The sequence below is a fragment of the Corynebacterium macclintockiae genome, from assembly GCF_027570165.1.
In the GTDB taxonomy this organism is placed as follows: Bacteria; Actinomycetota; Actinomycetes; order Mycobacteriales; family Mycobacteriaceae; genus Corynebacterium; species Corynebacterium macclintockiae.
In genome coordinates, this window is sequence record NZ_JAKMUV010000002.1 from 229687 (window position 1) to 287357 (window position 57671).

Annotated in this window: 52 protein-coding genes (1 of these 52 running past the window's edge); 34 read left to right on the forward strand and 18 right to left on the reverse strand. The window is 63.8% G+C overall.

All coding sequences use genetic code 11. The features are described 5' to 3' along the window. Window positions 1–11: 11 nt before the first annotated feature. The 24 genes from mihF to secG all read left to right on the forward strand — a co-directional run bounded on the left by mihF (window position 12) and on the right by secG (window position 25414). Window positions 12–332, forward strand: coding sequence for an integration host factor, actinobacterial type (gene mihF / locus L8U58_RS02740; RefSeq protein WP_034968069.1), 321 nt, complete (start codon window positions 12–14; stop codon window positions 330–332). Window positions 333–334: 2 nt separating this feature from the next. Beyond that, window positions 335–910, forward strand: a complete 576-nt coding sequence (gene gmk / locus L8U58_RS02745) for a guanylate kinase (RefSeq protein ID WP_034968065.1) — start codon at window positions 335–337, stop codon at window positions 908–910. Window positions 911–949: 39 nt separating this feature from the next. Further along, window positions 950–1231 carry a DNA-directed RNA polymerase subunit omega gene (gene rpoZ, locus L8U58_RS02750; protein WP_034968060.1) on the forward strand — a complete coding sequence of 94 codons (282 nt, stop codon included), beginning with the start codon at window positions 950–952 and terminating at the stop codon, window positions 1229–1231. Window positions 1232–1251: 20 nt separating this feature from the next. Continuing rightward, window positions 1252–2508: a bifunctional phosphopantothenoylcysteine decarboxylase/phosphopantothenate--cysteine ligase CoaBC gene (gene coaBC, locus L8U58_RS02755; RefSeq protein ID WP_043012128.1), complete on the forward strand. Its 1257-nt coding sequence runs from the start codon at window positions 1252–1254 to the stop codon at window positions 2506–2508. 97 nt (window positions 2509–2605) lie between these two features. Continuing rightward, on the forward strand, window positions 2606–3829 hold the full coding sequence (metK, locus tag L8U58_RS02760; RefSeq protein WP_035008198.1) for a methionine adenosyltransferase: 1224 nt from the start codon (window positions 2606–2608) through the stop codon (window positions 3827–3829). Window positions 3830–3859: 30 nt separating this feature from the next. Beyond that, on the forward strand, window positions 3860–5923 hold the full coding sequence (locus L8U58_RS02765) for a primosomal protein N' (RefSeq protein WP_269954639.1): 2064 nt from the start codon (window positions 3860–3862) through the stop codon (window positions 5921–5923). 11 nt (window positions 5924–5934) lie between these two features. After that, window positions 5935–6441, forward strand: a complete 507-nt coding sequence (gene def / locus L8U58_RS02770; protein ID WP_034981977.1) for a peptide deformylase — start codon at window positions 5935–5937, stop codon at window positions 6439–6441. Next, window positions 6438–7433, forward strand: a complete 996-nt coding sequence (gene fmt / locus L8U58_RS02775; protein WP_269954640.1) for a methionyl-tRNA formyltransferase — start codon at window positions 6438–6440, stop codon at window positions 7431–7433. The genes def and fmt overlap by 4 nt, the downstream gene beginning before the upstream one ends. 18 nt (window positions 7434–7451) lie before the next feature. Beyond that, entirely contained in the window at window positions 7452–8963 is a 1512-nt protein-coding gene (locus L8U58_RS02780; RefSeq protein WP_269954641.1) for an RsmB/NOP family class I SAM-dependent RNA methyltransferase, read from the forward strand. Window positions 8964–9000: 37 nt separating this feature from the next. Continuing rightward, window positions 9001–9669 (forward strand): ribulose-phosphate 3-epimerase, encoded by a 669-nt coding sequence (rpe, locus tag L8U58_RS02785; RefSeq protein ID WP_034974433.1) that lies wholly within the window; start codon window positions 9001–9003, stop codon window positions 9667–9669. 4 nt (window positions 9670–9673) lie between these two features. Next, window positions 9674–10735 (forward strand): bifunctional diaminohydroxyphosphoribosylaminopyrimidine deaminase/5-amino-6-(5-phosphoribosylamino)uracil reductase RibD, encoded by a 1062-nt coding sequence (gene ribD / locus L8U58_RS02790; RefSeq protein WP_269954642.1) that lies wholly within the window; start codon window positions 9674–9676, stop codon window positions 10733–10735. A gap of 66 nt (window positions 10736–10801) precedes the next feature. Beyond that, window positions 10802–11449, forward strand: coding sequence for a riboflavin synthase (locus L8U58_RS02795; protein WP_269954643.1), 648 nt, complete (start codon window positions 10802–10804; stop codon window positions 11447–11449). A gap of 19 nt (window positions 11450–11468) precedes the next feature. After that, complete coding sequence (locus tag L8U58_RS02800) at window positions 11469–12719, forward strand: bifunctional 3,4-dihydroxy-2-butanone-4-phosphate synthase/GTP cyclohydrolase II (RefSeq protein ID WP_034976494.1); 1251 nt, start codon at window positions 11469–11471, stop codon at window positions 12717–12719. 53 nt (window positions 12720–12772) lie between these two features. Then, entirely contained in the window at window positions 12773–13255 is a 483-nt protein-coding gene (ribH, locus tag L8U58_RS02805; RefSeq protein ID WP_269954644.1) for a 6,7-dimethyl-8-ribityllumazine synthase, read from the forward strand. 35 nt (window positions 13256–13290) lie between these two features. Further along, window positions 13291–13746 (forward strand): PH domain-containing protein, encoded by a 456-nt coding sequence (locus L8U58_RS02810; protein WP_034981967.1) that lies wholly within the window; start codon window positions 13291–13293, stop codon window positions 13744–13746. Then, the gene (gene uvrC / locus L8U58_RS02815) at window positions 13739–15832 is read left to right on the forward strand and encodes an excinuclease ABC subunit UvrC (protein WP_034976498.1); all 2094 of its coding nucleotides are present in this window, start codon (window positions 13739–13741) and stop codon (window positions 15830–15832) included. Before L8U58_RS02810 ends, uvrC begins: the two co-directional genes overlap by 8 nt. Window positions 15833–15843: 11 nt before the next feature. Then, window positions 15844–16719: an RNase adapter RapZ gene (gene rapZ / locus L8U58_RS02820; protein WP_034974422.1), complete on the forward strand. Its 876-nt coding sequence runs from the start codon at window positions 15844–15846 to the stop codon at window positions 16717–16719. A gap of 17 nt (window positions 16720–16736) precedes the next feature. Beyond that, entirely contained in the window at window positions 16737–17771 is a 1035-nt protein-coding gene (locus L8U58_RS02825) for a gluconeogenesis factor YvcK family protein (protein ID WP_034976502.1), read from the forward strand. A gap of 60 nt (window positions 17772–17831) precedes the next feature. Beyond that, the gene (gene whiA, locus L8U58_RS02830) at window positions 17832–18818 is read left to right on the forward strand and encodes a DNA-binding protein WhiA (RefSeq protein ID WP_034974417.1); all 987 of its coding nucleotides are present in this window, start codon (window positions 17832–17834) and stop codon (window positions 18816–18818) included. A gap of 181 nt (window positions 18819–18999) precedes the next feature. Then, window positions 19000–20007 carry a type I glyceraldehyde-3-phosphate dehydrogenase gene (gap, locus tag L8U58_RS02835; protein WP_034967997.1) on the forward strand — a complete coding sequence of 336 codons (1008 nt, stop codon included), beginning with the start codon at window positions 19000–19002 and terminating at the stop codon, window positions 20005–20007. Window positions 20008–20147: 140 nt separating this feature from the next. Next, window positions 20148–21359 carry a phosphoglycerate kinase gene (locus L8U58_RS02840; RefSeq protein WP_034974416.1) on the forward strand — a complete coding sequence of 404 codons (1212 nt, stop codon included), beginning with the start codon at window positions 20148–20150 and terminating at the stop codon, window positions 21357–21359. Window positions 21360–21428: 69 nt separating this feature from the next. After that, window positions 21429–22214 carry a triose-phosphate isomerase gene (gene tpiA / locus L8U58_RS02845; RefSeq protein ID WP_034981963.1) on the forward strand — a complete coding sequence of 262 codons (786 nt, stop codon included), beginning with the start codon at window positions 21429–21431 and terminating at the stop codon, window positions 22212–22214. A gap of 76 nt (window positions 22215–22290) precedes the next feature. Then, on the forward strand, window positions 22291–25071 hold the full coding sequence (gene ppc / locus L8U58_RS02850) for a phosphoenolpyruvate carboxylase (protein ID WP_269954694.1): 2781 nt from the start codon (window positions 22291–22293) through the stop codon (window positions 25069–25071). A 103-nt stretch (window positions 25072–25174) separates the two neighbouring features. After that, entirely contained in the window at window positions 25175–25414 is a 240-nt protein-coding gene (gene secG, locus L8U58_RS02855) for a preprotein translocase subunit SecG (RefSeq protein ID WP_034967980.1), read from the forward strand. Here the strand turns inward: secG and pgl are convergent. Genes pgl through tkt form a run of 5 tightly spaced genes read right to left on the reverse strand, consistent with a single transcriptional unit; the run spans window position 25411 to window position 32208 of the window. Then, entirely contained in the window at window positions 25411–26244 is an 834-nt protein-coding gene (gene pgl / locus L8U58_RS02860; RefSeq protein ID WP_034981961.1) for a 6-phosphogluconolactonase, read from the reverse strand. The genes secG and pgl overlap by 4 nt on opposite strands. Then, a complete protein-coding gene (locus L8U58_RS02865; RefSeq protein ID WP_034981960.1) occupies window positions 26241–27317 on the reverse strand; it encodes a glucose-6-phosphate dehydrogenase assembly protein OpcA in 1077 nt (358 codons plus the stop codon). Before L8U58_RS02865 ends, pgl begins: the two co-directional genes overlap by 4 nt. 53 nt (window positions 27318–27370) lie before the next feature. Next, window positions 27371–28933: a glucose-6-phosphate dehydrogenase gene (zwf, locus tag L8U58_RS02870; RefSeq protein ID WP_269954645.1), complete on the reverse strand. Its 1563-nt coding sequence runs from the start codon at window positions 28931–28933 to the stop codon at window positions 27371–27373. 43 nt (window positions 28934–28976) lie between these two features. Next, window positions 28977–30089: a transaldolase gene (gene tal / locus L8U58_RS02875; protein WP_269954646.1), complete on the reverse strand. Its 1113-nt coding sequence runs from the start codon at window positions 30087–30089 to the stop codon at window positions 28977–28979. 28 nt (window positions 30090–30117) lie between these two features. Beyond that, entirely contained in the window at window positions 30118–32208 is a 2091-nt protein-coding gene (tkt, locus tag L8U58_RS02880) for a transketolase (RefSeq protein WP_269954695.1), read from the reverse strand. 276 nt (window positions 32209–32484) lie between these two features. On the opposite strand from tkt, the gene L8U58_RS02885 reads away from it, so the two are divergent. After that, on the forward strand, window positions 32485–33423 hold the full coding sequence (locus L8U58_RS02885; protein WP_269954696.1) for a heme o synthase: 939 nt from the start codon (window positions 32485–32487) through the stop codon (window positions 33421–33423). A gap of 40 nt (window positions 33424–33463) precedes the next feature. Here the strand turns inward: L8U58_RS02885 and L8U58_RS02890 are convergent, their stop codons facing one another. From L8U58_RS02890 to mptB, 5 genes are read right to left on the reverse strand one after another with little or no spacing between them, the layout of a single operon-like run. Beyond that, window positions 33464–34258: a hypothetical protein gene (locus L8U58_RS02890; RefSeq protein WP_269954647.1), complete on the reverse strand. Its 795-nt coding sequence runs from the start codon at window positions 34256–34258 to the stop codon at window positions 33464–33466. 51 nt (window positions 34259–34309) lie between these two features. Beyond that, complete coding sequence (locus L8U58_RS02895) at window positions 34310–35380, reverse strand: COX15/CtaA family protein (protein ID WP_269954697.1); 1071 nt, start codon at window positions 35378–35380, stop codon at window positions 34310–34312. Window positions 35381–35436: 56 nt separating this feature from the next. After that, window positions 35437–36228, reverse strand: coding sequence for an ABC transporter permease (locus L8U58_RS02900; protein ID WP_269954648.1), 792 nt, complete (start codon window positions 36226–36228; stop codon window positions 35437–35439). Beyond that, entirely contained in the window at window positions 36225–37205 is a 981-nt protein-coding gene (locus tag L8U58_RS02905) for an ABC transporter ATP-binding protein (protein ID WP_269954649.1), read from the reverse strand. Before L8U58_RS02905 ends, L8U58_RS02900 begins: the two co-directional genes overlap by 4 nt. Continuing rightward, entirely contained in the window at window positions 37189–38964 is a 1776-nt protein-coding gene (gene mptB / locus L8U58_RS02910) for a polyprenol phosphomannose-dependent alpha 1,6 mannosyltransferase MptB (protein ID WP_269954650.1), read from the reverse strand. The genes L8U58_RS02905 and mptB overlap by 17 nt, the downstream gene beginning before the upstream one ends. 200 nt (window positions 38965–39164) lie before the next feature. On the opposite strand from mptB, the gene L8U58_RS02915 reads away from it, so the two are divergent. The 7 genes from L8U58_RS02915 to L8U58_RS02945 all read left to right on the forward strand — a co-directional run bounded on the left by L8U58_RS02915 (window position 39165) and on the right by L8U58_RS02945 (window position 45596). Next, window positions 39165–39848 carry a helix-turn-helix transcriptional regulator gene (locus L8U58_RS02915; protein ID WP_269954651.1) on the forward strand — a complete coding sequence of 228 codons (684 nt, stop codon included), beginning with the start codon at window positions 39165–39167 and terminating at the stop codon, window positions 39846–39848. Between the two features lie 3 nt (window positions 39849–39851). After that, window positions 39852–41294, forward strand: coding sequence for a Fe-S cluster assembly protein SufB (gene sufB / locus L8U58_RS02920; protein ID WP_034967943.1), 1443 nt, complete (start codon window positions 39852–39854; stop codon window positions 41292–41294). A 5-nt stretch (window positions 41295–41299) separates the two neighbouring features. Further along, window positions 41300–42511 carry a Fe-S cluster assembly protein SufD gene (gene sufD / locus L8U58_RS02925; protein ID WP_034976516.1) on the forward strand — a complete coding sequence of 404 codons (1212 nt, stop codon included), beginning with the start codon at window positions 41300–41302 and terminating at the stop codon, window positions 42509–42511. A 45-nt stretch (window positions 42512–42556) separates the two neighbouring features. Next, complete coding sequence (sufC, locus tag L8U58_RS02930) at window positions 42557–43312, forward strand: Fe-S cluster assembly ATPase SufC (protein ID WP_034967936.1); 756 nt, start codon at window positions 42557–42559, stop codon at window positions 43310–43312. Window positions 43313–43395: 83 nt separating this feature from the next. Beyond that, on the forward strand, window positions 43396–44649 hold the full coding sequence (locus tag L8U58_RS02935; RefSeq protein ID WP_034967933.1) for a cysteine desulfurase: 1254 nt from the start codon (window positions 43396–43398) through the stop codon (window positions 44647–44649). Window positions 44650–44670: 21 nt separating this feature from the next. Then, entirely contained in the window at window positions 44671–45153 is a 483-nt protein-coding gene (sufU, locus tag L8U58_RS02940) for a Fe-S cluster assembly sulfur transfer protein SufU (RefSeq protein WP_034976518.1), read from the forward strand. Between the two features lie 35 nt (window positions 45154–45188). Beyond that, window positions 45189–45596 carry a metal-sulfur cluster assembly factor gene (locus L8U58_RS02945; RefSeq protein WP_034974395.1) on the forward strand — a complete coding sequence of 136 codons (408 nt, stop codon included), beginning with the start codon at window positions 45189–45191 and terminating at the stop codon, window positions 45594–45596. A gap of 17 nt (window positions 45597–45613) precedes the next feature. Here L8U58_RS02945 and L8U58_RS02950 read toward each other — a convergent pair whose 3' ends face one another. After that, complete coding sequence (locus L8U58_RS02950; RefSeq protein ID WP_269954652.1) at window positions 45614–46690, reverse strand: lycopene cyclase family protein; 1077 nt, start codon at window positions 46688–46690, stop codon at window positions 45614–45616. 430 nt (window positions 46691–47120) lie between these two features. Between L8U58_RS02950 and L8U58_RS02955 the strand changes: the two genes are divergently transcribed. Next, complete coding sequence (locus L8U58_RS02955) at window positions 47121–48752, forward strand: ABC-F family ATP-binding cassette domain-containing protein (RefSeq protein WP_269954653.1); 1632 nt, start codon at window positions 47121–47123, stop codon at window positions 48750–48752. Between the two features lie 9 nt (window positions 48753–48761). On the opposite strand, the gene L8U58_RS02960 is transcribed toward L8U58_RS02955, so the two are convergent. Further along, entirely contained in the window at window positions 48762–49505 is a 744-nt protein-coding gene (locus tag L8U58_RS02960; protein WP_269954654.1) for a glutamine amidotransferase, read from the reverse strand. Window positions 49506–49539: 34 nt separating this feature from the next. Further along, a complete protein-coding gene (locus L8U58_RS02965; RefSeq protein WP_269954655.1) occupies window positions 49540–52938 on the reverse strand; it encodes a DUF6537 domain-containing protein in 3399 nt (1132 codons plus the stop codon). Window positions 52939–53174: 236 nt separating this feature from the next. Here L8U58_RS02965 and L8U58_RS02970 point away from each other — a divergent pair, with 236 nt between their 5' ends. After that, window positions 53175–53654 carry an Lrp/AsnC family transcriptional regulator gene (locus L8U58_RS02970; protein WP_034967912.1) on the forward strand — a complete coding sequence of 160 codons (480 nt, stop codon included), beginning with the start codon at window positions 53175–53177 and terminating at the stop codon, window positions 53652–53654. Here L8U58_RS02970 and L8U58_RS02975 read toward each other — a convergent pair. The 5 genes from L8U58_RS02975 to L8U58_RS02995 form a co-directional block, all read right to left on the reverse strand. Further along, window positions 53631–54389, reverse strand: a complete 759-nt coding sequence (locus L8U58_RS02975; RefSeq protein WP_269954656.1) for a hypothetical protein — start codon at window positions 54387–54389, stop codon at window positions 53631–53633. The genes L8U58_RS02970 and L8U58_RS02975 overlap by 24 nt on opposite strands. 1 nt (window position 54390) lies before the next feature. Further along, window positions 54391–55764, reverse strand: coding sequence for a PFL family protein (locus tag L8U58_RS02980; protein ID WP_035001898.1), 1374 nt, complete (start codon window positions 55762–55764; stop codon window positions 54391–54393). Window positions 55765–55783: 19 nt separating this feature from the next. Further along, complete coding sequence (locus tag L8U58_RS02985) at window positions 55784–56053, reverse strand: ACT domain-containing protein (RefSeq protein ID WP_269954657.1); 270 nt, start codon at window positions 56051–56053, stop codon at window positions 55784–55786. Between the two features lie 31 nt (window positions 56054–56084). Next, the gene (locus tag L8U58_RS02990) at window positions 56085–56654 is read right to left on the reverse strand and encodes a TetR/AcrR family transcriptional regulator (RefSeq protein ID WP_034974378.1); all 570 of its coding nucleotides are present in this window, start codon (window positions 56652–56654) and stop codon (window positions 56085–56087) included. Between the two features lie 105 nt (window positions 56655–56759). Then, window positions 56760–57671, reverse strand: partial view of an aconitate hydratase gene (locus L8U58_RS02995; protein WP_034967892.1) — the 3' end only. It continues 1899 nt past the right edge of the window; the window shows 912 of its 2811 coding nt (coding positions 1900–2811); its start codon lies off the right edge, out of view — the gene reads right to left on this strand; its stop codon occupies window positions 56760–56762.

Here is a 57671-nt window from a genome sequence, read left to right on the forward strand (position 1 = left end):
CGGAGGAACCCGTGGCACTTCCCCAGTTGACCGATGAGCAGCGAGCAGAAGCGCTGAAGAAGGCAGCAGAGGCACGCAAGGCACGCGCAGAACTGCGCGAGAAGCTGAAGCGTGGCGGCACCGACCTGAAGCAGGTCCTGAAGGACGCTGAGACCGACGAGACCCTGGGCAAGATGAAGGTCTCTGCTCTGCTGGTTTCCCTGCCGAAGGTTGGCAAGGTTAAGGCCAAGGAGATCATGGAGCAGCTGGAGATCGCCGAGACCCGTCGTATCCGCGGCCTGGGTGACCGTCAGCGTCGCGCTCTGCTGGAGCACTTCGGCTTCGAGGCATAGCTTTGAGCCAGGACCTGAATAGCGGACGGATCGTCGTACTTGCAGGTCCGTCGGCGGTGGGGAAGTCCACCGTCGTGCGTCGGCTACGCAGTGATGTTCCCGATCTGTTCTTCAGTGTGTCTATGACGACTCGCGATCCCCGGCCAGGGGAGGTAGACGGTGAGGACTACATCTACGTCACCCGTGAGCAGTTCGAACAGAACATCGCCGCCGGCAAAATGCTGGAATGGGCGGAAATTCACGGCGGACTGCAGCTCTCTGGCACGCCCCGTCAGCCCATCGAGGACGCTCTAGCGGAATCCCGCCCCGTACTGGTCGAGGTTGACCTGGAGGGCGCCCGCAACGTTAAAAAGCTGCTGCCGGAGGTGCAGACGGTTTTCCTGGCGCCACCATCCTGGGAGGCGCTGGTGGAACGACTGACTGGCCGTGGCACGGAAACTGAGGAAGTTATCAAGCGCCGTCTGCAGACAGCAAAGGTGGAGATGGCTTCGCAGTCGGAGTTCGACCACGTGGTGGTCAACGACGACGTGAACCAGGCCGTCGCCGCCATCAGTAGCCTCCTTAAGCCAGAGAACTAACCCGCATAATCAAACAACCCACCAAAGAAGGTGCATACCGTGGAAAATCAGGACGTGAATGCGAACGAGACCGTATTCGATCCTCCTGTGGGCATCACCAATCCACCCATCGACGAGCTGCTGACGAAGGTCTCCTCTAAGTACGCCTTGGTCATCTTCGCAGCTAAGCGTGCTCGCCAGATCAACGACTACTTCCAGACTGTTGATGAGGGCGTGTTCGAGTTCGTTGGTCCCCTGGTTACTCCGGACGTTCACGAGAAGCCCCTGTCTATCGCCCTGCGCGAGATCAATCGGGATCTGTTGGAACACACCGAGGGGTAAACCAGCTAGGCTGAGTCGTTGTGAACGTTGCATCAGCTGAAGAAAGCACACAGCCGCTCCGCGTCGTTATCGGCGTAGGGGGCGGCATTGCTGCATATAAGGCCGCTCACCTGGTCCGCTACTTCACCGAGCAGGGCCACCAGGTGCGCGTTATTCCCACTCGCTCGGCGTTGAACTTCGTCGGTGCTGCGACCTTTGAGGCTCTATCGGGTCAACCTGTCGCCACCGAGGTTTTTGACGCCGTCGACGAGGTCCAGCACGTACGCCTCGGCCAAGAGGCAGACCTGATCGTCGTAGCGCCCGCCACTGCTGACCTCATGGCGCGTATCGCGCACGGGCGCGCGGATGACCTGCTTACCGCCAGCTGTCTGGTCGCCACATGTCCGGTGGTGCTCGCGCCTGCTATGCACACTGAGATGTGGGAGAATCCCGCCACCGTGGATAACGTCGCCACGCTGCGTCGGCACGGGATCACCGTCCTGGAACCCGCCCATGGCCGCCTGACCGGAACGGATAGCGGTCCAGGGAGGCTGCCAGAGCCAGAGCAGATCGGCCAGCTGGCGCTCACCGTGTTGGGAGATCGTACTGCGTTCAGCCGCGACCTGGAGGGCAAGCGGGTGGTCATCAGCGCCGGTGGCACCCACGAGCCGTTGGATCCGGTGCGTTATCTGGGCAATGCGTCCAGCGGACGCCAGGGCTACGCGCTGGCGGAGGTGGCAGCGCAGCGCGGCGCTCGCGTCACTCTTGTCGTGGGGGTGACGGAGAACCTGCCTACCCCTTGCGGGGCGGAGGTCGTGCGGGTGAAGACCGCCCGCCAGATGCAAGCCGCGGTCATGGAACACGCGCGCACTGCGGATGTAGTTGTCATGGCCGCCGCGGTGGCCGACTATCGCCCTGCAGAGGTCGCTGAGTCGAAGATGAAGAAGGGTTCGGACGCTGACCTGACGACAGTTCATCTGACGGAGAACCCAGACATCCTTGCCGGCGTGGTGGAGGCCCGTAGCCGGGGAGACGTGGCGTCCACAACGAAGATCGTGGGCTTTGCCGCGGAGACAGGCGATGCGGAGAGCACACCGCTGGATTTCGCCCGCAAGAAACTTGAGAAGAAGGGCTGTGACCTGCTCATGTGCAACGCGGTGGGCGAGGGCAAGGTATTCGGGCAACCTGATAGCGCGGGGTGGATCTTGCGCCCGGGCGGCGAGGTGATCGAGGTTCCCCAGGGGCCGAAGACGAGGGTCGCTGCAGCCATCTGGAAAGCCGTGTGCGAGACTAACTAGACCGGCTACGTGACAAATACAGACAGCTTGGTCTAGTATGTGTCCATTAACTAAAAACGGCAACTGCCGTCAAGACCACACAAAAGGAAAAATCCACGTGTCTTTGCGCCTATTTAGCAGCGAATCCGTCACCGAAGGGCACCCCGACAAGATCTGCGACGCGATCTCCGACAAGATCCTCGACGCACTTCTAGCCAAGGACCCCGAGGCGCGCGTGGCGGTAGAGACCGTCGTCACCACCGGCCTGGTGCACGTCGTCGGCGAGATCCGCACCACCACCTACGTGGAAATCCCCGCGCTGGTGCGCAAGACGCTGCTGGAGATCGGTTTCAACAGCTCCGACATGGGCTTCGACGGCTCCACCTGTGGTGTCAGCGTGGCCATCGGCGAGCAGTCGCAGGAAATCGCCCAGGGCGTGGATACCGCCCTGGAACACCGCTCCCACGATGCGGAGGGCGGCACCGAGCTGGACGAGATCGACCGCCTGGGCGCCGGCGACCAAGGCCTGATGTTCGGCTACGCAACCAACGAGACCCCGGAGTACATGCCGCTGCCCATCGCGTTGGCCCACCGCCTGTCGCGTCGCCTCACCGAGGTGCGCAAGAAGGGAATCGTTCCCCACCTGCGCCCCGATGGCAAGACCCAGGTGACCTTCGCCTATGACGCGGAAGGCACCCCGGTGCGCCTGGATACCGTCGTCGTCTCCACCCAACACGACGGCGGAATCGAGCAAGAGTGGCTGCACGAGCAGATCCGCACCCATGTTGTGCAGTACGTTCTGGACGAGGCGGGACTCAGCGGCAACCTGGCCGACACCGACTACACGCTGCTGGTCAACCCCTCCGGTTCCTTCGTGCTGGGCGGTCCGATGGGGGACGCGGGCCTGACCGGACGCAAGATCATCGTCGACACCTACGGCGGCATGGCTCGCCACGGCGGTGGTGCATTCTCCGGCAAGGACCCGAGCAAGGTCGACCGCTCCGCCGCCTACGCCATGCGCTGGGTAGCTAAGAACATCGTCGCCGCGGGCCTGGCCGACCGCGCCGAGGTGCAGGTCGCTTACGCCATCGGCCGCGCCACCCCGGTTGGCCTGTACGTCGAAACCTTCGGCACGGAAAAGGCCCCGGTGGAAGACATCCAGGCTGCCGTGCTCGAGGTGTTCGACCTACGCCCCGCCGCGATCCTGCGGGAACTCGACCTGAAGCGCCCGATCTACGCCCAGACCAGCGCTTACGGCCACTTTGGCCGTACCGACCTGGATCTGCCGTGGGAGCGCACCGATCGGGTAGAGGCACTGCAGAAGGCCATCGCAGCGAAATAACGCCCGCCGGGAAAGGGGTATAAAGGCACTGTGGAACAGCCCGTCGCTCGCGTCTTGCCGCTGCTGGGCGTGCCGCACCTCGACCGGCTCTTCGACTACGCCGTCCCCGAGGACATGGACGCCCACGCCCAGCCGGGTGTGCGTGTCCGCGTTCGTTTTTCCGGCCGACTGGTCGATGCCTTCCTCATCGAACGTCGTCGACGCAGTGACCATCCCGGTCAGCTGCGCCCGCTGGAACGCGTGATCAGCCCTATCCGCGTGCTGCCGAAACCACTGTGGGAGCTCGTCAATACCCTGGCCGATCGCTACGCCGGGGTGCGCTCCGACATTCTGCGTTCGGTTGTGCCTTCGCGCCACGCCTCGGCCGAAGCCTCCGGGCTATTCGCGGACGGTGCGGCTTGGGAGGATCTGGGTGCCAAGCTGCAGTCCGTCGAAGAGGCCGCCACGCAGTCCTACGCGGCAGCCGAGACCGCCCTTGCCCCCTATACGCACGGAACGGCGTTTCTATCCGCGCTCGTCGCGGGAAAGCCTGCTCGTTCTTGCCTGTTGACGCCCCCAGGCAGCGACATCCCCACGCTCATCGCGGCCGTGGCAGCCGCCGTGGCCTGGAATACGGACGGCAGTGTGCTGGTGGTAGCGCCCAACCAGCGCCTGGTAGATCGCCTGGTAGCAGGCCTGAAAGAGCATATGAACCCGGCACAGGTGCTGGAGATGACGGCGTCCATAGGCCCGAACGCCCGATACCGCCGCTACCTTTCGGTGCTGGCCGGGCAGGCGCGCGTGGTGGTGGGCACGCGCTCGGCGGCGCTGCTGCCAATGGTGAAACCACGGCTGATGGTGCTGGTGGGGGAGTCCGACGACAACCTGGTGGATCCGCGCGCGCCGTATATCCAGGCGCGGGAGGCCCTAGCGCTGCACGCCGAACACTCCGGTTCGGGACTGCTGATTGCCGGGGTGCATCGCTCGGCGGAGGTGCAGCAGTGGGTGGATAGGAAGCTGGTGTACCCGCTGGCGCCGCTGCCGGAGGTACTGCGGGAGGCCATGCCGTGGATCCGCGGGCTGGGGGAGACCGACGGGGCAACCGAGAGGGAGCTGCATGCCCCGGGCGCGCGGATTCCCTCCATGGCATTCGAGGCGATCCGCGAGTGCATGGAGCGCAACGTGCCCGCACTGGTGCAGGTACCCCGGCGGGGATACGCCCCGGCGTTGAGCTGTGCGAAGTGCCGTACCCCGGCGAGGTGCCGGCACTGCAACGGTCCCCTGGAGCTGCCTACAAGTGCCGAGGCCGCGCCGCCGAGGTGCCGGTGGTGTGGGCAGACCGCAGGGCTATTTACCTGCTCCAGCTGCGGTAACCATAGCGTGCGCCTGGCGGTGGTCGGCCACGACAGGACAGTGGAGGAGCTGGGGCGAGCATTCCCCGGCATCCCGATCATCGCCAGCGGCGGCAAGAACGTGGTCGATCAGGTGAGGCTGCGCAAGAGCATAGTCGTTGCCACCCCCGGCGCCGAGCCGACGGTGGACGGCGGGCTGTACGGTTCGGCGGTTCTGGTGGATCCTTGGATCCTGCTTGGAAGGCAAGATCTGCGGGCGGCGGAAACTGCGCTACGCCATTGGATGGAGGCGGCCGCGCTGGTGGCTCCGCGCACCGAAGGCGGAAAGGTCATCTTCGCCGGGGCTGCGAACCTGCCCACGGCCCAGCAGCTCATTCGGTGGGATCCGGTGGGTTCCGCCCGCGCGGAGTTGGCCCACCGCGCCGAAGCGGCCTTCCCGCCGGCCTATAGTGTGGCCGCGATCGACGGCACCGTCGCCTCCATCGAGAACCTGGAGGCCGGATGGGAGCTGCCGGAAGGCGCCGAGACTCTGGGGCCAGTGGAATTGCCCCAGGGAGTGCGGCTGCCCGCAGGCATCGATAGCCACGATCCCCAAGCCCGACAGTCCGCCCGGCGCCTGCTGGTGCGGGTACCGGCCGAGCATCAAGCAGAACTGGGGCAGGCGCTGCGCCGGGCACAGTCCGTGCGCACGATTCACCGCAGCGGTCGCGGTCCCCAGCCGGACGCGTTACGCGTTGTCATGGATCCCGTGCGTATCGGTTAGGGTGGATAACCATGACCGTGCTAAACATGCGCTACTTCGGGGATCCGGTACTTAAGACCGTTGCAGATCCTATGAAACAAGAACAGATCCAGGACGCGAGCACCCGACGGCTCGTGGAAGACATGCTGGAAACCATGGATCACTACGGCGGGGTGGGACTGGCCGCCAACCAGATTGGCATCACCCGCCGTATTTTCGTCTACGACTGTGACGGGGATCGTGGGCACATCATCAACCCCACCTGGGAGGCCGTCGGGGAGGAAACCGAAACCGGGGGCGAAGGCTGCCTTTCCATCCCGGACGTCCACGGGGATGTCACCCGCGCACTGCGCGTGCGCCTGCGCGGCACCACCGTGGATGGGGAAGAAGTCGACCGCGAGGTCACTGACCTGATGGCACGCTGCGTGCAGCACGAAACGGATCACCTGGACGGTGTGCTTTTCATTGAGCACCTGTCCACCGAACAGCGCCGAGAGGCAATGCGCCAGATCCGCGAATCGGAGTGGTTCAAGCAGTGAAAGTCGTCTTCGCCGGAACCCCGGAACCCGCTGCCGTAGCCCTCGAGCACCTCATCGCCGACGAGCGCCTCGAAGTGGTCGCGGTGATCACTCAGCCGGACGCCAAGCGTGGCCGCGGCCGCACCCTGCACCCGTCCAAGGTCGCGGAAGTCGCGGAGAAGGCCGCCATCCCGACGTACAAATGGCCCAGTCTGAAGGCCGGCACCGAGCCCGGCGATGAGACGAGGGCAGTACTGTCCGAACTGGCCGCGGACGGGGTGCGCGCCTGCGCCGTCGTCGCCTACGGCAACCTGATCCCCGCCGACATCCTGGACGTTTTTGCACACGGCTGGGTCAATCTTCACTATTCACTGCTACCCCGGTGGCGCGGTGCCGCCCCGGTACAGGCCGCCCTGGCAGCGGGTGACGAGACCACCGGCGCTTCCATCTTCCGCATCGAGCAAGGCCTGGATACGGGCCCGGTCGCCGCACAGCTCACCCAGCCCATCGCCGTGGAGGATACCGCCGACGACCTGCTGGCTAGCCTGACGTATTCCGGCCGCGAACTGCTGGCCGATACCCTCGTCGCCATGGAGGCGGGCACGGTCGAACTGACCCCGCAGGACGAGGCAGAAGCCACCCACGCGCCGAAAATCCACTCCGCCGACGCGCAGATCGATTGGTCCCAGCCCGCCGAAGTCATCCAGCGAGTTGCCCGCGCGCACACCCCAGCTCCGGGCGCGTGGACCCTCTTGGACGGCCAGCGCTTCAAGATCGGCATGCTGTTGCCAGCCGACCCGAACGAGGTCACTGGATTGGGCGCTGGGGAAATGTGGGCGTCAACAAAAAAGGTATTCGTCGGCACCGGGACCGAAGCACTAGAGATCACCCGCATCCAGCCTCCGGGCAAGAAGATGATGGAGGCCGCGGCATGGGCACGTGGCCAACAAGAGCTGCTGGCCGGGAAGCCCGTGTTTAGCGCGCGGCAAGAGACCGCACGGGAAAGCAACTAGGGAAAGTACGCAAGGATCATGGCAGGTTTTAGGTCTCGCTCCGAGTCGGCGCGCAGCGGCAACACACAGAAGGACAAGCCATCGCGCGCTACGGGCTACCAGCAACGTCGCCCCGCGCATAAGCAGCGCAAGAGCCGCTCCCAGGGATCGGGCGACAAGGTCCGGGACGTCGTCTTTGGGGTGCTGCGCGCGGTGACCGTCGACGATGCTTTCGGCAATCTTGCGCTGCCGAAGGCACTGCGGGAAGCCGGAATCAAGGGTCGTGACGCCGCATTTGCGACCGAGCTGACCTATGGCACGCTGCGGGCACGTGGGCTGCTGGACGCGATCATCGCGGACGCGGCCGGGCGCGAGGTTCAGAAGATCGACTCGGTCGCTCTGGATGCTCTGCGCCTGGGCGCCTACCAGATCCTGCGCACGCGCGTGGAGAACCACGCCGCCGTGAATACCTCGGTGGAGCTGGTGAAGGCCTTTGGCGCGGGCCAGGCCTCTGGATTTGTCAACGGCGTGCTGCGCGCGCTGACGCGCAAAAAGCCAGAGCAATGGGTCGAGCGCGTGGCTCCAGGGGATTCCCTGGGCGCGCTGGCGCTGCGCAACGCGCACCCGGAATGGATCGCGGAGGTGTTCGCGGACGCGCTGGGAGTGGACCCGACGACGGACTCCGGTCGTGCGGAGCTGGAGCGTGCCCTGGCCGCCGACGATGCGCGCCCAATCGTGCACCTGGCCGCCCGCCCAGGACAGATCAGCGGCGAAGAGCTAGCACTGATCACCGGCGGCACGGAGGGCAAGTACTCTCCCTATGCCGTCTACCTGGACGACGGAGCACCTGGGGAAATCGCCCCGGTTCGCGAAGGCATGGCCAGCGTGCAAGACGAAGGCTCCCAGCTAATCGGCCTTGCCACCACCCGCGTGCCCGTGGCCGCTGACCTGCCTGCGCGCTGGCTGGACCTATGCGCAGGCCCGGGCGGAAAGACCGCCTTTATCGCATCGGTCGCCCTGTCGGAGCAGGCTAAGGTCGACGCGATCGAGATCGCCGAGCACCGCGCCAAGCTCATCCAGCAGACCGTCCGCGACCTGCCTGTTAACGTGCACGTGGGCGATGGACGCAAGCTGGAGGCCATCCGGGACCTCGACGCCCCGGAGCAGGGCTTCGCACGCGTGCTTGTCGATGCACCATGTTCCGGTCTAGGCGCCCTCCGCCGCCGCCCCGAAGCCAGGTGGAACAAGGACCCCAAGGACATTGCCCCTCTGGTTACCCTGCAGCGCGAGCTGCTGACCTCCGCCCTGGCTGCAACCGCGCCCGGCGGCGTGGTGATCTACTCCACCTGCTCGCCACATCCGCAGGAGACCAGCGAGGTTGTCCGCTCCATCGCCGCCCGCACGGGTGCGGAGATCCTGGACGTCACCGAGTTTCTGCCCGAACTGGCCGATACCAACACCGACCGCACTGCGCCTTTCGTGCAGCTGTGGCCCCATATCCACGGCACGGACGCCATGTTCTTCGCCGCCTTGCGCCCCGCTGACAACTAACTTCACCGGTTAACACTTAGTAGAAAGGCCACTGGCTATGTCCAATCCCCGCACCGCACTGATCGCCCCGTCCATCCTCGCCGCCGACTTCGCCAACCTGGCCAGCGATGTCGCCCGCGTGCCCAACGCGGACTGGCTGCACATCGACGTGATGGACAACCACTTCGTCCCCAACCTCTCCTTCGGTCTGCCTGTGGCGAAGTCCCTGCTGCCGCACACGGATAAGCACCTGGACGTGCACCTGATGATCGAGAACCCGGAGAAGTGGGCGGAAGACTACGCTGACGATTTCCAGTCCGTGACCTTCCACCTGGAGGCAGTTGCAGATGTGGATGCGGCGATCGCGCTGGCCGATAAGCTGCGTGGCCACGGGACGATGGCAGGCATTTCTATCAAGCCCAACACCCCGGTGGAGCCGTTGCTGGATCACCTGGATAAGTTCGACCTCGTGCTGGTCATGAGTGTGGAGCCCGGGTTTGGCGGCCAGAAGTTCATGCCTGAAGTCCTGGACAAGGTCCGCGCCCTGCGCAGCCGCATCGATGCCGACGGCCTGCACACTCTCATCGAAATTGACGGCGGCATTGGGGCAGAGACCGCAGCCGAGTCCGCCGCCGCTGGCGTGGACGTGTTCGTCGCCGGTTCCAGCGTGTTCGGCAAGGACGACCCCGCCGCTGCGGTGGAGGCTATTCGCGCCAGCGCATCGTAGCCCGATGGATCTTTCGCTTTTTCATGACGCCCACCGCCTCGGCTGGCAGGCGGCCCAGCTAGCCAGCCCGAATCCGCCGGTCGGCGCCGTCATTGAGGATCCCGCCGGGGCAGTGGTAGGCCGCGGCTACACACAGCGCCCCGGCGGGGCGCACGCCGAGGTGATGGCACTGCAGCAGGCCGGGGATCGCGCACGCGGTGGGCGCGCGATCGTCACCCTGGAACCCTGCAATCACACCGGCCGCACCGGACCGTGCGCCGAAGCCCTCATCCGCGCCGGCATCCGGAGGGTGGACTTCCTCTTCGCCGACCCGAACCCCGTGGCCGAGGGCGGGGCGGCTACGCTCCGGGCGGCTGGCGTGGAGGTCATCGGCTCCTACTTACCGCACCCCACCGGCCGCAGCGTGCAGCTGCCCGCGTGGACTGAGATGTACAGCGTGGAGCCGTGGCTGATTTCCATGGCCGAGCAGCGCCCGCACGTCGCCCTAAAGATCGCCTCGACCGTCGACGGACGAGTGGCGGCGGTGGACAAGACCAGCCAGTGGATCACCGGGGAGGAAGCGCGGATTGCCGCGCACCGGGATAGGACCCGCCGCGATGCGATCCTGGTCGGCACCGGAACGATCGCCGCCGATAATCCGCGGCTCACCGCCCGCGACGGAAACGGGGAACCCTTCGCCGAGGAGCTGCAGCCCCTGCGGGTCGTCATGGGCACCAGCGAAGTCCCCGCCGATGCGCGGGTGTTCTCCGCCCCCGGCGAGGGGCTGCATCTGCAGACCCGCGATGTACACGAGGTACTGGACGAGTTGTGGAAGCGGGACGTGCGGACGCTGCTGGTCGAAGGTGGCTCCCGGGTGGCAGCGGCCTTTGTTAGCGCCGGCGTGGTGGACGAGGTGCAGTACTACGCGGCCCCTGCGGTGTTGGGAGCGGGGGTGGCGTCCATAAGAAACAGCGACGACAGCTTGGGCCAAACTATCGGCGACATCCGGCGCTTCGTACCGCGTGAGCTGGAGGTTTTCGGTTCTGATGTGCGCTGGACGATGACGGCACCGCAGCGCACCCCCTAAAGCTTGAGTTAACCCACAGTGGGCTAGTGTGTATGTAATCACATACATAAAAGCTAAGGAGCGCGCATGTTCACCGGAATCATTGAAGAGGTCGGGCGCATCGCTGCGATCGAGGTGGCAGGGGACTCGCTGCGGATGCGCTTCACAGCACCGACAGTGCTGGGGGACGCCAAGCGCGGTGATTCCATCGCCATCAACGGCGTGTGCCTCACCGTCGCGGAGCTGAGCGGGGGAGACAACCCAACGGAGTTCACCGCCGACGTTATGCAGGTGACGCTCGACTACAGCGCGCTGGGAAAGGTCCGCGCAGGCGACCGCGTGAACGTGGAACGCGCCATGGCCAGCGGTCAGCGCTTCGGCGGCCACATCGTGCAAGGACATGTCGACGGCACGGCCGAACTCATAGAACGCCGCCCCTCGGAGCACTGGGAGGTATTCCGCTTCCAGCTCAACGATCCGCAGCTTGCACGCTACGTGGCCAAGAAGGGTTCGGTGGCTATCAACGGAACGTCGCTAACGGTCGCGGAGGTCGCAGACACCACAGATTGTGCAGGTGAATCGGGTTCCGGCAACTGGTTCGAGGTATCCCTCATTCCAACGACCCTGGCCGATACTATGCTGGGCGACCTGCACCCGGGATCTCAAGTGAACGTGGAGTGCGACGTGCTGGCGAAGTACGTCGAAAGGCTCGCCCAGTTCGGCGAGCAGAATTAAAGCGAGAGGCTAAGCACCGATGAGCACAAGCGATACACACAACATCCAGCTGGACTCCGTCGAGCGCGCCATCTCCGACATCGCCGCCGGCAAGGCGGTGGTCGTGGTCGACGACGAGAACCGCGAAAACGAAGGCGACCTGATCTTTGCCGCAGAGAAGGCCACCCCGGAACTGATGGCCTTCATGGTGCGCCACAGCTCCGGTTACGTGTGCGTGGGCATGGATAGCGCCGACTGCGACCGCCTGGGGCTGCCGCCCATGGTCGCCCGCAACGAAGACGTCCGCGGTACCGCCTACACCGTTACGGTCGACGCCGCCGAGGGCGTGGATACCGGCATCAGCGCCACCGACCGCGCCCGTACGGTGCGCTTGCTGGCCGACCCTTCCTCTACCGCCGCAACCTTCAACCGCCCCGGCCACGTGGTTCCTCTGCGTGCCAAGCGCGGGGGAGTACTGGTGCGCCAAGGCCACACCGAGGCCGCCGTAGATCTAGCCCGCGCGGCCAACCTGGCGCCCGCCGGCGCGTTGTGCGAGATCGTCTCCGAGGAAGACCCGACGGCCATGGCCCGCCTGCCGGAGCTGCGCCGCTTCGCGGACAAACACGACCTGGCACTGATCAGCATCGAACAGCTGATGCATTGGCGCCGCCACCACACCCAGACCCTGGAACGCGCGGTGGAGACCCGACTGCCGACCGTCCACGGAGATTTCCGCGCGATCGGCTACGTCAACATCATCGACGGCACGGAGCACGTCGCGCTGGTCAAGGGCGATGTCTCTGTCGCTGAGGCCGGTGATACCCCGGTTCCGGTGCGCGTGCACTCGGAGTGCCTCACCGGTGACGTGTTCGGATCCCGCCGCTGTGACTGCGGCGATCAGCTGTCCGCGGCCCTGGACTACATCGAGGCCAAGGAGCGAGGCGTGCTGATCTACCTGCGAGGGCACGAGGGTCGCGGCATTGGCCTGCTGCCGAAGCTACGCGCCTATGTGCTGCAGGACGAAGGCCTGGATACGGTGGACGCCAACCTCGAACAAGGCCTGCCCGTGGACGCCCGCGAATACAGCGCCGCTGCACAGATCCTCAAGGATCTGCAGGTGAAATCCGTCGCACTGATCTCGAACAACCCGGATAAGATCCACGACCTGGCCAGCCACGGGGTGGACGTCACCAAGCGCATCCCCGTGGAGCTCAACGCCAACGAGGACAACGTGGTCTACCTGCGCACCAAGCGCGACCGGATGGGCCACCAGCTGGATTCCCTGGACTAACCCCCCACACCCCGACCGATCCCGTACCCCCTGGAAGAAGGAGCCGCACCCCCATGGCAAACACCGGAGTAGCTGATGTCGAACTCAAGGCAGGCTCGGCCGCAGGCTTGAGCGTTGCGGTGATCAGCGCAACCTGGAACGCGGACATCACCGACGCTCTGCACGCCCGCTCTATCGAGACGGCCAAGCAGGCCGGCGCCCAGGTAGCGCAGTGGCGGGTCGCCGGAGCCCTGGAGCTGCCGGTCGCTGTCGCCGCGGCATGTAAACGTTTTGACGCCGTCGTGGCGAACGGCTGTGTGATTCAGGGCGAAACCGAGCATTTCCGCGTGGTCTGCGATGCCGTGACCTACGGGCTGACACGCGCGGGAATGGATTCGGGCACGCCCGTCGGCAACGGCGTGTTGACGGTCGACAACCACGCCCAGGCGGTGGACCGTGCCGGCGGCGTCAATGCCAAAGAAGATAAGGGGCACGATGCGGCGGTCGCGGCGATCCACACCGCACTCGTGCTACGACAGATCGAGCGGGGCGTTTAGGGCTGCCCCGTGTCAACAGAGTAGGGTTGGGTGGCGTGAGCGATAAGGATGAATGGGAGCTGGAGGTTTCCTCGCCCTTCTTAAAGAAGTTGGCGTGGATCCTGGTCGTACTGGTCATGGCCGTGCACATCTTCATGGCCATCGTCGTTGCAGTGGGAGATACCGGAGTGACGGTGTCAAGCGCCGACCAGTGGGGCTTCATCGGCATCGGCCTGGTGTTCTCCTTCGTCGCCCTGTCCCTGCTCCGCCCCCACGTCAAGGTCAACAGCCAGGGCGTGGAGGTGCGCAACATCGTCAACGGGCAGTTCTACCCGTGGGAAATTATCCACGGCCTGTCCTTTCCCCAGGAGGCCAAGTGGGCGCGCCTGGAGCTGCCCGACTTTGAGTTTGTGCCGATGATGGCACTGAACATCTACGACAAGCAGCTGATCGCCCAGCGCGTAGAGGACTTCCGCCAGCTGGAGGATCGCTACATGCCTTTCGATGAGTAGCGTTTCCTACCGCCCAGAACCAGGCAGCATCCCCACCGACCCTGGGGTCTACACGTTTCGGGACGCCACCGAGCGCGTCATCTACGTAGGCAAAGCCAAGAACCTACGCGCGCGCCTATCTAATTACTTCCAGGATCTGGATCAACTGCATCCGCGGACCCGCGCGATGGTGCAATCCGCCAATCACGTCCAGTGGACCGTCGTGTCCAGCGAGTTGGAAGCGCTGAACCTGGAATACACCTGGATCAAGCGCTTTAACCCCCGGTTCAACGTCATGTACCGGGACGATAAGACTTACCCCATGCTGGCCATCAGCGTGAAGGAGGAGATCCCGCGCGCGTTCATGTACCGCGGTCCCCGGCGCAAGGGCGTGCGCTACTTCGGGCCGTACCCCAAGGCGTGGGCGATCCGCGAAACCCTCGAGTCGCTGACACGGGTGTTTCCGATCAGAACGTGTACGGCTGGGGTGTATAGGCGTCACGAAGCATTGGGAAGACCCTGCCTGCTCGGTTACATCGACAGGTGCAGTGCGCCGTGCGTAGGAAAGATCACCCCCGCCAACCACCGCGCACTGGTCGATCAGTTTTCTAGCTTCATGGCGGGCAACACTGAGCCCGTGCTGCGCCGCGTGCGCAAGGAAATGGAGCAGGCCAGCGAGGACCTGGACTTCGAGCGCGCCGCCGCGCTGCGTGACCAACTGCAGGCCATGCAGAAATCCATGGAGCGGCAGGCGGTCGTCTTTTCGGACAAGACCGATGCGGACCTGATCGCGTTCGTCGCCGACGAGCTGGAGGCTGCGGTGCAGATCTTCCACGTCCGTGGCGGGCGGATCCACGGACAGCGCGGGTGGGTAGTCGAGCGCGAGGATCTGAGCGAGGAACGCCTGGTCGCCGACTTCATCACCCAGTTCTACGGCGAGACCGCCGAGCTGGCAAAGGCGACGGAGACGCAGGTGGGTGGCGCCTCGGGCCCGGAAGTAGATCGGGAGCTCGCCCGCGCGATGAACCCGGCCGCCACACAGGACCTCGGCGACCTGGTGGGGGACGTGCAGGTAACGCCCGTGCCCCGCGAGATCCTGGTGCATACGCTGCCGGAGGAGTCCACCGACCTGGCGGAATGGCTGACAAGCCTGCGCGGATCCAATGTGCAGATCCGCGTGCCCCAGCGGGGCGATAAGAAGGCGCTGATGACCACCGCGGAGACCAATGCCACACAGGCGCTGGCCCAACACAAGCTAAAGCGGGCAGGCGACATCACGGCACGTTCGGCAGCCCTGAAGGAACTGCAGGAGGCGCTGTGGATGGACGAATCTCCGCTGCGCATCGAGTGCACTGATATCTCCCATATCCAGGGCACCGACGTGGTGGCCAGCCTGGTGGTCTTTGAGGATGGACTGCCGAAGAAGTCAGACTACCGGCGGTACAAGATCCGCGAGGCCGCCGGCGACGGGCATTCCGACGACGTCGCCTCCATCGCGGAGGTCGTGCGGCGGCGCTTCAAGCGTTACCAGCAGGACAAGTCCGCGGTGCCCGCGGGTGACGACGGGGGAGACCTATTAGAGGGCGAAGCGGAGCTAGAGAGCGCTGGCGGTGCTGGTAGCAGCGGCAGCGATGGCAGCACGGGCAGTGCCCCAGAGAAGCGCAGGTTCGCCTACCCACCGCAGCTGTTCGTCGTCGACGGCGGTCTGCCGCAGGTCAACGCTGCGCAAGAGGTTCTGGATGAGTTGGGTGTGACGGATGTGACCCTCATTGGCATCGCTAAGCGCCTGGAGGAAATCTGGGTTCCCGGCGAGGAATACCCCATCATCGTGCCCCGCAACTCGCCCGCGCTCTACCTGGTGCAAAACCTGCGCGACGAGGCACACCGCTTCGCCATCACCTTCCACCGTCAACAGCGCAGCGCCCGGATGCGCCGCAGCAAGCTGGACGACGTTCCGGGGTTGGGGTCAAAGAGGCGCCAGCAGTTGGTCAAGCAGTTCGGCTCCGTGGCCAAGGTCAAGCAAGCCAGTGTGGACGACATCGCCGCATTACCGGGCTTTGGGCCGAAGTTGGCGCAACTCATTCACGACGCCCTCAATGCTGGGTAGGATCGGAGAGTATGAGCGCATCAACGCAGCAAGAGCCCAGTTTGATCCTGATCACGGGCATGTCTGGGGCAGGTCGGCGAGCCACCGCCGCGGCCCTGGAGGAGCTCGGGTGGTACGTCGCCGATAACCTCCCACCGGAGCTTATCGTGCGCATGGTGGAGCTCAGTTTCTCCGAGGATTCGCCGATCGAGAAGCTGGCCATCGTCACCGACGTGCGCTCCCGCGACTTCGCCGGCAATCTGACCAGTGTGCTGCACGACCTGCACACGGGCGGTCGGCGCCCTACGGTGCTGTACCTGGATGCCACCGACGAAGCACTAATCGCCCGCTTCGACGCGGTTCGGCGCACCCACCCGCTACAACAGGAGGGCACGCTGCAGGATGGCATCGACCGGGAGCGAGAGATGCTGGCCAGTATCCGCGAACGCGCCGACATTGTGTTGGACACGACGAACCGCAGCATCCACGATCTGCGCCGGGAGCTGGAGAAGTTCTTCGCCGCCGCCGACCACTCCAGCGTGCGCATTAACCTGCAGAGCTTCGGATTCAAACACGGCCCGCCCAAGGACATTGACATGTTGTTGGATGCGCGCTTTTTGCCGAACCCTTACTGGGATCCGGAGTTGCGTCCTTTTAGAGGTATTGACGCCCCCGTCTCCGACTTTGTCCTATCTCAACCCGGTGCCGAGGAGTTTCTGGAGCATGTCCTGGGGCTGATCCACTCGGTTCTGCCGGGATACCGCAAGGAAGGGAAGTTCTTCGTCTCCGTCGCCGTCGGTTGCACGGGTGGCCACCACCGCAGCGTAGCGATTGTCGAAGAGCTTTCGCGCCGCCTGGCCGAAGGCGGGGTGCTGGTGAACCTTTCCCACCGAGACCTCGAGCGTTAGAGAGGGCGCGATACACCATGACTACTACTGATTCTTCTGGCTACTCTGTGTCTGATACCTCCGTGCCCGCTAAGCCGATTCCGCGCGTCGCCTGCCTCGGCGGCGGGCATGGGCTGTTCAACACGCTGCGTTCCGCGCGCATCATTTCCGACTACGTCTCCGCGATCGTCACCGTGGCCGACGATGGTGGCTCCTCGGGCCGCATCCGTCGCGAGCTCGGCTCCCTGCCTCCGGGCGACCTGCGCATGGCACTGGCAGCCCTGACCCGAGACTCCGAGCGCGGTCGCATGTGGGAGGAAGTCCTCCAGCACCGCTTCGGCGGTTCCGGCGCGCTGAAGGGGCACGCCCTGGGCAACTTCCTAATCACCGGATTGGCGCAGGTCATGGGCAGCGAAATGGCCGCCCTGGACGAGATCGGCCGCCTGCTGGGCATTCAGGGGCGCGTCATCCCCATGAGCAACGAACCCCTCGACCTGGAGGCCGAGGTGCTGGGGCTGGAAGAAGACCCCCGGGAAGTCGTCGCCGTGCGCGGACAGGTTGCCGTGGCCTCCACGCTAGGCGAGGTGCGCCGGGTCAAGCTGTACCCCGAATCACCTGCGGCTTCCCAGGAGGCCGTCGATGCCATCCTCGACGCCGACCTCGTATCCATGGGTCCGGGATCCTGGTTCTCCAGCGTGATCCCACACCTGTTGGTGCCGGGGATTGTGGACGCCCTGAACCGCACGGAGGCCGTCAAAGCGCTGGTGCTGAATCTGGTGCCGGAGCCGGGGGAGACCGCCGGCATGTCGCTGGAACACCACATCCATATGGTGCGGCAGCACTGCCCAAGCCTGCAGATTGACGTTGTCATCGTCGATCTGTCAACGATGCCAGTGGCCAGCACGAGGCGTCATATAGATAGAGCCGCAGCAGCATTGGGCGCCAAAGTGATCTACCGTGACGTGCGGGAGGACGACAACCGCGGGCGGTGGACCGACCGCCACAAGCCGGAGAAGCTGGCAGCGGTGCTGCAGGAGATCTCCGGAGGAGTGCGAAACCTCCCGGAAAGGTAAACACCCAATCCGGCTATAATTGCTTGTTTTAGTATGGGAAGACAGAGGAAAGGACAGCCCGTGGCACTGACGGCCGATGTGAAGGCGGAGCTCAACAGGGTGCTGGTGACCCGCCACGACGTGATGACCGCGGAGGTCGCCAGCCTGCTGCGCTACACGGCGGCCCTTCACCTAGTGGGTAAGAAGATCGTGGTGGAGTCCGAAGTCGACTCAGCCGACACTGCCCGACGCCTGACCGACATGGTCGAGCAGCTGTACAAGATCGAGCCTGAGCATCAGATCATCGGCGCGGGAAACCTGCGCCGCAGCCCACGGCACGTGCTGCGCTGGACTGAGGGTGGCATGGAGCTAGCGCGCCGCACCGAACTCATCGACCGGGTCGGGCGACCAGTCCGCGGGTTGCCGCGCTTCATTATCGGCGGCACCGCAGATCAGTGCGTGGCCGCGTGGCGGGGGGCTTTTTTGGCTCATGGCTATGTGACTGACCCGGGACGTTCGTCCGCGCTGGAAGTGCAGACCCCGTCCAACGAAGCGGCTCTGGCGCTGGTCGGTGCCGCCCGTCGCATCGACGTGACGGCCAAGACCAAGGAAGCCAGGGGAGTGCACCGCGTGGTTATCCGCGACGGGGATTCCATCGGCAGGCTGTTGCTGCTCATGGGGGCGCAGGAAACCCGCGAGGTGTGGGAGAAGCAGCGCCGTACCCGGGAGAACCGGGCCAAGGCTAACCGCCTGGCTAACTTCGACGATGCGAACCTGCGGCGCAGCGCTCGTGCCGCCGTTGCCGCCGCCGCGCGCGTGGAGCGCGCCCTGGAGATCCTCGATAACGACGTTCCCCAGCACCTGGCCCAGGCTGGGCAGATGCGTGTGGAGCACAAGGAGGCCTCCCTGGAGGAGCTCGGTCGCCTCGCCGACCCGCCGATGACCAAGGACGCGGTTGCCGGGCGCATCCGCAGGCTGCTGTCTATGGCGGACAAGCGGGCAGAGGAACTGGGGCTGCCGGACACGCATTCTGCCGTGACATCGGAGCTGTTCAACGACGTTGACTGAAGTTGATTGACGCCGACAGTTACCCCCGGCATGCAGGGCATTCGGAATCGCTGCAAAGCCTGTGGGGCGCAGGTACTCTCGAAAGTGTCGGCGTGAGGGTCGAGGCTTAGGTTGTTTTCGAGCCACCGACCTTGGCGTCTAGATCGAGGAAAACATAGACGCACTTTTTAGGAGATCAACTGTGACTATCCGTGTTGGCATCAACGGCTTCGGCCGCATCGGCCGCAACTTCTTCCGCGCAATCCGTTCCCAGGGCGCGGACATCGAGGTCGTCGGCATCAACGATCTGACCGATAACAAGACCCTGTCTGTGCTGCTGAAGAACGACTCCGTGATGGGTCGCCTGGATGCCGAGGTCGAGTACGACGAGGAGTCCATCACCGTCGACGGCAAGCGCATCGCCGTGTCTGCTGAGCGCGAGCCGAAGAACCTGAAGTGGGGCGAGCTGGGCGCGGACATCGTTATCGAGTCCACCGGCTTTTTCACCGACGCTGAGGCTGCAAAGGCTCACATCGAGGCTGGCGCCAAGAAGGTCATCATTTCCGCTCCGGCGAAGAACGAAGATGCAACCTTCGTCGTCGGTGTTAACCACACCGAGTACGACCCGGAGAACCACCACATCATCTCCAACGCATCCTGCACCACCAACTGCCTGGCTCCGCTGGCCAAGACGCTGGACGAAGAGTTCGGCATCGTTAAGGGCCTGATGACCACCGTTCACGCCTACACCGGCGACCAGCGCCTGCACGACGCTCCGCACAAGGACCTGCGCCGCGCCCGCGCCGCAGCCGTCAACCTGGTTCCGACCTCCACCGGTGCTGCGAAGGCCGTCTCCCTGGTTCTGCCGCAGCTGAAGGGCAAGCTGGATGGCTACGCAGTCCGCGTTCCGGTCATCACTGGCTCCCTGACCGACCTGACTTTCGAAGCTGAGAAGCCGGTCACCGTCGAGGCCGTCAACGCTGCCCTGAAGAAGGCTGCAGAGAACGAGCTGAAGGGCATCGCCAAGTACTCCGACGACGCTCCGCTGGTTTCCACCGACATCGTCGGCGACCCGCACTCCTCCATCTTCGACTCCGGCCTAACCAAGGTCATCGACAACCAGGTCAAGGTCGTTTCCTGGTACGACAACGAGTGGGGCTACTCCTGCCGCCTGGTTGACCTGGCTACCTACGTGGGCGAGCGCCTCTAACTAGCCATTTTCCTTCACAAGGATTGACGGGTTCGGCTCCGAGCGCCGCACGTGTAGCGCGTCGCGGGTTTCGAGAAGCCGACCCGTTTTCTCTTTTTCTCTCTACATCCCTAATAACCATCTCTACAAAGGAGCTCCCCATGGCCATCAAGACCGTTCAAGACCTGATCAACGAGGGTGTACAGGGTCGCCACGTCCTGGTTCGCGCGGACCTGAACGTCCCCCTGTCCAACGGTGACATCACCGACCCGGGCCGCATCGACGCCTCTGTGCCGACCCTCAAGGCGCTGCTCGAGGCTGGCGCCCGCGTGGTCGTGTCCGCCCACCTGGGCCGCCCGAAGGGCGAGTTCAAGGAGGAGTTCTCCCTGGCACCGGTCGCCGAAGCTCTAGCCGAGCGCCTGGACCAGTGGGTACCGCTTGCCACCGACGTCACCGGCGAGGATGCCCACGAGCGTGCCAACGGTCTGGACGACGGCGATATCCTGCTGCTGGAAAACGTCCGCTTCGACGCCCGCGAGACCTCCAAGGACGAAGCCGAGCGCGCTGAGTTCGCCGCCGAGCTGGCAGCCCTCACCGGCGACAACGGCGCCTTCGTCTCCGACGGATTCGGCGTGGTCCACCGCAAGCAGGCCTCTGTTTACGACGTAGCCAAGAAGCTCCCGCACTACGCCGGTGGCTTGGTGGAGGCAGAGCTGAACGTTCTGCGCAAGGTCTCGGAGAACCCGGAGAACCCCTACGCCGTCGTCCTTGGTGGCTCGAAGGTCTCTGACAAGCTGGGCGTCATCGAGGCCCTGGCTCCGCGCGTCGACAACCTGATCATCGGCGGCGGCATGTGCTTCACCTTCCTCGCCGCTCAGGGCTACGAGGTCGGGGGCTCCCTGCTGCAGGAAGACATGATCGACACCTGCAAGGATCTGCTGGAGCGCTTCGGCGACGTCATCGCCCTGCCCACCGACGTCGTGGTCGCAGAGCGCTTCGACAAGGACGCTGACCACCGCACCGTCGACCTGAAGTCCATCCCGGCCGGCTGGATGGGCCTGGACATCGGACCGGAGTCCGTCAAGGCCTTCGCCGACATACTGTCCCAGTCCAAGACCGTTTTCTGGAACGGCCCGATGGGCGTATTCGAGTTCCCTGCGTTCGCTGAGGGTACGCGCGGTGTTGCTCAGGCAATTATTGACGCCACCGCGAACGGTGCTTTCTCGGTCGTCGGCGGCGGCGACTCGGCTGCAGCGGTCCGCACCCTGGGTCTGGCGGAGGAGGGATTCTCCCACATCTCCACCGGTGGTGGCGCCTCCCTGGAGTTCCTGGAGGGCAAGGAGCTGCCCGGCGTTTCCGTCCTGGAGAGCTAGAAGAACCCACAAGCTAGTAACACACTAGACACTAGCCACACTAGGCACTAGAAGGAAGGCATTCATACAATGACTGCACGCAAGCCGCTGATCGCCGGCAACTGGAAGATGAACCTGAACCATCTTGAGGCCATCCAGGTGGTCCAGAAGTTCGTCTTCGCTTTGCCTCAGGAGTACTACGAGGCCGTGGACGTGGCCTTCATCCCTCCGTTCACCGACATCCGCTCCGTCCAGACCCTGGTCGACGGAGACAAGCTGTCCATTACCTACGGTGGCCAGGACGTATCCCAGCACGCCTCCGGCGCCTACACCGGCGAGGTTTCCGGCGCGATGCTGAAGAAGCTGGGTTGCACCTGGGCCATCGTTGGCCACTCGGAGCGCCGCCAGTACCACGGCGAAACCGACGAGGTCGTGGCCGCCAAGGCACGCGCCGCACTGGATAACGAGCTGCAGCCGATCGTGTGCGTGGGTGAGCAATTGGATGTCCGCGAAAAGGGCGAGCACGTCGAGTTCGTCAAGGCGCAGACCAAGGCCTCCCTGGCGGGTCTGTCCGCAGAAGACCTGGCCAAGACCGTCATCGCCTACGAGCCGGTCTGGGCAATCGGCACCGGCAAGGTCGCCTCTGCCGAGGACGCCCAGGAGGTCTGCCACGCCATCCGCGAGCTCGTCGCAGAGCTGGCGGGCGAGGAGGTTGCCGGTGGCATCCGCATCCTCTACGGCGGTTCCGTGAAGACCGATTCCGTCGGAGAGCTGGTCAGCCAGCCTGATGTCGACGGTGGTCTGGTCGGCGGGGCGTCACTAGACGGCGAAGACTTCGCTCGTCTGGCTGCCGCAGCGGCTAAGGCAACCTCTTAAGCGCGCGACGATGAGCAAGGACACGATCCGCGGCACGGCCATTCCCGTCGCTCCCGAAGAAATTGCCCACCCAGAGATCAGCCCGACGGTGCGGGACGATACCCGCTACCTCGGGCGCATCCTGGGCGAGGTGATTAGGGAGCAAGAGGGCGAGTACACTTTCAACCTGATTGAAAACACCCGCAGTGCGGCATTCGACCTGCGCTATGGCGAGATGCAGATCGAACAGTTGGCGGAACAGTTCAATACGCTGCCAACGGGCAAGGCGCTGCCAGTCATCCGCGCGTTCTCGCACTTCGCGTTGATGGCGAACTTGGCCGAGGATCTGTACGTCGAGCGCGTGCGGGACCTCGAAGAGGACCGCGGCAACACCGCGCCGCGCTCCACGCTGGCCTACACCTGGCAAGAACTGCACAACCATGCGGTGCCGGGGGAGAAGGTCGCCGAGACCATGGCGAACGCCCTGGTAGCACCAGTGTTGACGGCACACCCGACGGAAACCCGCCGCCGGACCGTGTTCGACGTGCAAACCGACATCATGAAGATGATGCGTCGGCGCGCACGCGTGCTCAAAGAACTTAAACTTAACCCGCAATCGGTCCGTTCGGCGCGCCAGCTGGACGAGATCGAGCTGGTGATCCGTCGTCGGATGACGCTGCTGTGGCAGACCTCCCTGATCCGCAGTGTGCGCCCGCGTATCGAAGACGAGATCAAAGTGGGTCTGCGCTACTACGGCATCAGCCTGCTCAGCGAAATCCCCGCGATCAACCGCCGTGTCAACGAGCACATGAAGCAGCAGTACGGCGACAGCGTGCCACGCACGGCGATCGTGCGCCCCGGTTCGTGGATCGGCGGCGACCACGACGGCAACCCGTACGTGACGGCGGAGACCGTCACCAATGCCACGACGTCGGCGGCGCGCACCATCTTTGACCATTATCAGAAGACCATCTACGCCCTGGAACACGAGCTCAGCCTGTCCTCGCGGTTCATCGACACCACCGATGCGCTAGAACAACTGGCTGACCGGGGCCGCAACGACGTGCCCTCCCGCGTGGACGAGCCTTTCCGCCGCGCCCTGCACGGTATGCGCGGTCGTGTGGCGGCAACGGCCAAACACACCCTGGGCGAGCCAGTGGTCTCCGGTGGCGTGCACAAGGGCCACGAACCGTACTCCGGCCCGGAGGAACTGCTGGCGGACATTGATACGGTCGATCAAGCGCTACGCCACTCCATGGACGACCTGCTGGCCGACCACACACTGGCGGACCTGCGGGAGGCCGTAGAAACCTTTGGCTTCCACTTGTACTCCCTGGACCTGCGCCAGAACTCCGAGAGCTACGAGAATGTGCTGACGGAGGTTTTTGCCCGCGCCGGTGTAACCACCAACTACGCGGAGCTGGACGAGGAGGCCAAGGTCGCGGTGCTGCTGCAGGAACTAGCCAGCCCCCGGCCGCTGTCCGATCCGGAGGCCGAGTGGTCCGAGGAGACCACCCGGGAGCTCGGCATTTTCCGCGCCGCTGCGCAGGCCGCAAAGAAGTTCGGAGCCAGCGTGGTTCCGCACTGCATCATCTCCATGGCTTCCTCCGTGTCCGATGTCATCGAGCCGATGATTCTGCTCAAGGAGGTCGGACTGATCCGCGCCAACGGCGAGCACCCAACCGGCACGGTAGACATCATTCCGCTGTTCGAGACGATTGACGACCTCGCCGGGGGAGCGGACATCATGCGCCAGCTCTGGCAGCTGCCGTTGTACCGCAACTACGTCGCCGGTCGGGGCGATATCCAGGAGATTATGTTGGGGTATTCCGACTCCAACAAGGACGGCGGCTACTTCGCTGCTAACTGGGCGCTCTACGACGCGGAGTTGGCGTTGGTGCAGGCCTCGCGCGAAGCCGGACTGTTCCTGCGCCTCTTCCATGGTCGCGGTGGCACTGTTGGTCGCGGTGGCGGTCCTTCTTATGACGCGATCCTGGCGCAGCCCGAGGGCGCAGTACAGGGTGCGGTGCGCGTCACCGAGCAGGGCGAGATCATCTCCGCCAAGTACGGAGATCCCGCGAACGCCGCCCGCAACTTGGAAGCACTCGTGGCCGCCACATTGGAGGCCAGCCTGCTGCCCGTCGACGACCTCGACAACCCGAAGGAGGCCTTCGCGACCATGCGCCAAATCGCAGAGGAATCGCGCACGGCCTACTCCGCGCTGATGCACGAAGATCCGGGTTTCATCGAATACTTCACCACCTCCACGCCGCTGGCCGAGATTGGCAGCCTCAACATCGGCTCCCGCCCCTCCTCGCGCAAGCAGACCACCGCCGTGTCGGATCTGCGCGCCATCCCGTGGGTGCTGAGCTGGTCGCAGTCGCGCGTGATGCTGCCCGGTTGGTTCGGCGTGGGCAGCGCCCTGAAGCGCTGGATCGACAACGGTACCTCTGTGACTGGTGACGCCACCTCGCGCCTCAACTACCTACGGGAACTGCACGGGCGCTGGCCGTTCTTCGCCTCGGTGCTTTCTAATATGGCTCAGGTGATGTCAAAGGCCGACCTGTCCATCGCGCAGCTGTACTCCGAGCTGGTGGGCGACACTGAGGCGGCGGAGCGCATCTTCGGCGTGATCGTGGAGGAGTACAAGCTGACGGTAGAGATGTTCCTGCAGATCACGGAGCGGGAAACTCTGCTGGCGGATAACCCGGAGCTGGTTAGCTCTGTGCGCAACCGCTTCCCGTACCTGGTGCCGCTGAACCTGCTGCAGGTGGAGTTGTTGCGCCGCTACCGCGCTGGCGATGATTCCGACAGCGTCCGTTCGGGAATCCAGCTGACGATGAACGGCTTGGCGACTGCACTGCGTAACTCGGGGTAGCTGCGCGTGGCGGGTTGTCACGCACGCCTGCCAGCGGGTAGATTCGTGATGTTAACCGAAAAACTTAAGTTGTCGATTTTAAAGAAAAGTAGAGGGTAGGACATTGATCCTGACGCTGCAGATCATCCTTGTAGTCACCAGCTTGCTGATGGGTCTGTCTGTGTTGCTGCACAAGGGCAAGGGCGGCGGCCTGTCCAGCCTGTTCGGTGGCGGCATGCAGTCCAACCTGTCCGGTTCCACCGTGGCGGAGAAGAACCTGGATCGCCTGACCGTGGGCACCGCCGTTATTTGGCTGATTGCGCTGGTCGGACTGAACCTGGTTCTGCACTACGGTCTGGCTTAAGCCAGCGGGTTGGCGGCAGCGTCAACCCACAGTAGCGTTGCCTCCGAACCGGAGGCCAGAGCCGCAGGCCATTCGGCGCCATTACCGCCGTCGAATACTTGGCCTGCGGCTTCCTTCTTTTCCGCGCCGCTGACCAGCAGCCAGACCGCACGGGAGCGGTTGACGGCCTGCATGGTCAGGCTGATGCGCTCTGCCGGGGGCTTCGGGCATTCGCGCACGGCCACGACGGATCCCTCGGCGTGCAGCAACTCTTCCGTGTGGGGGAACAGCGAGTTGATGTGCCCCTCCGGGCCCATGCCCAGAAGGTGGATATCGAAACCATCCGGGGCAACCTGGTCGACCGTCTTGGCGTAGAACTCCGCCGCCGCATCCAACGCCGGCCCGTCCGGCTGCTCGCCCGCCGCCAGGGCAGGGATACGGAACACGTTCAGCGAAGGAATGTCCACGTGGCGCAGTAGCGCGTCGAAGGCCTGCTTGTCGTTGCGCTCTGGATCGCCGGCCGGCAGGAAGCGATCGTCGCCGAAAAACACGTACACCTGCGACCAGTCGATCGTGGTGACGGGGAAGTCCTCCGCGGACTGCTTCGCAGCGTGGTCCAGGGCGGCAATTTCCGCCAGCGTGGCAATGCCAGCGCCACCGCCGGTCAGAACCACGCGCACAATGCCGTCGCCGGTTACGGTATCGCCGGTGCGCTGCAGTTCGGCCACGGTGTTGATGAACTCCCGCGCGGCAGCTGTGGCGAGATCCTGCTTGTTGTCGCGGGGGCGCAGTTCCACGCCGGTCTTGTCGCTGACGACCGCGTCGTGGCGGTGATCGTGGGTGGGCTTCATCGTAGAGACTCCTGACCGTCGAAGTTGTTGTTGGGATCCTGGGCATCGCGGAAGGTCCAGCGGTCCAGTTTGTCCTCCTGCTGACCCAAACTATTCACGCCGCGGAACTGGGAGGTGCGCGGCCCGCGGTCTGGGCGGTTCACCCGCACCAGTCCACGCAGCGCATGTCCGAAGGCATAATCCGGGTCCAGATGGCGCAGTTCCTCAGCCAAGCAGTCGGCCAAGGCACGCCTGCCGAGGGTGACCAGCGAGTTCTGGTCGCCGACGGTCAGCGAGACCGTGTTGGCGTCGATAACCTCAACCTCAACCGCACCTACCTGGCGGTGCAGCACCGCCTTTTCGATAGAGATCAGTCGGTTGCCGTCCGCGTCCTCGCGGTGGCGACCGTCGACCGTAACGTGCCTCGTCACCGGCACATCCAGGCGCTCGGCGAGCCACCCTGCCGCGATGTCGACCGACGGATCGTGCTTTGGCCCCCAGACCTCTGCGGACACGATCGGGTGGTGCGGTGGTTGATCCAGCGCCGAGGCCAGAAGCCCGCGCCACAGGGTGATGCGGCTCCACACCATGTCCGAATCGCCACGGGTGTAGGTCATGCGACGGCGATACAGTGCGTCCTCGTCCTCGTCCGTCAGAGAGTCAGTAATGCGGCGGGTCGCCAGAGCGCCGATGGGGTCGGAGGCCGGGTTCCGCGGTCCGGTGGCGGGCCACCAGGCGACGATCGGGGTATCGGGCAGCAACAGCGGGGTGACCACGGAAGCGCGGTTCGCCGACAGTTCGCCGTGCAGGTGCATGATGATGATCTCGGAGGCACCTGCGTCGCCGCCGATGCGCAACTGTGCGTCCAGCAGTGCCTCTTCGCTGCGGTGCATCACCAGTACGATCACGCGGGCAGGGTGCTCGCGGGAAGCATCGTGGGTAGAGCTGACGATCCTGTCGAGGTCGTCGTCCTCGCTGGCCACCACGATAAGGGTCAGAACGCGACCGCTCGTGACGTCACCGCGTTCCTCCCGCAATGCGCGGATGCGGTGTTCAATTTCTTTGGTCTGGGTGTTCGGTAGGTCGATGATCATGGCCGTTAAGTGCGCGCTCCTCACGCGGTCGGGGGTCGTTCTCTTATGGACTCTTATGGACGCCGCCACTGCCGCCCCGACCGGGACAGAATCTCTTCGGCGCCCTTCGGCCCCCACGTGCCGGCGGGGTAGTCCTCGGGGCGTCCGTGCAGAGCCCAGTGTTCCAGGATCGGATCCAGGATCTTCCAGGACAGCTCGACTTCCTCGTTGGTGGGGAACAGGCTGGCCTCGTCCAACAGCGCGTCCAGGATCAGGCGCTCGTAAGCCTCGGGGGATTCCTCGGTGAAGGCCTCAGAGTAGCTGAAGTCCATGTTCACATCGCGAACCTCCATCGCGGAGCCCGGAACCTTCGAACCGAAGCGCACCAGCACGCCCTCGTCCGGCTGGACGCGGATGACCAGCATGTTGTTGCCCTGGGCGGTGGTCTGGCCGGGACCGAAGGGCAGGTGCGGCGCCTCCTTGAACACGATGGCGATCTCCGTCACGCGGCGGCCCAGGCGCTTGCCGGTGCGCAGGTAGAAGGGCACGCCCGCCCAGCGTCGGGAGGAAATCTCGAAGGTGGCGGCAGCGTAAGTCTCTGTGGTGGATTCCGGGTCGAAGCCGTCTTCCTGCCGCAGCCCCTTGACCGGGACGGAGCCCTGCCAGCCGGAGGTGTACTGTCCGCGCGCCGTGGTCTGGGCGAAAGGGCCCACCGGAGAGGTCGCGCGCAACACCTTGACCTTCTCCGCCTGCAGCTCCTCGGGGTTGAACGTTACGGGCTCTTCCATGGCGATGAGAGCCAGCAGCTGCAGCAGGTGGTTCTGGATCACGTCGCGGGCAGCGCCGATGCCGTCGTAATAGCCCGCGCGGCCACCCAGCCCAATGTCCTCGGCCATGGTGATCTGCACGTGATCCACGTAGTGCGCGTTAAACATCGGGTCGAACAGCTGGTTGGCAAAGCGCAGTGCCAGGATGTTCTGCACCGTCTCCTTGCCGAGGTAGTGGTCGATGCGGAACACACTGGACTCGGGGAAGACGCTGTTCACGATCTCGTTAAGCTCGTGGGCGGACTGCTCGTCGTGTCCGAAGGGCTTCTCAATGACCACGCGACGCCAGCCGTTGTGCAGTTCGCCAAGCTCCGGATCCGGAGTCGCCAGGCCAGATCGCTCCAGCTGGTGGCACACGCTGGGGAAGTGATCCGGCGGAACGGAAAGATAGTATGCCCAGTTGCCGGCGGTGCCGCGCTCGTTGTCGATCTCGCGGGTTTTCTCCGCGAGGGCGTCGAAAGCAGCATCGGTAGTGAAGTCACCCTTGACGAAGAAAATGCCCTCGGCGAGGCGATCCCACACGTTCTGGCGCCACGGGGTGCGTGCCCGATCCTTGACGCACTGCAGGACCTGCTCCTCGAATTCTTCCTTGGACCAGTCGCGACGGCCGTAGCCGATCAGGCTAAAGCCCGGGGGAAGCAGTCCGCGGTTGGCCAGGTCGTACACGGCGGGAAGCAGCTTCTTGCGCGCCAGGTCACCGGTCACGCCGAAGATGACCAGCCCGCACGGTCCGGCGATGCGCGGCAGGCGCTTATCCAATTCGTCGCGCAGCGGGTTGCGCCATTCCTCGGCGGTAAAGGGGAGTTGCACTTGTTTTGAGTCCTCTGTGGGGGTTCGGATTGTCGTAAGGGAATTATTTCGCGTCTAGCTGCGCGGCGAGGGTACCCAGCAGTTCGTTCCAGGAGTTTACGAACTTCTCCACGCCCTCGTTTTCCAGCACCGTCCACACCTCGGCTAGGTTCACCCCGGCCTCGTCCAGCGCGGCGAACACTGCGCGGGCGGAATCGGTCGTGCCGGATAGGGTATCGCCGCGGACCTCGCCGTGATCGATCGTGGCGTCCAGCGTGTTCTCTGGCATCGTGTTGACCGTGTGCGGCCCGGCCAGTTCGGTGACGTACAGGGTGTCTGGGTACTCGGGGTTCTTTACTGAGGTGGACGCCCACAGCGGACGCTGCACCGGCGCTCCCTTCTCAGCCAGCGCATTCCAGGCGGGGTTATTAAGCAGGGTGTCCTGGAAAGCTGCGTAGGCCAGCTGCGCGTTGGCCACGCCCGCCTTGCCCTTGAGTGCCAGGGCTGCGTCGGTGCCGATCTCATCGAGGCGCTTGTCGATTTCGGTGTCTACGCGGGAGACAAAGAAGCTGGCTACGGAGTGGATCTTCGTCAGGTCCTTCCCCGCGCCTGCTGCCCGGGACATGCCCTCGATGAAGGCTTCCATCACCTGAATGTAGCGGGAGACGGAGAAGATGAGGGTGACGTTGACGCTGATGCCTTCGGCCAGCACATCGGTAATGGCAGGCAGGCACTCCTCGGTCGCGGGGATCTTAATCATCAGGTTCTCGCGTCCGACCTTGGCGGCCAGTTCGCGGGCCTGAGTGACGGTCGCCTCGCGCTCTTTGGCCAGGCGCGGATCGACTTCCAGCGACACCCGGCCGTCCACGCCGTTGGTGCGCTCGTAGATGGGGAGGAACACATCGCACGCTTCCGCGACGTCGTCGGCCGCCATCTCAAACACGGCGGTATCGGCAGGGGTGCCTGCGGCGGCGAGCTGCTGGAGCTGTTCATCGTAGGCCGTGCCCTGGGACATCGCATTGGCGAAGATGGCGGGGTTGGTGGTCACGCCGACCACACCCTTGTTCTCAATGACCTCGGCGAGGTTGCCGGAGCGCAGGCGATCCCGGGAGAGATCGTCCAACCACACGGAGGTGCCGGCGTTGGCGAGCGCGTCGATGTTGGCGGGGGTGCTCATGGTAAAAGAATCAGTCCTAGTTACTGGGTTACTGGTTGGCGGCAATGGATTCGTGAGCTGCGGCGACGACGGCCTCGGCGGTGATGCCGAACTCGCGGTAGAGGGTCTGGTAATCCGCGGACGCACCGTAGTGCTCCAGGGAAACGGTGCGGCCATTCAGACCGACGAAGCGGTGCCACGGCATCGAGATTCCGGCCTCAACGGAGACACGGGCGGTGACGGAGCTAGGCAGCACCTGCTCCTGGTACTCGGCATCCTGCTCGAGGAACCACTCCATGACTGGCATGGAAACCACGCGGGTGCCCACGCCCTGGTTCTCCAGCTCCTTGGCGGCCTCGACAGCCAGCTGAACCTCGGAACCGGTGGCCAACAGGATGACCTCCGGGGTTTCGGTGGATTCCTCGACCAGCACGTAGGCACCGCGAGCCACGCCTTCGGCAGCCTTGTCCTTCGTGCCTTCCAGAACCGGGACGTTCTGGCGGGTCAGGATCAGTGCCTTGGGCGACTCTTCAGCCTTGATCGCAGCAACCCAGCCGGCAGCGGTCTCGTTGGCATCCGCCGGGCGGATGACAGCCAGGTGGGGGATTGCGCGAAGGGAGGCCAGGTGCTCGACGGGCTGGTGGGTCGGGCCGTCCTCGCCCAGGCCGATCGAGTCGTGGGTCCAGACGTGGTAGACGTCGGTCTTCATCAACGCGCCCAGGCGCACCGCACCGCGGGCGTAGTCGGAGAACTGCAGGAAGGTCGCGCCGTACGGGCGGGTGGGACCGTGCAGGGCCATGCCGTTCAGGATGGCGACCATGCCGTGCTCGCGAATACCGAAGTGCAGGTTTCGGCCGCCCGGCTCGGTCGTGAAGCTACGGGTGGTGATGGCCTCTGGGCCGAAGCTCGGCTCGCCCTTGATGATCGTATTGGTAGAGCCAGCCAGGTCGGCGGAGCCACCCCACAGTTCCGGCAGAGTCTTGCCCAGGGCCTGCAGGGTAGCCTCGGAGGCCTTGCGGGTGGCCAGGGACTCGCCAGCGTCCCAGCTGGGAACCTCCGCGGCGAAGTCCTCCGGGAGCTCGCGGGAGTACAGGCGGTCAAACAGGGCTTTGTTCTCCGGGTTGTTCTTCGCCCAGGCGTCAAAAAGAACCTGCCACTGCTTGTGCGCCTCCGCGCCGCGCTCGACCAGACCGCGGGTGTGGGCGATTACGTTGTCCTCTACCGGGAACGGCTCGTCGGGGAAGTCCAGCGCCTGTTTGATGCCGGTGATTTCCTCTGCGCCCAGGGCAGCGCCGTGGGATGCGCCGGTGTCCATCTTCGTCGGTGCGGGGTAGGCGATCACGCTGCTGAGGCGGATGAAAGTCGGACGGGAGGTCTCGGCCTTGGCACGCTCGACGGCGTCCAGAATGCCCTCGACGTCCTCACCGGTGACCTCCAGGGTCTGCCAGCCGTACGAGGCGTAGCGGGCCACGACGTCCTCGGTGAAGGCGATCTGGGTCTTGTCTTCGATGGAAATACCGTTGTCGTCCCAGAAGACAATGAGGTTACCCAGCTGCTGGGTACCGGCCAGCGACGAAGCCTCAGAGGTTACGCCCTCCTGCACGTCGCCGTCGGAAGCAATGACGTAGATGAAGTGGTCAAACGGGGACTCGCCGGCGGGGGTCTCAGGGTCGAACAGCGCGCGCTCACGGCGGGAAGCCATAGCCATACCCACCGCGGAAGCCAGACCCTGGCCAAGCGGACCGGTCGTAATCTCCACACCGTCGGTGTGGTGCACCTCCGGGTGGCCCGGGGTCTTGGAGCCCCAGGTGCGCAGGGCCTGCAGATCTTCGAGCTCCAGCCCGAAGCCACCCAGGTAGAGCTGGATGTACTGGGTCAGGGAAGAGTGACCGGCCGAGAGAACAAAACGATCCCTACCTACCCAGTGCACATCCTTCGGGTCGTGGCGTAGGACGCGCTGGTAGAGGGTGTAAGCCAGGGGAGCGAGGCTCATCGCCGTGCCCGGGTGACCGGAACCGCACTTTTCCACGGCATCCGCGGCCAGCACGCGAGCCAGGTCGACCGCGCGCGTGTCGGTCTCCGTCCAGTCCGCCGGGTAGTTGCGCACGGTAAGTGCCTGCTGTTCTGGGGAGAGAGTCACTGTCAGTTGCCCTTTCTTCATCAAGCTCAATTCCTCATACATACTAGTGGTCGCGACAGCTTGCCGTGGCCAGTGGGCGCAGAGAATCGTTGCTAATTTTGTAAGAAAGTTTTTCTTCCTGCTGGGAACTTAAGAGGAACCTCAGCCGACCATATGGAGATGGGCGTGTGTCGGTCGGGTTTCGGCCTGCGCTGCACGCTCGGGTAGCGTAAGACGCGATACAGATAGACTGCAGTGTGCACTGCATTTTCCGAGAAGTTGGAGGCGAGGCAGCCGGTGAAGACGTTCGCTGAGACGGCCAAGGCATACATAGCATTGACCAAACCCCGGGTCATCGAGCTGTTGCTGGTGGCCACGATCCCTGCAATGTTGCAGGCAGCGCGCGGCGAAGTGAACTTCGGTCTGATCCTGTTGACCCTTATCGGCGGCTGGATGGGTGCTGGCGCGGCCAACACTTTCAACAACGTGGTCGACCATGACATCGACCAGCTGATGCGCCGTACTCGCCGCCGTCCGACCGCTCGCCAGACCCTGTCGGTCAACGAGGCCCGCGTTTTCGCCTGGGTGTTGCTGATCGCCTCGGTGCTGTGGCTGGGCTTTTTGTGCCACTCGTGGCTGGCCGCTGGGTTTATCGTTCTGACGAACTGGTTCTACGTGTACGTGTACACGAAGTGGCTGAAGCGCCGTACCTGGCAGAACGTCATTTGGGGTGGCGCTGCTGGCTGCATGCCGGTGGTCGTCGGCTGGGCCGTCATCACGGATAACAACGGCGGTGCCTTTGGCGCGGGGTGGTCTTCGTGGGCTCAGGCGCTGATTCTGTTCATGGTTATTTTCTTTTGGACGCCGCCGCATACCTGGGCTCTGGGAATGCGTTACCGCGAGGACTATGAGGCCGCGGGCGTGCCCATGATGCCTGTCGTTAAACCTCCGCTGGAGGTGACGCGCCAGATTCTTGCCTACACGTGGGCGACCGTGGTCACTTCGCTGCTGCTGGTTCCCGCCGCTAGCTGGATCTACCTGGCAGCGGCTGTGCTGTCCGGCGCCTGGTTCATTATCAAGGCGCATCTGCTGCACCGTGGCGTGAAAAACGGCACCCCGGTCAAGCCGATGCAGCTGTTCTTCCTGTCGAACAACTACCTGTCGCTACTGTTCGTGGCTCTGTCCGTTGATGCCGTGCTGGGCTGGCAGACGCTCGCCGAGGCTGTGCTCGGCTAGCATAGCGACCTAGCATCACGACCTAGGATCACGGCTAAGATCACCAAGCCGTTCTGAGCCAATCGCGTTCGGCGAGGTTGAATACGGCTTCGCACTGTTTCTTCGTGAGCCCGGAATCGAGCTCCGCGTGGGTTTGCCCGGGTCGACGACTGATACCGACGATCGCCCAGCCGTTATTGTTCAAGCCATCCACGACAGCGGTTTCCGCCGATGAGGCCATACTAAAGCGGGTGCTATACCAGTCGGGCTTGCGCTTCATCTCAAACTCAAAGGAGTGCATCTGCCGGAACGAGCCATCAGGGTAAAGCACGTGGAGAGGCGCCCGATAGTAGTAATAGAACGTTGAGCCTGAAGATTCGCTTTCTCGCCTTTCGGTGCGGCAATGATAGACCTGCCCGACCAGCGCTGGGTAGTAGTCGATCCAGCCATTCTTCCAGGCGGTGACGATTCGCCTGCGTCGTGCTAGGGCGCTGGAGATCGAGTAGACCGCGACAACGACGAAGACCATTCCAACGATGAAAAAGACCGTATCCGTCAGACGGAGACTGTCGGCCGTTGCATCCCCATGGCGAAGTTTGCTGAGAATCAGCATGAGGCCAATAGCAGCGAAGACGGCACCGAAGAGCCCAACGACCAGGAAGATAATCATGCGACCCGGCAGGTCCCGAGCGTAAGGCCGCGGACCCGCTGCCTTTATTGCTTCAAAGGCCCCACTGTTATCCCGCATCGGGTTGGGGGTGGAATAGTAGCGTTCGCCCCGTTCAGGCACCAGTGGAGTATCGACCCCCGAGTTAAACTTCAGTGTGGTGCGCGGCATGCGCGTCGGCTGAGTCATGGTTCGACCCCTCGTCGCTGTCAGCTAGACAATAACCCTGGACTCTGTATATTAGCCGTCTTTGGCGTTGACAGCCTCGTGGCGCTGACTATCCCCGGTGGTGGTGCCCGTGTGGCTGGCGTTGCCACCGCTGTAGCGGGACTTCAGTGCCCACAGGAATCCGGTGGCGGCGGTAGTGAGGCCGGAGCCGATGACGTGCAACGGAACGGACCAGCGGGGCACGCCGAGCCAGTACTGCATGATGCCGATGGCAGCCTGCAGGATGATCGCGCCGATCACCCAGTAGGCGGCGGTTTTTATGCGATGCTCCAGGTTCAGGGCGAACACGCCCGCCAGCAGGCCAATGGTAAGGCCCAGGTATAGGTACATGAAGCCTGCATGGACGTGTGCCATGTCGATCAGCGGAACCTGCAGGCGGTGTTCCGGCAGGATGGCCTCGTCGCCGGCGTGGGGGCCTGCGCCAGTCACCATCGTGCCCGTGATCAGGACGATAGCCAGGCTGACGGAGGAGCCGTCGGTCAGCAGGCGTAACGCGCGGGGCATCAGTGGCTGCATTTCCCCGTCGTCGGGCTCACCGATGCGCACGACAAGTTTCGCCGCCAGGAATACCAGCAGCATACTGGGCAGGAAATGCAGTGCAACGGTCCACCACATCAAGTCCATGTGCACGGTGATGCCACCTAATACTGCCTGCACGATAATGCCGATGCCCTGGATGAAGGCCAGGTGCAGAATAGGGGTGCGGCGAGCGGCGCGCACCACGGAGATGAAGCACACGAGCGCTGCAATGGACAGCACAAAGGTCAGCGTTCGGTTGCCGAACTCGATGATCTGGTGCACCCACGGGGCCGATCCGGCGACGGGAAACAGCGAACCCGGCTGGCATTGCGGCCAGGTAGAGCACCCCAAGCCAGATCCCGTCACGCGCACGAGTGCGCCCGTGAAAGTGATGCCGGTCTGGCAGGCCAAAAGGATGATGGCAAAGAGCCTTTGGCGATGAATCGTCGGCGCGGTCACGGGGCGGGGAAAACCGTACTTGCGGTCGGCCGCATACACGAATGCGTACAGTTTCAGCAGCGCCTTCGCGAAGGGATTCGATTCCTCCGCGGCGCGTTGTTTCATAGTCTCAACCACATCTTCCAGACTAATGGAAGCCCATGTCGCGGGACTAATTGCCGCTAGTCACTGTCCATGGTGAAGCGGAAGAGCCGCAACGCGGCCGCTGCTCCCACGATCGCCCACGCCAGCAGGCTCAGCCACGCAACCCAGCTCACGCCCCCAGCAGTCACTGCCGTGTGGAACGCCTCGGTCAGGGCCACGGAGGGAACTGCCAGTAGCCAGGAGTGCACGTCCTCGCCCGCAGGGGTGGTCATCGTGGCGTAGACCGCGGCACCCAATAGGACGAACCAGATGGTGTTGCCCAAAGCCAGTACCATCTCTGAACTGAGGGTTCCGCCCAGCAGCAGCCCCAAGCTAGTGAACGCCGCCACCCCGAGCACAGCCGTCAGCACAGCGGCTGGCAAACCCGCCAGCTCTGGCTGCCACCCCAGCAGCACAGAGGCTATGGAAAGCACCAGTACCTGCAGCAACACCACGATGCAGACGGCGACGACCTTGCCGCCGATCAACGCCCACGTCGGCACGCCAGCAGCGCCGATACGTTTTAAAGCCCCGTAGCGCCGGTCGAAGGCCACCGCGATGGCCTGGCCCGTGAATCCGGCACCCATCAGAGCAATCGCCAAAGCCATGGGAAACACCCTGGTCACAGAGTGGGATGCGTCATCGCCTGGAATCAGCGTCAAACCAATCAACAGTCCCAGCGGAATGACCATAGAGAGCAACTGCTGCTCGCCGTGGCGCAGAAACAGCAGCGATTCGATCTTGGCTTGCGCCTTGACGATATCCGCGGACTTCGCCTGGGCGGGTGCGGGGGCAAAGAAGCCCGGCTCGAAGCGACTCGTGGTGCTCATGAGCGGATGTCCTTTCCGGTGATAGAGAGGAAGACGTCCTCCAGGGACTGTCGGTTGGCTTCCAGCAGGCGAATCATGACGTTGAGGTCGGCGAAAGCCGCGGTCACCGCTGCGATCAGCGCGGGATTCAGCTCGTCGGCTTCCACCTTGAAGTGGCGGGGGCGCAGCTCTTCCACGTTCACTTGCGCCGCCGTGCGCTGGGCGATCGCGGTGGCGACGTCGGGGAGTGGGGCGTCCATATCTACCTGCACCGACAGCCAGGCGGCGCGCGAGTGTGGGCTACGGCGAGACGTCATCTCCTCCGTCGTACCGGATGCGACGATGCGCCCCGAATCGATGATGACCACCTGGTCGGCCAGCGCTTCGGCCTCATCCATCAGGTGCGTGGTCAGCACCACCGCCACGCCATCGCGCTTCAGCGACGCCACAAGGTCCCATACAGCCAGGCGCGATTGCGCGTCGAGGCCCGCGGTCGGTTCGTCCAGGAATACCAGCTCGGGGCGGCCGACCAGCGCGCAGGCGAGGCTCAGACGCTGCTGCTGCCCGCCCGACAATCGGCGATACGGCGTTTTCTCGTGCCCGTCCAAGCCGACGGTCTTCAGCAACCAGTCCGGGTCCAGAGGATTTTTTGAGTACGACGCCACCAGCCGCATCATCTCGCCCACGCGGATTCCGGGATACGCGCCGCCACCTTGCAGCATCACGCCGATGCGGCTGCGGACCTCGTCCGATGCGACCGCCGGATCCTTGCCGAAGACTCGAATGGTTCCTTCGGTGGGGCGGAGGAAGCCTTCGCACATTTCCACCGTGGTGGTCTTACCTGCACCGTTGGGCCCAATGAGCGCAAGGACCTGCCCCGCTGCCAGGTCGAAACTCAAGCCGTCCACTGCGCGACGGTCACCGAAGGTCTTAACTACGTCCCGGAGCTCGAGGACCGGCGAGGTACTGGCCAGCGGAGATTCAGGCTTTGTGGTCATGATTGGTCAGTCTAGTCCTGTCGGAGTTCTTTACGTAGCGCCGCCACTGTTCATCCGCGTCGGTGGCACGGAGTGTCAGACCTTCGGCCAGGTCAGCGTTCAGGTTGGCGATCCATTTCAATGTCACTACTGCCAGTAGGAAGAAAACTATGCTCATGGCGTAGATGTAGATCACGGTCGAGGTCGGCAGGGACAATCCGCGGGGCAGGATGAAGAAGCTGAATACGACCGAGTAGCCCACGGCGATCAGGTGGAAGGTTCGCCGGTTCGCCCAGGCGGCGAGGGGGATGATCGCCCACAGCAAGTACCAGGGGTGCACGACGGGGAAGAAGAACACCAGGATCAGGGTCGACACTCCGAGCCCGCCCACGGGGTGGATGCGCCCGCGGAAAGATGCCCACAGCATGCGCACTACCCACAGCGCGCCGACAACAAGCCCGATGGCGCGGAAAACAACCAGTGCTGAATCGGTGTGATCGCCCAGGCCCAAGACGGCGCCCAGCGCTCCGGAGGCCAATCCTAGGGAGGTGGTGATGGACATCCAGGAGACGATCTCCGCTGCCCCGCCTTGGGAGGTGATCCAGCCGAACCCCACGCCTGTCAACAGGGACATCACCACCGCGGTAACGCTAGCAACGGCGATACAGACGGCGGCCGCGCTGCACAGATCGACGATGCGGCCGCCGAACCAGCGCGCTAGAGCCGCACCTGCGAAGCCCAGGCCGACCAGAGCCGTGACCTTCACCAGCCCAGCCATAGTGATCAATCCGAGCCCGGCGATGATGAGTATCCACCGACTAGTCAGCGGGCGATCCTCCTTGTCCACGCCGCGCAGAACTAGCTCCATGCCAGCGAGGAGCAGACCAATAAGAGCGGCCTCGTTGTGGATACCGCCCACCAGGTGCAGGATCGCCAGCGGGTTGAGAATTCCCAGCCACAGCGCCGCTCCACTGGAAACGCCACAGCGGCGAGCCAAGCGCACCAGAGCCCAGCCACACAGAGCCAAACCCACGATAGAGACCAGCCGGTGCATGACGATCCCCAGGATGATGGAGTTGCCCGTCAGAATCGAGATGACCTCTCCGTACCCGAGCGCGACCGGACCGTAGGGAGAAGGGGAGTGCGCCCACATCAGCGGCACGGAACGCGCCAGGGGATCGTCGATCCCCAAGAGGTCTACCGGACCGCCACTGTAAGGATCCCAGCCACGAGCGGCGATCGCCCCCTGAGCCAAATAAGAGTAGATGTCTTGAGTGAACAAAGGCGGGGTGACCATCAGCGGAGTGACCCACACCAGGAAGGTACGCCAATAAGTGCGCACGGGGATGGGGTGGTTAGGCCGACCGGGCGCAGCTACCGCGAAGCGGAACAGCAGCAACCAGCCGTACACCAGAAAGCCGATGCCGACAAACGCAAGCACGGTGGTGGAGTGCAGCATCCGCGCCAAAGTGCTTACGCCCGGGAAACCCCAGTAGGGATTGTGGATGACGGGGAAAGCTCCGGCGCCCAGGCCACCGACCGTGATGAGGATGCTGCCCAGCGCCCCCAGGAACACTGCGACATAGAGGCGCATGGCCAGCGCGCGGTTCAGGGGTTTCAGCTCCAACGCGCTTTCGGGCGTGCTGTCGCCGTCGGAATCGGAGTGCAACTGCGCCGACCGGGACCCAGCCAACCCCAATTGGGGTAGTTGTTCCTGAAACCTCCGCCACGGCCGCGACAGTGGGTGGCCCCGCGGGGCGTCCGAAATGGGGAGATTCATAGAAGCAGATGATACCGAAGATGTTGCCGTGTTCTTCTTTAACCAGGCCGTGACCGGCGCCACACAGCAGGTTAAGGAACTAGTCAGGCTTACCTTAGTGGACAAGCGGGAACAATTACGACACACTTTTGTTGTCTAATCATGTAGGCACATTCCTAAGTAGCGCTGGCACACACGAAGTCCAAGAGAAGGAGGTAAGCGTGGCTCGGACAACTGCGGGGCAGGAAACCACCCCAACCCCAGAGCCCGACACGCGGCACCGCATTCTTTTGCACGTGCTGCGCCACGGTCCGGTGAGCGCATCGGACATCAGCGAGGAGTTTGGTCTGAGTGCCGCGGGAGTTCGGCGGCACCTGGACAACATCGTCTCCGATGGCCTCGCCGAGGTCGAGGAGGCCCCTCGCTCTGGGCAGCGTGGACGGCCCGCCAAACTTTTCCGCCTCACTGACGCGGGTCGGGCAAAGTTTGGACATGATTACGACAACCTGGCCTTGCTAGCTCTGCGCGCCCTCCGCTCTGCGGGCGGGGAAGCAGCGGTAGAAGATTTCGCCGCCCAGCGCGTGCAGGATCTATTGGAGGACGTTCCCGAATCCGATTCCGACGTGGCTGCCAAGGCCAAGGCCATTGCCGACGCACTGTCTGACAGGGGTTATGCTGCCACTGTCGATCCAGCTGGCGGTGGCGTTCAGATTTGCCGTCATCACTGCCCAATCCAAGATGTCGCTCACGAGTTCCCTGAACTGTGCGCGGCGGAGCACCGGGTGGTTGCAGAACTGCTGGGGCAACACACTCAACCGCTGGCAACCATTGCCGATGGCAACGGTGTCTGCACCACCTTCATTCCGCTTCAGACCATTGACCCTTCCCCCAAGAAGGAAAGTTAAACCATGACTCAAGCTGCACAAACACCTGAAACTAAACCACAGACTGACGAAGAGATCATCGATTCCATCGGCGCCTACGGATATGGCTGGCACGATTCCGATGCCGCCGGTGCTTCCGCCCGCCGCGGACTTAACGAGGATGTAGTGCGCGACATTTCGGCGAAGAAGAACGAGCCGGAATGGATGCTTAAGCGCCGCCTGAAGGCTCTGGAAATCTTCGACAAGAAGCCGCTGCCTACCTGGGGCGCGGACTTGAGCGATATCGATTTCGACAACATTAAGTACTTCGTCCGTTCCACCGAGAAGCAGGCCCAGACGTGGGATGACCTGCCGGAGGACATTAAGAACACTTACGACAAGCTGGGTATCCCGGAGGCCGAGAAGCAGCGTCTGGTCGCCGGTGTGGCCGCGCAGTACGAGTCCGAGGTGGTCTACCACCAGATCCGCGAGGATCTGGAGAAGCAGGGCGTTATCTTCGTCGATACCGATACTGGCCTGCGCGAATACCCCGAGCTCTTCGAGGAGTACTTCGGCAGCGTCATCCCGGCTGGCGACAACAAGTTCTCCGCGCTGAATACGGCAGTATGGTCCGGCGGTTCCTTCATTTACGTGCCGAAGGGCGTGCACGTGGATATTCCACTGCAGGCTTATTTCCGCATTAACACCGAGAACATGGGCCAATTCGAGCGCACCCTGATCATCGTCGACGAAGACGCCTACGTTCACTACGTCGAGGGTTGTACCGCCCCGATTTACAAGACTGACTCTCTGCACTCCGCCGTGGTGGAGATCATCGTGAAGAAGGGCGGCCGCTGCCGCTACACCACGATCCAGAACTGGTCGAACAACGTGTACAACCTGGTCACCAAGCGCACAAAGTGCGAAGAGGGCGGCACCATGGAGTGGGTCGACGGCAACATCGGCTCGAAGGTGACCATGAAGTACCCGGCCGTGTGGATGACCGGCCCGCACGCCAAGGGCGAGGTTCTCTCCGTGGCTTTCGCGGGCGAGGGTCAGTTCCAGGACACGGGCGCGAAGATGGTGCACATGGCGCCGTACACGAGCTCCAACATTGTCTCTAAGTCCGTCGCCCGCGGCGGTGGTCGCGCTGCCTACCGTGGCCTGGTGCAGATCAACAAGGACGCTCACCACTCGGCTTCAAACGTCGAATGTGATGCGCTGCTGGTCGACTCGATTTCGCGTTCGGATACCTACCCGTACAACGATATTCGTAACGACCACGTGACGTTGGGCCATGAGGCAACCGTTTCCCAGGTCTCCGAGGATCAGCTGTTCTACCTGATGTCCCGTGGCATCGAGGAGGACGAGGCCATGGCGATGATCGTCCGCGGTTTCGTGGAGCCAATCGCCAAGGAGCTGCCCATGGAGTACGCCCTGGAGCTCAACCGTCTTATCGAACTGCAGATGGAAGGATCGGTGGGTTAAACCAAATGACGACCCCACTCAACGAAACCGAAGCGACGATCACCCCGGTGAAGGCTGGTACGGAACACCAGACGAAGGGCGACCGCTTCACCTCTTTCTCGGCTGCGGATTTCTCTATTCCGCACGGTAAGGACGAGGACTGGCGCTTCACTCCGCTGCGCGAGCTGCGCGGCCTGCATGATGGCTCGGCCGTTGCTGGCAAGCCCGCCGCTATCGCGGTTGGTGTTGCGGAGGATGACGCCCCCAGCGTGACCATCGAAAAGCTCCAATCTGGCGATGAGCGCCTGGGGCGCGCGGGCGCTCCCGTGGATCGTGCGGCGGCGCAGGCCTGGGAGAACACGGAGCAGGCCGACTATGTGCGCATCTCCAAGGACGCGGCGTTGAAGTCCCCGGTCACGGTCACCATCGACGGCCCCGGCGAGAACGAAGTGTCCTACGGCACCCTGGTCATCGAACTGGAGGCACACGCCGAGGCCGTGGTGTTCGTCCGCTACGAGGGTTCGGGCGCGCACTCCGATAACGTGGAGCTCGTTGTCGGTGACGGTGCGAAGCTAACCACCGTGGTCTTCGAGGACTGGAACGAGGACGCAGTTCACCTGTCGAATTCTCACATCCAGGTCGGTCGCGACGCAGTCGTGCGTCACTACTACGCAGCCTTCGGTGGCCACGTCGTACGCTCCGTACCGCACGTGCGCTACACCGATACCGGCGGAGACGCGGAACTGCTGGGACTGTACTTCGCGGACGCGAACCAGTATTTCGAGCAGCGACTGCTAGTGGATCACTCCATCCGCAACTGCCGCTCTAACGTTTTGTACAAGGGTGCCCTGCAGGGTGAGCCGGAGAAGGGCAAGGATGCTCGTGAGGCTCGCACCGCCTGGATCGGCGACGTGCTGATCCGCCCGGAGGCTACGGGTACCGATACCTACGAAAAGAACAACAACCTGCTGCTGACTTCGGGTGCCCGCGCGGATGCCGTGCCGAACCTGGAGATCCAGACCGGCGAGATCGTCGGCGCCGGCCACGCTGCAACCGTGGGTCGCTTCGACGACGAGCACATGTTCTACCTACAGTCCCGTGGCATCGATCCGGCCAGCGCAAAGATGCTGATCGTCCGCGGTTTCTTCACCGACGTGATCAAGCGCATCCCGGAAGAGTCGATCCGCGAACTGCTGGAGGACAAGGTCGAGGCCGAGCTGCAGAACACGGTTCTTTAAATTCATTTACCCCGTCAAACACCCAAAGAAAGCTTTTTACACACCATGAGCACTCTGGAAATCAAGAACCTGCACGCGCAGGTCGTCCCCGCTGATGAGAACGAGGATCCGAAGCCGATCCTGCACGGCGTCAACCTGACCATCAACTCCGGCGAGACCCACGCCATCATGGGGCCGAACGGCTCCGGCAAGTCCACCCTGTCCTACGCTATTGCCGGCCACCCACGCTACGAAATCACCGAGGGCGAGGTTCTGCTGGACGGCGAGAACCTGCTGGACATGGAAGTCGACGAGCGCGCCCGCGCAGGGCTGTTCCTGGCTATGCAATACCCGACCGAGGTGCCGGGCGTATCCATGGCCAACTTCCTGCGTTCCTCCGCCACCGCTGTCCGCGGTGAGGCTCCGAAGATCCGCGAGTGGGTCAAGGAAGCCCGCGCGGCCATGGAGGAGCTATCCATCGACCCGTCGTTCTCCGAGCGCTCCATTAACGAGGGCTTTTCCGGCGGCGAGAAGAAGCGCCACGAGATCCTGCAGCTGGGTCTGCTTAAGCCCAAGTTCGCCATCCTGGACGAGACCGACTCCGGCCTGGACGTCGACGCTTTGCGCGTCGTCTCCGAAGGCATTAACCGCTACAAGGAGCGCGAGAACGGCGGCGTGCTGATGATCACGCACTACCAGCGCATCCTGAATTACGTCAAGCCCGAACACGTCCACGTGTTCGCCAAGGGCCGCATCGTAGAATCCGGCGGCCCAGAGCTGGCACAACAGCTGGAGTCCGAGGGCTACGAGAAGTTCGTCTAGAGCTTCCGGCCACCCATCCTCAGCGCCCGCAACATCCCCAAACCCTCGCCGGCCGGTGACGGCCGGGCAGAAAGTGTGAACTTGTGAGTTCAAGCAATTCCCTGGATACCGCGAAGGTCCGCAGCGACTTCCCGATCCTTTCGCGCACAGTACGCGAGGGGAAGAAGTTGGTGTACCTGGATTCCGGTGCCACCGCTCAGCGCCCGGTGCAAGTTCTGGACGCGGAACGGGAGTTCCTCACTACCCACAACGCACCCGTGCACCGCGGTGCCTACGAGATTGCGGAGGAAGCCACGGATGCCTACGAATCCGCGCGCGAAGCCATCGCCGACTTCGTGGGTGCCGATGACCGGGAAATCGCGTTCACCAAGAACGCAACGGAGGCTCTCAACGAGGTTGCCTACATCCTCGGCGATAAGCGAGCGGGGGAGCTGCAGGTCACTGAAGGCGACGAGATCGTAGTCTCCGAACTGGAACACCACGCGAACCTGGTGCCCTGGCAGGAGCTTGCGCAGCGCACCGGCGCCACGCTGAAGTGGTACTCCGCCACCGAGGATGGTCGCATCGACCTGGACAGTCTGGAGCTTTCCGAGCGTACCAAAGTCGTGGCGCTGACCCACCAGTCGAATGTCACCGGTGCGGTTCTGGACGTGCCGGAGGCGGTCCGCCGGGCTCGCGCCGTCGGCGCACTGTTCGTCTTGGATGCGTGCCAGTCCGTGCCGCACATGTCCGTGGATTTCCACCAGCTAGATGTAGACTTCGCGGCATTTTCAGGCCACAAGATGCTGGGGCCTAATGGCGTCGGCGTCCTCTACGGCAAAGCCCAGCACATGGACCAGCTACCGCCTTTCCTGACAGGTGGATCAATGGTGGAGAAGGTGACGATGGAAGGCACCACCTTCACCGAAGCCCCGCAGCGTTTCGAGGCAGGCACACAGATGACCTCGCAGGTAGTGGGACTCGGTGCGGCCGTGAACTACCTGAACGACCTCGGTATGGATAAAGTTGCCGCGCACGAGGCCGAACTGACGGCCTACGCGCTACAGCAGCTGCAAACGATTGAGGGGCTGCGCATCATCGGTCCCACAGACGCACAGGGTCGTGGCAGCGCGGTCAGCTTCGTCGTGGAGGGGATTCACCCGCACGACCTGGGACAGGTCATCGACGACCAGGGTGTGTGCATCCGCGTCGGCCACCACTGTGCGTGGCCGGTGCACACCTGCATGAACGTGCAGGCCACGGCCCGGGCCAGCTTCTATATTTACAATGACCTCTCGGACGTTGATGCGCTGGTTGCGGCCATCCGCACAGCGCAGGAATTCTTCGGTACCGCGTAGAGGATTTAATTTAAAGGCGATATGAAACTAGAGCAGATGTACCAGGAAGTGATCCTGGACCACTACAAGCATCCCCAGCACGCGGGGCTGCGCGAGCCTTTCGAGGCCGAGGTACACCACGTGAACACCTCCTGCGGCGACGAGCTGACGCTGCGCCTGCACCTCAGCGAGGACAAGCAGACCGTGGAGGATATCTCCTACGACGCGGTGGGCTGCTCCATCAGCCAGGCTTCCACGTCTGTGATGGCCGAGGAGCTGGTGGGCCGCCCGGTCGAGGAGGCCTTCGCCAAGCTCGCTGAGTTCGAGCGCATGGTGACCTCCCGCGGCAAGATCGAGGGCGACGACGAGATCATCGGCGATGGTATTGCCTTCGCGGGTGTGTCCAAGTACCCGGCTCGCGTGAAGTGCGCTCTGCTGGGCTGGAAGGCGTTCGAGGCCGCCGCTACCGAGGCAGGGGCAACGCCCGCCGACAACGGCACCGACACTACAAACGACACAGACTAGCCACCTTAAAGACTAGGCAGATCAAGGAGCCCACCATGACTGAAAACGCAGAACCCACCACCCCGGAGATGGATCCCTCACCACTGGACAAGGCCCCGGAGGGGCCCGCCGAGCGCAGCCCCGAAGACATGGCCATCGCGGGCAAGGTCGAAGAGCACCTGCTGGACGTCATCGACCCAGAACTGGGCATCAATGTCATCGACCTGGGGCTGGTTTACGACATCTGGATCGAGGACAAGACCGCGGTGCTGAACATGACCCTGACCTCCCCGGCCTGCCCGCTGCAGGACGTGCTGGAGGATCAGGCACGCGACGCGGTGATCAACAACGTCGACGAGGTCACCGACCTGCAGATCAACTGGGTGTGGTCCCCGGCCTGGGGCCCGCACATGATCAACGAGGAAGGTCGCGAGCAGCTGCGCTTCCTGGGCTTCACTGTGTAGGCTTCGCCGTCTGTGCTTCACCGTCTAGCCCACACCGCCCGCATCACCTGCCAGGGGCGCCGGAAGAGCGGCTGCAGGAACTCGTGGCTCAGTCCCGTGCCCTCCCGAAGTGCCCACATGGTGCGCGCCACGGCCAGGCCATCCCGGCCGCTTAGGTAGGCCAACTGCCGCTCGGTATCCAGGGCAAAGAAATGGCCGAAGAAATCCTGCAGCGTGGCTCCGTCGGCCCGCGCGATCAGCTCTCCACCGACCTGCCGCAGCACATATGCCAGGTTCCCACCCAGCCGCCGCCCGTCCAGGACATCGTCGGCGGCCTCCAGCGCATGCCCCAGCGAGTAACCCGTCGCGGGATTGATAAACCCCGCCGCGGCGCCAAACTTTCTTTCTTTATGACGCCGCCTCGTTCCCATCGGAATCGAAACCTGTTCTTCGCGGCTCACACTCTCCGGATCTAGCCCCATCCGCGCTATCCGTTCCGCCAGTCGATTCCGCAGAACGTCCAACACCTTCTGCTGCTCAGCCGGATCGGCAGGGCAGTGGGTGGCAAGGATCGTCTCCTCATAGAGCCATCCCTCGCTTGTGCGCTGGATATAGCAGAAGCTCGGCGCAGCGTGTTGATCTTGAGCTTCCGCGCCTGTCCAATCCATAAAGACCGGCTGGGGGCGTGGGGCGTCACGATCAGAAAAGAACCACCCGACGGCCAGCTGCCACAGTGCGGCGTCAGTGCGCGGGGCGCCGGTGCAGTCAACGGCGGGGTGACCGTCGGGCACGTACTCGGCGACCACACGCACATTGCTCTCGCGTAGCGCCTTGACCACGGCGGCCTGATCCAGCATGCGGTACTCGAAGCCGAGGGTGCGACGCGTTGTGGGAAGCCCGGCGACAACCTCCAAGGGGGCAGGCGGGGTGAACAACGCATCAGCCCACGCGGGAATCTGCGTGGAGAACACACCATAGGTGCCCGGAAAGGGGGTAGCTCGGTTGAGATCCACCGCAGGGTCGTAGGCAACGACGGAGTAGCCGCGCTGAGCTGCGCGGATGGCTAGCAAAGCACCGGCCGGCCCCAGGCCTTTGAGGTGTAAGGTCTGGGGCACGGCAGGGGACTCCTTCGAGGCATCGATTGTGGTGCAGATTACGCTTGCTACCCCCGAATTTACATGACTGTATTTTGCTCATTGCTTTCTAAGACTGAGTAGCTACCTAAACAGACAAGCTAAGGGTATAAGTCTTTCCTAATCACAGGGGAGCAGGAACAAGCTTAGGGACAACTTGAAGGTTCGGGGGAAAGCCACAGCCACATGTAACGCAAACGCTGCAGGTCGCGATCCTAGTTTCTAACATAAACATTGTCCTGCTTGGTAGGAACATACCAACAAGGCGGGGCGATGAAGAATGGGGGAACGCGGGGACCCCGTCGACGACCAGACAGGCCAGCGACTCGACTTGGGGGGTTCGAGCACCGCTGCGCCGGTGCATAAGGGGTGGGGCAGGTTGTCGACGGGGATGCTGATAGGCTTCTAGCTTGTGATTGTTACTAATGACCTCGAGGTTCGGGTGGGGGCCCGGACCCTGCTGAACGCCCCCGGGCAACACCTGCGAGTCCAACCCGGCGACCGTATCGGCCTGGTCGGGCGTAACGGCGCGGGGAAGACCACCACCATGCGCATCCTGGCCGGCGAAGGCGAGCCCTACGGTGGCACCGTCACCCGCAGCGGCGAGATGGGATACCTACCGCAGGATTCCAAGGAAGGCGATATCGAGCAGACCGCCCGCGACCGCGTGTTGTCTGCCCGTGGCTTGGATCGGATTCGCAGCTCCATGGAGCGGCAGCAGGAGATCATGGAGACCAGCGACAACCCCGGCCAGCGGGACGCCGCAATCCTGAAGTACAGCCGCCTGGAGGAAAAGTACCACTCCCTGGGCGGCTACGAGGCCGACAGCGAGGCCGCGCAGATCTGCGACTCGCTGGGGCTGCCGGAGCGCGTGCTAGATCAGCAGCTGAAGACCCTCTCGGGTGGTCAGCGTCGACGCGTGGAGCTGGCACAGATCCTCTTCGCCGCCACCGCCGGTTCCGGCCGCTCCCAGACCACTTTGCTGCTGGACGAGCCGACCAACCACCTGGACGCGGACTCCATCACCTGGCTGCGTGGCTTTTTGGCCAAGCACGAGGGCGGGCTGATCATGATCAGCCACGACGTGGAGCTGCTGGACGACGTGTGCAACAAGATCTGGTTCCTCGACGCTGTACGTGGCGAGGCCGACGTCTACAACATGGGCTGGACCAAGTACAAGGACGCCCGCGCCACCGACGAGGCGCGCCGTCGCCGCGAGAAAGCAAATGCCGAGAAGAAGGCCAGCGCCCTGAGGCAGCAGGCCGAGAAGCTGGGAGCAAAGGCCACCAAGGCGAAGGCCGCCAAGCAGATGGCCGCCCGCGCAGAGAAGATGCTGGGCAACCTCGACGAGGTGCGGGTCGAAGACCGCGTGGCCAACATCAGCTTCCCGGAGCCCGCACCGTGTGGCAAGACCCCCATGAACGCCAAAGGACTGACGAAGATGTACGGCTCCCTGGAGGTCTTCGCTGGGGTGGATCTGGCCATCGACAAGGGCTCGCGCGTGGTCGTGCTCGGCTTTAACGGTGCGGGCAAGACCACGCTGCTGAAGCTGCTGGCCGGGGTGGAACGCACCGACGGCGAGGGCGGCATCGTCACCGGCCACGGCTTGAAAGTCGGTTACTTCGCGCAGGAGCACGACACGATCGACCCGGACAAGTCCGTCTGGGATAACGCCGTCGAGACCTGCCCCGACGCCGGCGAACAGGACCTGCGCGGCCTGCTGGGCGCATTCATGTTCTCCGGCGAGCAGTTGGAGCAGCCCGCCGGCACGCTATCTGGCGGTGAAAAGACCCGCCTAGCATTGGCGACCCTCGTCAGCTCCCGCGCCAATGTGCTGCTGCTGGACGAGCCAACCAACAACCTGGATCCGCAGTCCCGCGAACAGGTCCTCGACGCACTGCGCACCTACACCGGCGCCGTCGTGCTGGTCACTCACGACCCGGGCGCGGTGAAGGCCCTGGAGCCCGAGCGCGTGATCGTGCTGCCCGACGGGGTGGAGGACCTGTGGAGCGACGAGTACATGGAGATCGTCGAGCTAGCCTGACCGGTAGCCCTAGCCCGCCATCCCCAGCGAGCTGCGGGAGTACTCCACGAAGCGCCGCAGCAGCGAGTTCGCCGCCGCCGTATCTTGTCCCTCGAAGCGGGCGTAGGTTTCCGCGATCTCTTTAGGGTCGCAGTAGCCCTCGTCCTCGTAGAAGCTCAGGCGCCGGGTGATGCCCGCTGCGTCCATCTCGGGGTGGAATTGGCTGGTCCAGAAGTTCTCGCGATAGCGGTAGATCTGCACGGGGCAGGTCTTGCCGGTGGCCAGCAGCGTGGCTTCCTCCGGCACGCGCACCACCGAGTCCTTGTGCCCCGTCAGTGCGGTGAATCGGTCGGGGAGCGCGCCCGTGATGGGGTCGATGCGTCCGGCGTCAGTTAGAGAAACCTCGCTGGTGCCCGCCGATTCCGAGTACGTGCTGTTGACCTCGCCGTCCAGGTAGTGCGCCAGCATGGAGGTGCCGTAGCAGGTGGAGAAGATGCCGAATCGCTGCCTTTCGGTCTCGACCTGGATGAAGTCGACCAGCTTTTGCGAGATTTCCTCCTGCCACTCCGCGTCGACCGGGCGGGTGATGGTAAACGGCGAGCCGCCGATGAATACGCCCTCCACGCCGTCGAAACTGCCGAAGTCCGCCCCCGGGTTATCCAGGGGGCGCTGTTCCAGCTCGGCGGGGGTGAGGCCGCTGTAGCTGAGAAAGTCGGCGTATTCCGCGGCGAGGACCTCGGCTCCGCTGCGGGGGCATAGCAGTACGAAAGTCACATTCGTTACTGTAACAGACCGCTTGGTCTATTTCCTATTTTTTGACGCCCCCGCGTGCCAACTTTCCCAACAATTCTTTCGCGCTGTCGATCTTCTTCTGCTCGAATCCCCGCACTCCGTCCGCGGCGCCCGCCAGCTCAGCCAACTGTGCCACCTGCTCGGGCGTGCGCAGTTGCCGGGCTTGGCACAGGATCTCTGCGCGGTAGGTACGCACCAACTCGCGCTCCAGCTTGCGCACCTCCGCGTAGCCGAACACGTCCAGGCGCGTACCGCGCAGGCGCTTGGCCTTCGCCAGCGCGCCCAGCACCGGGCGCATCCGGGGACCCAGCCCGATCTTTCGGTTCAGCCCCAGAGCCCGCAGCAGCGGCGGCTGGAACTGCACGGTAACCTGCGCATCTCCCTGCGCCTCAGCGAAGCCGGGGTCGAGTGCCAGGCGGGCGACCTCGTACTCGTCCTTGTAGGCCGACAGCTTGTGCAGCCCGGTGGCGAAGCTCCGGGTGAGTTCAGCTGGCCCGTCGGGGTTCACTCGGCGCTCGTGGGCGTACACCGCGCGCACGTCGGTCAGATAGCTCTCGGCATCCTGGTCGGAGCCCCAGCGCCCCATCTCGTCAAAGAACACCGCAACCTCGTCCACCAGGCTCGGCTCCAACACCTTTTCGATGCGCGCCCGGGTGTGGGACTGTGGCTCAACCTCCATGTACTGGGCATAGTCGGGCTCCACACCCAGCAGCTCGATGATTGCCTCCGGTCGGCTGACCAGCTGACGGCCACGACGGAAGGCCTGGATGTTCGCACCCGCCTTCTTGCCATTGATCCGCAGCGCCTTTTCAATGGATTCCGGAGTGACTGGCAGGGCACCGGCCTGCACCGCCGCACCCACCAGCAGCAGGATCTGGAAGGTCGATTCGCCGAAGAGCTTGCTGGATACGCGGATGGCGTCGGTGATAATCGCGCGGCGCGCAGCCTGCCCCAGCGCACCTGCGATCTGCACGCCGTCCGGGCGGGTCGCGGTGACGTCCGTGCACATCTGCCCGGTAGGAGTCGCGGAGTTCGACAGCACCGCAGTCGTGCGCTGTGCGTTGAGCACCGAGGTGCTGGGATCCTCCGCGCCGGTCACGCCGTCCAGCGCGATCAACAAATCTGCGCCGCCCTGTGGAACGGTTCCCGTGTGCTGGCCAATCTTCTTGGAAATCCGCAGGTCGGAGACCACAGACCCACCTTTCTGCGCCAGTCCCGTCATGTCCGTGCCGCGCACCGCAAGTCCGTCCAGGTGCGCGGCGGTGGCGATCACCGCTGAGGCAGTCATCACGCCCGTGCCGCCGACACCCGAGATGCGTATGTTCCACGGGCGCGCGCCGTCGAGATCGCAGGCGGGGGCGGGGTCAAGCATGTCGGCGTCAATATCCGGCACACGGCGTACCTCGTCGGTCGCAACAACGGTCGTGAACGCCGGGCAGTCACCGGACAGGCACGAACGGTCGACGTTGCAGCTCGTCTGGTCGACGCGCGTTTTGCGGCCGAACTGGGTGTCTACGGGCTGCAGCGACAGGCAGCCGGACTTTTCGCCGCAGTCGCCGCACCCCTCGCAGATGCGCTCGTTAATGACGATCTTCTCGGCCGGACGGGCGCGCTTCTTGCGGTTGCGCGCGCGGCGCTTCTCGGCGGCGCACTCCTGGTCGTGAATCAGCACGGAGATTCCCTCCATGCCTTCCAGTTCCTTTTGCACCTGCGCCAGCTCCTCGCGCGGGCGCACCTGCACACCTGACTTTGCCAGCGCCTTGCGGGTACGGCGCACATCGTCGCTGGTCACGACGATCCTGGCCGGGTTCTCGGCCCGCACCATGTCGACCAGCCCCGCCAGGCTCGGCTGTCCAACGGGATCCTGGCCACCGGTCATCGCCACTGTGCCGTTGTGCAGTAGCTTGAGGGTCGCATTTACTTTGGACGCCACCATCGCCCGCAGAGCCAAGGATCCCGAATGCAGGAAGGTTCCGTCGCCCATGTTCTGCACGAAGTGCTCTTCAGTGACAAAGCGGTGCATGCCGATCCAGTGGGCGCCTTCGCCGCCCATCTGCGCGGTGCCCATCACCTTGCCCACGCGCTTGTCGTCCATCATCATCACCATGGCGTGGCAGCCGATTCCCGCCCCGACCAGCGTGTCCTCGTCCGCACGGGTCGATAGGTTGTGCGGGCAGCCGGAGCAGAAGTGGGGAACGCGGTTCGGCACGGCCAGGGGAAGGGCAATGCGCGTCGGGCCGGTTTCCAGCCCCGCAACCTCGATTCCCTCGGCGCGCAGCAGCCGCGGCAGCTGCTTGAGGGGATCATTGACGTGCTCGATGCGCGGGCGGACCGGCAGGTCGTACAGGCATGCGCGCACGGATTCCACGAGGTGGGTACCCAATTCCTCGGCCACGACCAGCACATCCAGGCCAGCGCAGAAGCTCTCGAGCTCCTGCGGATCCAGCGGGTAGGTCATCGCCAGCTGCAAAATTCGCACCTGCGCGTCGCCCACGACCTCCGCTACTTCCAGGGAGGTATTGCCGGCGCAGATCACGCCCACCCGGTCGCCTTCTTGGGCGTGCCACCAGCGGTTGAGCTGGTGTTCGCGGGAGTACTCCAGGGCGCGCTCCAGGCGCTCGCCGACGCGTGTGTCATCCAAGTCCAGCAGTCGCTTGCCCAGCAGGCGCGCCTCGGGCACGTGCTTCCCGCCGCGCTCCACACCGCGCGGGGTCGTTGCCTCCCGGATGGCCTCCAGGTCAACACTGGCCGAGCCGTCGGCGACGGGCGTGGTAATCCGCAGCGCGGTCCACAGCCCGCTGTAACGCGACATCCATGCGGCGTGCGCGCCAAGGCGCAGGATATCTCCCGCATCCACCGGAACCAGCGTGGGTAGCCCGAGGTCTGCCAGAATGCGCCCCGATGCCGAGGGAATAGTGGAGGACTTCGCCGTCGGATCGTCGCCCACGAAGGCCACCGCGCCTCCCGTTCCGCTGGTGCCGGTCATGTTGGCGTGGCGAAACGCATCCGCTGCGCGATCCAGACCCGGTGCCTTTCCGTACCAGTAGCCGACCACGCCGTCGACTCCTTCTTTTGCCGTCGCTCGGTCAGTCATCTGCGAACCTGCGACGGCAGTGACGCCTAACTCTTCATTGACGGCAGGGAAGTGCTGGACATCAAATTCCTCCAGCAGCGATCCCCGGCGCCCCAGTTCTAGGTCGTATCCACCCAGGGGAGAGCCCTCATACCCGGACACGAAGCTGGAAGTTTTCAGGCCCATCGCCCGGTCCGCTTCCGCGCGATCCAGTACCACGCGAACCAGCGCTTGGATGCCTGTCAGGTGAACGTTCCCGGACTTCTCCCGGTAGCGCGACTGGGTGTAGTCGGGGAGGTCCTGTTCGGCGGGAGTCGTAGTGGGGATGAAGGTGGAGGTCATCGCTGCTCATCCTTTCGTCTATTCCGTCAATGTGTGGTTTGAATCACAATAGGTCGAGACAACAGGCGCTGAAAGCAACCTCGGGAAAATATTTCACAAAGCAAAGCTTTTTTAGAATTACAGCCAGGAAATTAGGCCAATGGCTTAATGTCTTACCCATGCGGCAATAGATTTGGCTGCCAAAGTATGTGTCTTTTTAGCAATAGGCCTGTGGCGTCACTAAGAAGGGAAGAACGATGAAGGACCTCGACAGAACAGACATCGAGTTATGCAGGCTCCTCAGCGAAAGCCCCAAGGCCGGGATGCGAGAGTACGCGCGCGCACTCGGGGTGGCCCGCGCGACGGTCAGTAGCCGCATAGAAAAGCTGGTGGAAAGGGGAGTGATCGGCAGCTTTGCACCCCACTTCGATCCGGCCGCCCTGGGCTTCCCTTTAGGCGCCTTCGTGCATGTCACGCTAGATCAGCGAACGCTCACCCGCGCGACGCAGGAATTCTTGAAGATCCCCTGGATCACCGAGGCACACTCGATCGCTGGCCCTTACGATCTGTCGTGCCGAGTGGTGGCGCGCGACCACGAACACCTGGAACAGATCACGCTGCAGCTGCAGGAGGTCGACGGGGTGCAGCGGACCAGGACGGAAATCATCCTGCGGTCCCGCATCCCGCCGCGGCACGATCAGCTGCTGGATGCCCTAGCGGACCTGGGCGGCCTCTAGCGCGGCCTTGACCTGCTTGGCGGAAAGATCCGTGGCAATCGTCGCGGTTTCCGGCTGCCCCGCGATGTAGCGGCAGATGGTCCAACCGTTGGTGTACTCCGGTTCCAGGACATCCATGGGTCGGTCAGCCACTTTCAAGTCGTAGGGGCGGCCCTCCCAATCGGCCGGCGCGTTGAACTCGCCAGTACGGAAGGTAAATGGCTCGCTACCGTCTGTGGGGTGGGCCTGTGCCATCGCTTTGTAGTAGTAGCGGTGGTCAGTGTTCGTAGCATCCCCGTTGTCGTTATGGGTCGACACACGCGAGATCCACACCCCGCCCACGCGGACCGGAGCAAAACGCAGCCAGCCATTCGCCCAGGCCTTGCCCAAAATGCGCAGCCTCCCGCGGCGCTTCGTTGCGCTGTACAGTGCGATCCCCACCATCAACAGGCCGATCGCCCCCAACACCGCACCAATAACCAGCGGTTGCGTGCTCCCGCGGGTGGCCAGAATACCGCCGAATGCGGCCAGCGCCACACCGACGACAAGCACAACAATCTGGACCGCGCTGAAACCGGCGGAGTTGCCCGCCACCGGCATGCGCCCATTGCTGGACAGGGCGGCATTGATGGCAGCGGACCCGGCAGGCAGCGAACAGCGTTCGTCGAACGTGCCCACTTCCTCGCCATAGGCCAACCCGTCGGCCGGGTCGTCGATGATCACGGAGGAGCGACCGTACCTGAAGATATCTGCCACGCTAATTCCTGTAGCCGTGTAGGGGTGCGGGGATGAAGCCACCGCGGTTAATAAACTCCGCACTGCTGGCCGAGTTCACGCCGATGACCGGCGCGTAGCCGAGCAGCCCACCAAAGTCTACGTTATCGCCGACCTTGGTACCGGCGGCCGGGATCACGCGCACGGCGGTGGTCTTATGGTTCATCACACCAATGGCGGCCTCGTCGGCGATCATGCCAGCAATGGACTCTGCCGGGGTGTCGCCCGGGATGGCGATCATATCCAGGCCGACGGAACAGATAGCCGTCATGGCCTCCAGCTTGTCGATACTGATCGCGCCAGAACGCACCGCGTCGATCATCCCCTTGTCCTCCGAGACTGGGATGAAGGAACCAGACAGGCCGCCGACGCGCGAGCACGCCATCATCCCGCCCTTCTTTACCGCGTCGTTGAGCAGCGCCAGGGCGGCGGTGGTACCGTGGGTGCCCACCTGCCCCAGACCCATGTGCTCCAGGATGTGTGCCACGGAATCGCCCAGCTCCGCGGTCGGCGCCAGCGATAAGTCCACGATCCCGAAGGGCACGCCCAGTCGTTGCGCGGCCATCACGCCGACCAGCTGGCCGGTGCGGGTGATCTTGAACGCCGCGCGCTTGATCTCCTCGGAGACCTCGTTCAGCGTCGCCCCTTCCATCTCGGCGACCGCCCGGTCGACCACGCCCGGACCGGACACGCCAACGTTGATCACGCAGTCCTGTTCCTCCACGCCGTGATAGGCGCCCGCCATAAACGGGTTGTCGGAGACAGAGTTGGCGAAAACAACGAGCTTCGCGCAGGCCAGAGTGCCGCCCGGGCCATAGGTGGAACAGTCCTTGATGACCTGCCCCATCTCCCGCACGGCATTCATGTTGATGCCCGCCTTCGAACTGCCGACATTCACCGACGCGCACACCACATCGGTCTCGTTCAGCGCCTCGGGAAGGGAACGGATCAGATCCAGCTCGCCGCGAGTGGCTCCCTTATCCACCAGCGCCGAATAACCGCCTATGAAGTTAACCCCCACTTCGCTCGCCGCGCGGTTCAGCGCTTCAGCGATCCGAACCGGGTTTCCCTCCACCGCGGAGGCGAGGATTCCCACCGGGGTCACCGAAATACGCTTGTTGACGATCGGGATCCCCAGCTCCCTTTCGATCCCTTGACACACCGGCACGAGGTTGCGCGAGTAGTCCACCACTCGCTCGTACACCGCCTCCGCGGTGGCTTCCATCGTTTCCCGTATACACGGCATCAGATTGATGCCCATCGTCACCGTTCGGATGTCGAGGCGGTATTTCTCGATCATCTCGATGGTCTCGAGGATGTCGTTGCTCTGATTAGTGACGCCACGCCGTGGATTCATGCCTTATACCCCCGGACCCTTATACGTCGTGCATGGCGGAGAAGATGGCCTCCGACTGCACGCGGATAACTAGCTTCTCCTGCTTCTCGACCTCCGCCATGCGATCCTGCACGTCGGCGATGCCGAACTTCGCATCGTCGATGCGCACGTGCAGGATCATGGTGAAGTAGTCGTCCATGATGGTCTGGGAGACGTTGAGGATATTGACGTCCAATTCAGCCAGGGTAGTGGACACGGCGGCGATAATTCCGGTGTGATCCAGCCCGGTCACAGTCATGATTGCGATCATGAACTATATGCTACTCACCGGGCCGGACACCCTAGTGCCCGGGGGAACGCAAGGAATTCTCCACGAAATCCAGCGCGTCGGACAGCCCCAGAGTTCCCTGTTGCTGCGCCAACCGACCGAGCACGCCTTCCAAAACCAGTTCCAGGGTCTGGGCGATCGTTTCCACGTCGACGTCCGCCCGTATTCGACCGCTGGCGCGCTGCTCCTGCAGGCGGGTGCGCACCGTGTCCCGCAGCGCCAACTGATCTAGCTCCCACTTGGCGGCAAAGCAGGGGTCCATATTCACTCGACGGGTGATCTCGACCCGCATTCCCCACCAATCAGTCAAGTCATCTGACTGGACTAGGGTTCGAATTGCGCCGATAAGCCCTTCGTCGGCAGCCAGTTCCGCCATCTTGCGCATGTCTTCGTGCGCCACCGCTAGAAACAGTTGGTCCTTGTTCCGGTAGTGGTGGAAGATCGCACCTCGGGACTTTCCGATCGTTTCTTCCAGGCGCGCGACGGTGGCTCCGTCGTAGCCAAAGGTGGCAAAGCAGTGGCGGGCTCCGGTGAGGATCTCAACCTTGCGTTCTGCCAGGTCTGTCTCGCTTACTTTGGGCATTCTTTTCTAAACCTCTAGTGCTGTAGGGGCGAAAAAGCGGTGACCCGCGCGCTCTTCTGGTCGAAGAGTGCGCCGATCACCGCTCTATGCGTAAGGAGTTAATCCTTACTTGCCGGACATCATGTTGCGCAGAACGAACTGTAGGATGCCGCCGTTGCGGTAGTAGTCTGCCTCACCGGGGGTATCGATGCGGGTCACGGCGTCGAACTCAATCTTCTCACCGTTCTCCTTGGTAGCAGTCACCTTAACGGTCTTCGGGGTGGAGCCGTTGTTGAGCTCCTCGATGCCCTCGATGTCGAAGGTCTCGGTGCCCTCGATGCCCAGGGACTTCCAGGACTCACCCTCCGGGAACTGCAGCGGCACAACGCCCATACCGATCAGGTTGGAGCGGTGGATGCGCTCGAAGGACTCGGCGATAACGGCCTTCACGCCCAGCAGCAGGGTGCCCTTGGCAGCCCAGTCGCGGGAGGAACCGGTGCCGTACTCCTTACCACCCAGAACGACCAGCGGAGTGTTCTCCTTCTGGTAGTTCATCGCAGCGTCGTAGATGAAGGACTGCGGGCCACCCTCCTGGGTGAAGTCGCGGGTGTAGCCACCGGAAACGCCGTCCAGCAGCTGGTTCTGCAGGCGGATGTTCGCGAAGGTACCGCGAACCATTACCTCGTGGTTACCACGACGTGCGCCCAGGGAGTTGTAGTCCTTGCGCTCCACACCGTTGGCATCCAGGTACTGAGCGGCCGGGGTGCCCGGCTTAATGGTGGATGCGGGGGAGATGTGGTCGGTGGTCACGGAGTCGCCCAACAGAGCCAGGACGCGTGCGCCCTTGACGTCGTTGACAGCCTCCGGCTCCTTGCTCATGCCGTCGAAGTACGGAGCCTTGCGGATGTAGGTAGAGCTCGGGTCCCAAGCGAAGGTCTTGCCGGACGGTGCCTCCAGGGAGCGCCAGCGCTCGTCACCCTCGAAGACATTGGCGTAGTCCTCGGTGTACAGGTCCTTGGTGATGGAGGAAGCGATAAC

Excerpts from the sequence above, each read along its gene's own strand:
- def (WP_034981977.1), top strand. The coding sequence starts at position 5,935 with ATGACCGTGCTAAACATGCGCTACTTCGGGGATCCGGTACTTAAGACC.
- L8U58_RS02780 (WP_269954641.1), top strand. The coding sequence starts at position 7,452 with ATGGCAGGTTTTAGGTCTCGCTCCGAGTCGGCGCGCAGCGGCAACACA.
- rpe (WP_034974433.1), top strand. The coding sequence starts at position 9,001 with ATGTCCAATCCCCGCACCGCACTGATCGCCCCGTCCATCCTCGCCGCC.
- ribD (WP_269954642.1), top strand. The coding sequence starts at position 9,674 with ATGGATCTTTCGCTTTTTCATGACGCCCACCGCCTCGGCTGGCAGGCG.
- L8U58_RS02795 (WP_269954643.1), top strand. The coding sequence starts at position 10,802 with ATGTTCACCGGAATCATTGAAGAGGTCGGGCGCATCGCTGCGATCGAG.
- L8U58_RS02800 (WP_034976494.1), top strand. The coding sequence starts at position 11,469 with ATGAGCACAAGCGATACACACAACATCCAGCTGGACTCCGTCGAGCGC.
- ribH (WP_269954644.1), top strand. The coding sequence starts at position 12,773 with ATGGCAAACACCGGAGTAGCTGATGTCGAACTCAAGGCAGGCTCGGCC.
- uvrC (WP_034976498.1), top strand. The coding sequence starts at position 13,739 with ATGAGTAGCGTTTCCTACCGCCCAGAACCAGGCAGCATCCCCACCGAC.
- rapZ (WP_034974422.1), top strand. The coding sequence starts at position 15,844 with ATGAGCGCATCAACGCAGCAAGAGCCCAGTTTGATCCTGATCACGGGC.
- L8U58_RS02825 (WP_034976502.1), top strand. The coding sequence starts at position 16,737 with ATGACTACTACTGATTCTTCTGGCTACTCTGTGTCTGATACCTCCGTG.
- L8U58_RS02840 (WP_034974416.1), top strand. The coding sequence starts at position 20,148 with ATGGCCATCAAGACCGTTCAAGACCTGATCAACGAGGGTGTACAGGGT.
- tpiA (WP_034981963.1), top strand. The coding sequence starts at position 21,429 with ATGACTGCACGCAAGCCGCTGATCGCCGGCAACTGGAAGATGAACCTG.
- pgl (WP_034981961.1), bottom strand. The coding sequence starts at position 26,244 with ATGAAGCCCACCCACGATCACCGCCACGACGCGGTCGTCAGCGACAAG.
- L8U58_RS02865 (WP_034981960.1), bottom strand. The coding sequence starts at position 27,317 with ATGATCATCGACCTACCGAACACCCAGACCAAAGAAATTGAACACCGC.
- tal (WP_269954646.1), bottom strand. The coding sequence starts at position 30,089 with ATGAGCACCCCCGCCAACATCGACGCGCTCGCCAACGCCGGCACCTCC.
- L8U58_RS02890 (WP_269954647.1), bottom strand. The coding sequence starts at position 34,258 with ATGACTCAGCCGACGCGCATGCCGCGCACCACACTGAAGTTTAACTCG.
- L8U58_RS02895 (WP_269954697.1), bottom strand. The coding sequence starts at position 35,380 with ATGAAACAACGCGCCGCGGAGGAATCGAATCCCTTCGCGAAGGCGCTG.
- L8U58_RS02900 (WP_269954648.1), bottom strand. The coding sequence starts at position 36,228 with ATGAGCACCACGAGTCGCTTCGAGCCGGGCTTCTTTGCCCCCGCACCC.
- L8U58_RS02905 (WP_269954649.1), bottom strand. The coding sequence starts at position 37,205 with ATGACCACAAAGCCTGAATCTCCGCTGGCCAGTACCTCGCCGGTCCTC.
- mptB (WP_269954650.1), bottom strand. The coding sequence starts at position 38,964 with ATGAATCTCCCCATTTCGGACGCCCCGCGGGGCCACCCACTGTCGCGG.
- sufB (WP_034967943.1), top strand. The coding sequence starts at position 39,852 with ATGACTCAAGCTGCACAAACACCTGAAACTAAACCACAGACTGACGAA.
- sufD (WP_034976516.1), top strand. The coding sequence starts at position 41,300 with ATGACGACCCCACTCAACGAAACCGAAGCGACGATCACCCCGGTGAAG.
- sufC (WP_034967936.1), top strand. The coding sequence starts at position 42,557 with ATGAGCACTCTGGAAATCAAGAACCTGCACGCGCAGGTCGTCCCCGCT.
- sufU (WP_034976518.1), top strand. The coding sequence starts at position 44,671 with ATGAAACTAGAGCAGATGTACCAGGAAGTGATCCTGGACCACTACAAG.
- L8U58_RS02945 (WP_034974395.1), top strand. The coding sequence starts at position 45,189 with ATGACTGAAAACGCAGAACCCACCACCCCGGAGATGGATCCCTCACCA.
- L8U58_RS02965 (WP_269954655.1), bottom strand. The coding sequence starts at position 52,938 with ATGACCTCCACCTTCATCCCCACTACGACTCCCGCCGAACAGGACCTC.
- L8U58_RS02970 (WP_034967912.1), top strand. The coding sequence starts at position 53,175 with ATGAAGGACCTCGACAGAACAGACATCGAGTTATGCAGGCTCCTCAGC.
- L8U58_RS02980 (WP_035001898.1), bottom strand. The coding sequence starts at position 55,764 with ATGAATCCACGGCGTGGCGTCACTAATCAGAGCAACGACATCCTCGAG.
- L8U58_RS02985 (WP_269954657.1), bottom strand. The coding sequence starts at position 56,053 with ATGATCGCAATCATGACTGTGACCGGGCTGGATCACACCGGAATTATC.
- L8U58_RS02990 (WP_034974378.1), bottom strand. The coding sequence starts at position 56,654 with ATGCCCAAAGTAAGCGAGACAGACCTGGCAGAACGCAAGGTTGAGATC.